The following is a 55,569-nucleotide window of genomic DNA, read 5'->3' as shown; positions in this document are numbered from 1 at the left end:
CCCGCGACATCAACTTCGATCCGCTGGTCTTGCCGGACGGTATCGAACCGTCCGCCGATCCCCTGCTGTCCGCCCGCAGCGATGTCTATGCGGCGTCCTACCGCCAGCGCACCGGCGAACCGACGTCGCCGTCGGCGGTTCAGGTGAACGAGGTCGGCGCATGACGGCGGTCGAGCGGTACCCGGTCCGCACCCGAATCCTGCACTGGCTCACCGCCGCCCTGGTGTTCGCCGCACTGCTCATCGGGTTCGTGATGGTCAATTCGCTGGGCGGCTACGGCGCTCTGGTGGGTGTGCACGTGACGCTCGGGGCGCTCATCCTGATCGTCGTGGCGTTCCGGGCGGCCAACCGTTTCACCCACCGCACCCCGCCGCTGCCGGCCACCGTGGGGTCCGTCGAGCAGCTGCTGGTCGTCGGCTCCGAAATCGGGCTGTACATCCTGCTTCTGGCTCAGCCGCTGGTGGGGTGGGCGATGGTGTCGGCAAGCGGACGACCGGTGGTGCTGTTCGGTTTCGTGCCGCTGCCGCGGATCGCGCCGTTCGACGCCGACTTGTTCTTCCTGCTGCGCCAGACCCACTCCGTCCTCGCCTACCTGCTGGTGGTCGCGATTGCCGCGCACGTCTCGGCGGTGCTGTTGCACACGCTCACGCTGCGCGACCGGATGCTGAGCCGGATGACCTTCGGAAGTCGGCGCGAGGCGACGGAACCGGATTGAACCGCCTCGGCGACAACGGATTTCGTACGTCGACTATCGTAGGTCAGCCGGCATCGAGTAGACGCGTGTCGTCGGACGACAACGGCACCACAGCGCCGAGTCGGCCGAACAAATCGATCGCTGACTGAACCGTCTGATCGGCGAAGGGGCCGAATTCGCCATCTGTCGCGCGATATCGTCGCTCGGCGACCACACCGACCAATCGGGGGTCGGAGGACGGGAACACCGTGGCGGTGGCGTGAGTGCCGGCTCCGTTCCATTGCTGCACCAACGCCGCGACCCCGGCCCGGTGATCGGCCGGGTAATAGCGTTCGGCGGTGATGGTGATCTGAACCGCGGAGCCGCTCGGCTGCAAGTGCACATGAAGGCGGCCATGGTAGGCGTTCACGAAAAAGAAAACCTCATCGTCGTGGTGGCCGCAGAAATGCCGCAATTGGCGGCTGTTCACGTAGCCCTCGATGACCTCGGCGCCGATCACGGTGTTCATGACTGTCCAACGGACCGCGCAGACGACACGGTTCCCGAATCAGCCAAGGTTGCGCCAAGAATCTGGTGAGAATTGGTTAAATGGGGGGCGTACGGCCCACAACTTGAATTCATTGTTTGAATAGCCGAGTTTTCGGCTTTTATTGCCATGCCGGAAATTCTTGTCCTTTTCCTGCATATGTGCTGGCAACGTAGTAACTTCTGCCGCAGCAGTAACTCCGATGCACACAAGGGACATGACAATGATCAAAGGTTTGTTGACGGCGGCTGCTGCCGCCGGGGCTATCGCGCTGGCCGGCGCGCCGTCTGCCTGGGCGATCACCAACGCCGAGGCCGACTACATCAAGGATCTGACCAGCGCCGGTATCGCCGGCGACCAGGCGGCGCTGATCGCCGATGGTCACACCATCTGCTCGGCGCTCGCGCAGGGTGCAGACCCGAACGAGCTGTCGCAGACCTACTTCAAGAACTCAGGTCAAATCAGCCACGCCCAGGCGGATGCGGCGATCAACTTCGCCAAGACCGATCTGTGCCCTGCGGGCTGACAACGTACGAACCGAGAGCGCGGCTGGCCTGTTCTAGGCCAGCCGCGTAATCACTTCTGCGACAAGCGAGTCGACCGGGATATCAACCTGCGTGCCGGTGGCGAGATCTTTGACGCCCACGGTGCCGGCCTCGATGTCCCGGTCGCCTGCCACCACGGCGATGCGCGCGCCTGAGCGATCAGCCGCACGCATCGCCCCCTTGAGGCCGCGGTCGCCGTACGCCAAGTCGACGCGCACACCCTCGGCGCGCAGAGCCGCCGCCAGCGTCGCCACCACCAACTTCGCCTGCTCGCCCAGCGGCACCCCGAAAACGTCGCAGCGGCTTGGGTTTCCGACCGTCTTGCCTTCGGCCCGCAACGCCAGAACGGTCCGGTCGACGCCGAGGCCGAACCCGATACCCGACAGGTCCTGGCCACCGAGCTGACGCATCAAACCGTCATACCGGCCGCCGCCGCCGATACCCGATTGCGCTCCGAGGCCGTCGTGCACGAACTCGAATGTGGTCTTGGTGTAGTAGTCCAGGCCCCGCACCATCCGCGGATTGACCACGTACCGCACGCCGAGTGCATCGAGATGCGCCAGCACGGTGTCGAAGTGCTGCTTGGCCCCATCGGAAAGGTGGTCGAGCATCACCGGCGCGTCGGCGGTCGCCTCCCGCATCGCGGGCCGCTTGTCGTCGAGCACCCGCAGCGGGTTGATCTCCGCCCGGCGCCGGGTGTCTTCGTCCAGGTCGAGCGTGAACAGAAACTCCTGCAACAACTCCCGGTATTGCGGCCGGCAGGTGTCGTCACCCAGCGAGGTGATCTCGAGGCGGAAACCGTCCAGTCCCAATGACCGGAAACCGGCGTCGGCGACAGCGATCACCTCGGCGTCCAGCGCCGGGTCGTCGACGCCGATGGCCTCGACCCCGACCTGCTGCAGCTGCCGGTATCGACCGGCCTGCGGGCGCTCGTAGCGGAAGAACGGGCCCGCGTAGCAGAGCTTGACCGGAAGGGCGCCCCGGTCCAGACCATGCTCGATGACCGCGCGCATCACTCCCGCGGTGCCCTCGGGGCGCAGCGTCACCGACCTCTCGCCGCGGTCGGCGAAGGTGTACATCTCCTTGGACACCACATCGGTGGATTCGCCCACCCCGCGGGCGAACAGCGCCGTGTCTTCGAAGATCGGCAGCTCGACGTCGCCGTAGCCGGCCAGCCGGGCGATCCGCAGCAGACCATCACGGACCGCGACGAACTCGGCGGACTCGGGCGGCAGGTAGTCAGGGACACCCTTGGGCGCCTGGAATTCGCTCACGTCAAACCTTCGAGAAAGGGGTTGGTACGGCGTTCGAGGCCGATGGTGGTGGATTCACCGTGGCCCGGTAATACCAGGGTGTCGTCGTCGAGCACCAACAGTTTGTCGACGATCGAGCTCAGGAGATCCCTCCCGCTGCCACCCGGCAGGTCGGTGCGGCCGACAGTTTCTTTGAACAAGGTGTCACCGGTGAACGCGATCGGGTCCTGGGCCCCCGCCCGATCGACCCTGAACACCACCGACCCCTTGGTGTGGCCGGGCGTGTGATCGACGGTCACCGTGATGCCACCGAGGTCGATCTTGTCCCCGTCGCGGTCCAGCTCGACGACCTGTCTGGGCTCGCGGAACAACGCGCCCAGCGCGATCTGGCCGATGCGCGGCCCGAATCCGCGGATCGGATCGGAGAGCATGAATCGATCCTCCGGGTGGATGTACACCGGGCAGCCGAAGGTGTCACCCACCTTCTGCGCCGACCAGATGTGGTCGATGTGCCCGTGGGTGAGCAAGACCGCGGCCGGGGTCAGCCGGTTCTCGTCGAGAATGCGGCGCAGGGTCGCAAAAGCTCGCTGCCCCGGGTCGACGACGATCGCGTCCGCCCCGGCGCGTGGGGCCAGCACGTAGCAATTGCATGCCAACATGCCCGCCGGGAACCCGGTGAGTAACACGTTGTCCAGTTTCCCACCCCTGTTGACGAGGGTCGTGGCCGGTGTCTTCAGCATCAACTGGCACACTCGGTGCCGACTCACCCGATCTCAACGGAGGATCAACACGGTGCCCACCAACGAACAACGACGTGCGACGGCCAAGCGCAAGCTCGAGCGGCAGCTGGAGCGCCGCGCTCAACAGGAGAAGCGCCAGCGGTTGTTTGTCGTGATCGGCGGCGTGGTCGCGATCGCCGTGGCCGCGGCCCTGATCGCCACGTTCGTGCTGACCAACAAGGACGGCAAGGACACCAAGACCGCGTCGGGTGCCACCAGCACCGCCCCCGTCGAGACCGACGCGCCGTCCACATCTCCCCCGGCCACCGGCGGTCTGCCGCCGTTCAAGGCCGCCGCGAACCTGGGCGCCAACTGCCAGTACCCGGCCACGTCCGAGCCGGCCGCCAAGAAGGTCGACGCACCCCACAGCGGCAAGGTTCCCACCAGCCCGGCGACGGTGACCGCCAGCATGAGCACCAACCAGGGCAACCTGGGCCTGGTGCTGGACAACGCGAAGGCGCCGTGCACGGTCAACAGCTTCGCCAGCCTGGCGCAGAAGGGATACTTCAACGACACCCCCTGCCACCGGCTGACCACCTCGCCGTCGCTGTCGGTGCTGCAGTGCGGCGACCCGACCGGCCAGGGCACGGGCGGGCCCGGCTACGAGTTCGCGAACGAATACCCCACCGACCAGTACCCCGCGAATGACCCTGCCCTGCAGCAGCCGGTGACCTATCCGCGCGGCACGCTGGCCATGGCCAACGCCGGCCCGGGCACCAACGGAAGCCAGTTCTTCCTGGTCTACAAGGATTCGCAGTTGCCGCCCAACTACACCGCGTTCGGCACCATCGACGCGACCGGCCTGGCGACGCTGGACAAGATCGCGGCGGCCGGTGTCGCCGGCGGTGGTCAGGACGGCAAGCCGGCAACCGACGTGCGGGTCAAGTCGATCCTGCTGGACTAGCCGACGATGAGCGACGCTTGCCAGGGCACCGCATGAGCCAGCCTCCGCCCTACTACCCGCCGCCGTACGGTTCGCCGTACGGGCCCGGTCCGTATCCCTATCCGGCGCCGAAGCCGACCAACGGGATGGCGATCGCGTCGCTTATCTGCGCGTTCCTGTTCGCACCGCTGGGCATCATCTTCGGCCACGTCTCGTTGTCGCAGATCAAGAAGACCGGCGAGGACGGGCGGGGTCTGGCGATCGCCGGGCTGGTGATCAGCTACCTGATGACCGTCGTGAGCATCGTCGTGATCGTCGCCGGGGTGGCGTTCTTCTCGTGGATGGGCCGGGAGCTGGAGAAGAGCGGCGGGGCGGGCATCCCGCGTTCCCTCCCGGGTGGCAGCGGAGCGCTCCCGCCGTTCAATCCGCCGGCCACGCTGGGCGCGAACTGCCAGTACCCGGCCACCGCGACCCCGGCCGACAAGCCGGTCAAGCCGCCGGTCGCCGGAAAGGTGTCGACCACGCCGGCGACCGTGGACGCGACCGTGGTCACCAACGCCGGCCCGATCGTCATCCATCTCGACAACGCCAAGGCGCCGTGCACGGTGAACAGCTTCGAAAGTCTGGTCCGGCAGAACTACTTCGACAACACGCCGTGCCACCGGCTGACCCACTTGCCGTCGCTGTCGGTGCTGCAGTGCGGCGACCCGACCGGCCAGGGTACGGGCGGTCCCGGGTACCGGTTCGCCAACGAGTACCCGACGAACCAGTTCCGCCCGTTCGATCCGGCACTGCGACAGGCCGTGAAGTATCCGCGCGGGACCCTGGCCATGGCCAACGCCGGGCCGGACACCAACGGCAGCCAGTTCTTCATCGTCTACCGCGACTCGATGCTGCCACCGACGTACACGGCGTTCGGCCAGGTCGACAAGACCGGTTGGGGCGTCATCGACGACATCGCCGCCACCGGCATCTCCGGCGGTTCCGACGACGGCAAGCCAGCCAGGCCGGTGACGATCAAGTCGATCCGGCTGAACTGACGCCGGCCGTCAGCCGGGCAGGCCCTGCTCTTCGGTCGGCAGCGGCGCCGGCCCCTTGATCGCGGGGGTCGCAGCGGGAAGCTGGCCCTTGGGTTGATTCGGCGACTGGGTGACCGTGACAGCGGTCGACATCTCCGAGCTGACGAGCGAACCGGGTGTCTGGGGATTGGCCGCTACCGCGGCGAAAGCTCCGAGGGAGACGAGGGCACCGGCTCCGATAGTGGCGGACAACACGTGAAAACGCTTCATAGTCAATCTCTTTCCAAGTAGGTCTTGGCACCTGCGACCACGCATGAGTACAAGAACGTTGCGGCAGCCGAATATTCCGCCATCCGCGACGAAATAGTCTGCGGCGCAGACACGTTGGGCACCACGTCATGTCTATTGGTTTGCACAGAACTGTTGGTGTCGTCCTGGGCGCGGCCGCCCTCCTATTCGCACCCACCGCGCTGCTCGACACCCCGTCGAGCCAGGCCACGCCCGTCGCGCAGGGCTGCTACGACGGCGTGATCCCGTGGAATCCGTACCTGAAGAGCTGCAGCCTGCCGTCGACTCAGCCGCACGTGCGCGGCGCCGCACCGGATACCACCGCGATCATCGCCTGCCACGACCATCCCGGGTGCCTGTCCTGGTACGTCAACGGCGGGCCGTAACCGGTCGCTATACCGATCAGGCCGCGCTCGTCACCCGGTACACGTCGTAGACACCCTCGATATTGCGGACCGCGTTGAGCACGTGACCGAGATGCTTGGGATCACCCATCTCGAACGTGAAGCGGCTCACCGCGACTCGATCGTTGGATGTGGTGACCGACGCCGACAGGATGTTGACGCGTTCGTCGGCCAGCACCCTCGTGACATCGGAGAGCAGCCGGTGCCGATCAAGAGCCTCGACCTGAATCGCCACCAGGAACACCGAAGTCGGTGACGGCGCCCAGTTCACCTCGATGATGCGTTCCGACTGCTGTTGCAGCGACGCGGCATTCGTGCAGTCGGTGCGGTGCACGCTGACCCCGCCACCCCGGGTGACGAAGCCCATGATGTTGTCGCCGGGAACCGGAGTGCAGCACTTGGCCAGCTTGGTCAGCACCCCGGTCGCACCAGGCACGGCGACCCCGGTGTCGTCGCTGCTGCGCTGGCGCACTGGCATGGTCGCCGGCGTGGAGCGCTCGGCCAGTTCGTCTTCGGCACTCTCAGCGCCGCCGAGCTGTGCCACCAGCCGCTGCACGACATGCCGCGGCGATACATGACCCTCACCGACCGCGGTGTACAGCGCCGAGACGTCGGCGTAGCGGAGTTCCTGGGCGAGCGCCGACATCGCCTCACCGTTGACCAGTTTCTGCAACGGGAGGCCGCCACGTCGCACCTCGCGTGCGATCGAGTCCTTGCCGGCCTCCAGCGCCTCGTCGCGGCGCTCCTTGGCGAACCACTGCCGGATCTTGGCCTTGGCCCGCGGGGACACCACGAAGCCCTGCCAGTCGCGGGACGGCCCGGCATTGGGCGCCTTGGAGGTGAAAACCTCCACCCGCTCACCGTTTTCGAGCTTGCGTTCCAGCGCCACAAGCCGGCCGTCGACCCGGGCGCCGATGCAGCGGTGGCCGACCTCGGTGTGCACCGCGTACGCGAAGTCCACCGGCGTCGAACCGGCCGGCAGGGTGACCACGTCGCCCTTCGGGGTGAACACGAAGATCTCCTGCACCGCAAGGTCGTACCGCAGCGACTCCAGGAACTCGCCGGGGTCCGCGGCTTCCCGCTGCCAGTCCAGAAGCTGTCGCATCCAGGCCGTCTCGTCGATCTCGGCGGCGCTGTGCGGGTGCGGAACACCGTTGCGGCCCTTGGATTCCTTGTAGCGCCAGTGCGCCGCGATGCCGAACTCCGCGGTGTCGTGCATGTCGCGGGTGCGGATCTGCACCTCCAGCGGCTTGCCTTCCGGTCCGACGACCGTGGTGTGCAGCGACTGGTACACCCCGAAACGGGGTTGGGCGATGTAGTCCTTGAACCGGCCGGGCATCGGCTGCCACAGCGAATGCACAACGCCGACAGCGGCATAACAGTCGCGGATCTCTTCACAGAGGATCCGCACACCGACCAGGTCGTGGATGTCGTCGAAGTCGCGGCCCTTGACGATCATCTTCTGGTAGATCGACCAGTAGTGCTTCGGCCTGCCCTCCACGCTGGCGTTGATCTTCATCCCCGACAGCGCGCTGTTGATCTCGACGCGGACCTTGGCCAGGTAGGTGTCCCGCGACGGTGCGCGGTCGGCGACCAGCCGGACGATCTCCTCGTAACGCTTGGGGTGCAGGATCGCGAACGACAAATCCTCGAGTTCCCACTTGACCGTCGCCATCCCCAGCCGATGGGCAAGGGGGGCAATCACTTCCAGCGTCTCGCGAGCTTTGCGGGCCTGCTTCTCCGGCGGCAGGAACCGCATGGTGCGCATGTTGTGCAGCCGGTCGGCGACCTTGATGACCAACACCCGCGGATCGCGCGCCATCGCGATGATCATCTTGCGGATGGTCTCGCCCTCGGCGGCGGTGCCCAGCGCGACCTTGTCCAGCTTGGTCACCCCGTCCACCAGGTGGGCGACCTCCTCGCCGAAGTCGGCGGTCAGCGCCTCCATGGCGTAACCGGTGTCCTCCACGGTGTCGTGCAGCAGCGCGGCCACCAGCGTGATGGTGTCCATGCCGAGTTCGGCGAGGATGTTCGCGACGGCCAGCGGGTGGGTGATGTAGGGATCGCCGGAGCGGCGCAGCTGATCGGCGTGCTTGGCCTCGGCCACCTCATAGGCGCGCTGCAGGATCGCCAGGTCGGCCTTGGGGTAGAACTCCCGGTGGACGGCCACCAGCGGTTCGAGGACCGGGTTGACGGTGCTGCGCTGCGACGTCATCCGCCGTGCGAGCCGGGCTCGCACCCGCCGCGATGCGCTGCTGGTGGTTTTGGGGGTTTCGGTCCGCGGCTCGGCGGGCGGGACGTCGGAGACCGGCGCCGGCGCGGCGGTCAGCGACGCGTTGTCGTCTGCCATGCCGCACCTCCTCGCCACCAGGACCGACTTCGAGGATATCTCCCCGTCCGCGGTCGAGTGGCCGGCCCGGCCCCTCGCGGCTAATCCAGCGCGGAGGTGATCGGCTTGTCCCGGATGACGTAGCTGCCCGGCTCGTTCGGATTCGGCGTCGAGAACGTCGCGCCGTCGAGCTGGTAAGTCGAGTTGCCGAGCTTGATGGTGAAGTCGCCGGTCACGTTCCACACCGGCACCGAACCTTCGATCCACGCCGTCTTGCCCGGGGCGACCGGCACGTTCATCGTCTGCGTGAAGGTGTGGGTCTGTACCCACGTATGGGAGTAGTTGGCGGTGATCTCGATGTTGATGATCGACGCGAGCTTGGCCAGACCGCCGCCGGACAGCTTCACGCTCAACCCCACGGTGTCGGACTGTGACACCTGGTCGGCGATGGCGATGCTGTAGGTCGTTGGTGTCGACGTGGTGTTCGACACCGGGGTGCCGACGGTCCGCACCGGGCTGAAGCCCTTCACTTCGCTCTTCGCGGTGAAGGTGCAGTTTGCTATCGAGCCGTCGTAGCAGACGTTGGGAAGCACCGCCGCGATCTTGGCCGCGTCCGCCGCGCCGAGGGTGATCGTCGGGGCTCCCTGGTCCTGCCCGATCGCCATCTTGTCGTTCGGGACATTGCATTCCCCGTTGCCGCCGGAGCCGCAGCTGGTGGCCCGTGGCTTGGTCTGGAATTTCACCTGGAAGGTCGTGCCCTGGTAGCCGTCGGGCACGTAGCCGAAGTTGGAGGGGGTGTACCCGAAGCCGACGGTGCCGAAATTGGTGACGATGTCACCGACACGGAACAGGTACCAATTGACATCCCAGCTGGCCTCACCGCCCGGCATGATGACCGTGCCGACCGCAGGGCCACCGTCCAGATCACCGGTGCCGCCGGCGTAGCCGTTGAACTTCAGCGGCGCCAGCGTGTAGTTGCGGAACCAGAACCTTTCCGTCACCCCGAGCGTCGGTCTGACCGTGACGTTCACCGGGACCACCGTCAAACCGTTCTGCCCGTCATCGGCGACGACAGTGAAGGTGTCGACCCCACCGCTTTCGGCAAAATCGTTGGTGGGCTTGTAGTAGTAGGTGCCGTTCGGGTTGATCGTCAGCGTGCCGTTGGCCGGCCCCTGGGCGACCCGGTACGTCAGCTTGTCGCCGTTGGGGTCAGAGGGCACCAGATCACCGATCACCTCGCCGGTGACGAACTCGTACACCGCACGCGGGTGCAGGGCCGGAACGGCATTGACCGCGCTGCGATCGGTGGCCCGACGCACCGCGTCGATCGCGTCGAAAAGCATGGTGCGCAACGGCAGCACCGCGCCGACACCACCGGTGTTGGCCGGGTTCGGGGCATAGCCCAGCAGGCTGGCGACATTGGCGGCAAGGATGTCGACATCAATCCGCAGTTGCGACGGCGCACGCAGCTTCCTGGTGGGGGTCGAGGACGCCACCGCCGAGGGCGGCGTCAGGCGTGCGGCCCGTGCAGTGGCTGCCGTGGCGGTCTTGGCCGCCGACGGGGTGGTCGCCGCGGCGCGAGCGCGCGGCTTGGCCGGTCCGTGCCCGACACTCGTGCGGGCGGCCGACGACGACGAATCCGGCGTATCGGCGGATGCCGTCGCGCAGGCGCTGCCGATCGCCAGCCCCACCCCGACGGCGAAAGCTGCTGCGGCGAGCCGCGGAACCAGAATGGTGGATTGCACAGATGCCTCCTCGGCGGGCCCCCGACAGGCCGCTCTGCGCAAGCATCGCCGAGTCATCCGGTGACGGACAACACGAATGTCAAACTGCCACTTGGCGTTTGCCGGGCCGCCATACGGCGGTCCGGACAGTTAACCGGCTCAGATGGTTTGCAGGCTGGTCACCTGCAGCGGCGCGACCTTCTCGCGCCCGCCGAGGCCGGGCAGTTCCAGCACCACCGCGGCAGCGGACACCTCCGCCCCACTTGCCGCCAGCAGGGAACGCGCCGCAGCCAGGGTTCCCCCGGTGGCGAGCACGTCGTCGATGATGACCACGCGCCGCCCGGCCAGCTCGATCCCGTCGGCCGGGATCTCCAATGTGGCCGTGCCGTATTCGAGCGTGTAGGTCTCGCTGTGCACCGGCGGAGGCAGCTTCCCGCCTTTGCGGACGGCCAGCACGCCGATACCGAGCCGATGGGCGACCGCGCCGCCGAGCAGGAATCCACGGGCATCGATGCCGGCCACCAGATCGGCGCCCTCGGCGATCTCGGCCATCGCCGCGGTGATGACGGCCAGACCGTGCCGGTCGGCCAGCACCGGGGTGAGGTCCTTGAATTGGATGCCCGGCTCCGGGAAGTCCGGCACCTCCCGGATGAGCGCCGTGAGGACGTCGGCCACCGCCGAGGCGCTCTGTCGCCGGCCTTCCGGCTCCGAAGAAGACGTCACTTCTCGAACACCCACCTGTCCATGTTCCAGCCCGCGCCCCACTTGGTGGGATTGCCCTCGACGGCGTACATCTTCTTCGATACCAGCATGGTGCGCTGCTGACGGTACAGCGGCAGGGTCGGCATGTCGCCCCACAGAATCGGGGAACTGTCAGCCAGCGACCTGGCCTGTTCCTTCGAATCGGAGGTGATGGCCAGCGCCGAGATGATGCCGTCGATCTGCGGATTGGAGTACCGCGGCAAGTTGTTGCCGTTGCCGGCGAACAGCGTGTAGGCATCCAGCGCCGACGACCCGGTCGAGCCACTGCCGGTCGCGCCGCCGGTGCTGGCCAGCAGGACGTCGAGCTGGCCGTCACGCAGCGCCTGCGGGCCCGCCGACTCCGACGTCGCATCGACGACGGTGATACCGGCCGCCGCGCACGACTTGGTGATCGCGCCGACGGTGGCCGCCAGCCGCGGATTGGGCGCCTGGTAGCCGATCCGCACGGTCAGCGGCTGGCCGCCGAGCGCATCGCGGGCGGCGTCGGGGTTGGCCGCACCGAACTGAGGGCCGATCGCCACCCCTTCGATGCCGCTGAAGGCGTCGTCGGTCGCGGGATTGAGGCGGGCATTCGAGATCGGCGTCTCGGCGTTCAACGCGATCAGGTCGCGCGGGGTGCACAGCGCCACCGCGCGGCGGGCCGGCGTCGCGGCCAAGGGTCCGGCCGGGGCGAAGATCAGCTGCTCGATCCCGCCGGACGGCAGCTCGCGGCGGTCGTAGCCGTCGGGGGTGGTCAGCGTGCCCGACGATCCGGTGGCCACGTCGACCACCTGGAACGTGCCGCTGTTGATGCGGTCTTGTACATCGACGCCGCGCGGCCACACCGTGATCCGCTTGGTGATCGGCTTGGCGCCCCACCAGCGGTCATTGGCGGTGAGGACCACCGCGCCCTCGGGCAGCACCGCGTCGATCTTGTACGGCCCCGACGACGGAAAGCGCTTGAGGTCGTCGGCACTCAGGCCGGGCTTGAGATCCCACACCGAGTTCCACGCCTGGGCGATGCGGTCGATGGCGGCAGGGTCGCCGCCCTGGATCGTCCGGGTGACATCGACGCCGAGGACGTCGCCGAGCACGTGCGACGGCATCATCGAGGTGGCGGTGAACAACTGCAGGTAGTCGGTGACGGCGCGGCCCGGAAAGTACGTGACCCGGGCCTTCTTCTGGCCCGGCTGACAGTCCACGGTGTCGATGTCCAGGTAGCCGGCGCGGCTGGCGGCATCGAACGCCGGGAACCGCCCCGACTGCGCCGCCCACGCCAGCACCATGTCGTCACAGGTCACCGGCTTGCCGTCGGAATACACGGCGTTGTCGGCGATCTGATAGTCCAGCACCAGCGGATCGCGGCCCACCACCGACACCGACCCGAAGTCGTGATCGGCCAGCACCTGGCCGTCGGGCCCGTGGAAATTGAAGCCGGTGAGCACCCGCGCGAAGGCCTGCGGACCCGCCGAGGCCGCCCCGCGCACCGTATTGGTGTTGTAGGTGAGCAGCATGCCGTCGACGGCGTAGTTGATCTGGTCCGCCGGGCTACCCGAACACGACGTCAGGACGCTCGGCGCGAGCACCCCCAGGACGGCGGCCACTGCGACAGCGGCGGCGCGCCTGCGCCTGACTGCCATGGCGCGCTATCGCCCGCGGGGGCTGCGTTTGCCCGTCGGCCGGCCCGGGCGGGCCGGACGGGCACCCGGCGAGGGCTTGTTGCCGACCGCGGGAGTCCCCCCGATGGCCGCCTCGGCCGGGACCGCGCCGGCGGCCTCGTCCAGATCCGCGGCTCCCCCGGTGACGACATCGCCGGCCGTCGCGGACGGCTTGCGGCGGTTGAGCACCCGGCGGGTGTGCGTGCGCACCAGGTCGGTGCGCTCGCGCAGCGTCACCAGCAGCGGGGTCGCGAAGAAGATCGACGAGTAGGTGCCGACGATGACACCGACCAGCTGCACCAGCGCCAGGTCCATCAGCGTGCCGACACCGAGCAGCCACACCGCGACCACGATCAGCGCCACGATCGGTAGCACCGAGATGAGGCTGGTGTTGATCGATCGCATGAAGGTCTGGTTCACCGCGAGGTTGGCCTGTTCGGCGAACGTTCTTCGGGTGGTGTGCTCGAACCCGTGGGTGTTCTCCTCCACCTTGTCGAACACGATGACCGTGTCGTACAGCGAGAAGCCGAGGATTGTGAGCAGACCGATCACCGTCGCCGGCGTGACCTCGAAGCCGACGATCGAGTACACCCCGGCCGTGACGACGAGGTCGAACACCAGCGTCAGCAACGCCGACATCGCCATGTACCGCTCGTAACGGAAGGTGATGTAAATCGCCGCGAGCACCAGGAACACCGCGAGCGCGATCAGCGCCTTCTTGGTGATCTGGTCGCCCCAGGTCTCCGAGACCGCGGAGTCGCTGATCGTCGCCTTGTCGGGCTGACCGTTGCCGGCCTTCGGCTTGAACGCCTCGAACAGCGCGTCGCGAAGCCGCTCGGTCTCCTGGTTGGTCAGCGCCTCCGAGCGGATCTGCACCGTGGCGGAGCTGCCGTTGCCGACCAGCACGACCGATCCCGGCGCCCGGCCCAGCGTCTTGGAGAAGACGTCTTCCACCTGCTGGGTTGTCGCGGTGCCGTTCTGACCGGCGACCGGCATGCCGACCTTGGTGCCGCCCTCGAAATCGATACCGAAGGTGAAGCCCTTCAGCGCGATGCTCGCGATGCAGGCCAGGACGATCAGCCCGCTGACCGCATACCAGAGCTTGCGTTTACCGATGACCTCGAAGGCACCGGTGCCGGTGTAGAGGCGGACGAAGAAGCCGTGCTTGGGCGCGCCGGCGCCGGCCGCTTCCAGGTCGGGTGCTTCGACGGCGGTGGATGCCGTGTCTTCTGCAGTGTCCGCTGCGGTGTCTTTGGCCATGGGAGTTACCTCCGTCCCGTCGCAGTGGCGGCGGCTCGCCGTTCTCGGGCGATCTGCTGCACCGCGCCGAGACCGTTGAACGCCGGTTTGGCCATAGTCGTCGACTTCGACGCCAGGAACACCAGCGGCCAGGTCACCAGGAACACCACGACGACGTCGAGAATCGTCGTCAAGCCGAGGGTGAAGGCGAAGCCCTTCACCTGACCGACGGCCAGGAAGTACAGCACCGCGGCGGCCAGGAAGGTGACCGCGTTGCCGGACAGAATCGTCTTACGGGCGCGCGCCCAACCGCGCGGCACCGCCGAGCGGAACGAACGCCCTTCTCGGATCTCGTCCTTGATGCGTTCGAAGAACACCACGAACGAGTCGGCGGTCGTGCCGATACCGATGATCAGACCGGCGATACCGGCCAGGTCGAGGGTGTAGTTGATGTATCTCCCGAGCAGCACCAGGATGCCGAACACCATGGCGCCGGAGGCGACGAGCGACAGCGCCGTCAACAGTCCCAGCACCCGGTAGTAGAGCAGCGAGTACAGCAGCACCAGCCCCAGTCCGATCGCGCCCGCGATCAGGCCGGCCCGAAGCGACGCCAATCCCAGTGTCGCCGAGACGGTTTCGGCCTCCGAGGACTCGAAGGACAACGGCAGCGATCCGTATTTCAGAACGTTGGCCAGTTGTTTGGCGGTGTCGGCGGTGAACGGCGGGTTGCCACCGCTGATCTGGGTCCGCCCGCCGGGGATCGCCTCGCGGATCTGCGGGGCGCTGACCACCTGGGAGTCCAGGGTGAACGCCGTCTGGGTGCCGATGTTGGCGGCGGTGAAGTCCGCCCACGTCGTGGACGCCTTGTCCTTGAACTCGACGTTGACGACATAGGCGCCGCTCTGCTGGTCGAAGCCCGAGGACGCGTCCTTGATCTCGTCGCCGCTGATGATCGACTTGTCCAGCACATAGATGTACTTGTGGTCCTGCGAGCACGCGACCAGCGGCAGGTTCGGGTCGTCGTTACCGGCCAGGATGTCCGGCTCGTCGCACTTGCCCGCCATGTACTGCACCGCGATCAGCAGCAGGTTCTGGTTGGTGCTCTGCCGCAGTTGCTTCTCGAAGCTGATGCGCGCCGCGAGGTCCTTGCGGGGGTCCGGCGGGGCCGGTGCCGCGGGCGGGGCCGGTTGCCCGGGAGCGGGTGGAGCCGGGACCGCCGTCGGCGGCTGGCTGGGCGCAGGCGCGGGTGGTGCGGGGGTGGGTGACGGTGCCGGCTCTTGCGGGTAGGGGCGCGGTTGCGGTGCTGGCGCGGGTGCCGCCGGCGGTGGGGCGGCCGGCTCACCGGCCGCGGGTGCCGGTGCGCCGGGGGCAGGCGCACCTGCCGGCGGCGCGCCGGGGGCCGGGGCGCCGGGTGCCGGTGCGGGCACCGGACCGCCGGGCCCGCCGGCGCCGGGCACGCCCGCCGCCTGCATCTGCTGCTTGACGGCCTCGACCGGGATCGGCTGACCGATCACCGGGCGGATGAACAGCCGGGCGGTCTGACCCAGATTGCGGGCCTCGTTGCCGTCGTTACCGGGAACGGTGATGACGAGGTTGTCGCCGTCGATCACGACTTCTGAGCCCGACACGCCAAGACCGTTGACGCGGGCGCCGATGATCTGCTGAGCCTGATTCAACGCGTCGCGCGTCGGACGGGAGCCGTCCGGGGTGCGTGCGGTCAGGGTGACGCGGGTCCCGCCCTGCAGGTCGATGCCCAGCTTGGGGCTCGAGTGTTTGTCTCCGGTGAGGAAGACCAGCAGGTACACCCCGATGAGCAAGACCAGGAACAGCGCCAGCCATCGGTAGGGATGCACCGGCGCCGAAGACGATGCCACGTTGTTGTCTCTCCTAGGTTGTGCCGCGACCCGCTGGGTCCCGCTACAGATCTCAGTGCCCGTCCCGCGGACGCGGTCCTCTTCAACTCCCGCTAGAGGGTACGTGGCGAGCCTGGCGATCAGTCTTTGGTCAGGCGGTCCGCGTCGGACTCGGTGAGCTCGGTGGCCCCACTCGTCTCGTCGTCGGTGTCGTCGGCCTCGTCCTCGATGCGGTCGCGGATGGCCAGTTTCATCCAGGTGGTCACGACGCCGGGGGCGATCTCGAGGTCGACGGTGTCGTCGGTGATCCCGGTGATCGTGGCCTGAAGGCCGGAGGTGGTGTGCACCCGGTCGCCGACAGTCAAGGACTCATGCAGGTCGATGGTGGCCTGCATGGCCTTGCGCTGGCGCCGGGAGGCGAAATACATGAATGCGCCCATGATGATGATCAGGGGCAGGAAGACGAGCAGGTCCATGGCGGAACAATTCTTTCGTTTCGGATGCCGGGTTCAGCGCGCCGCGACCGTCAGGTCGCGGGCTTCATAGCTGACCAGTCTGCCATTGCGCCGGTCCGGCTTGGACCGGCACCGCCGGTGGAAGATGGTCGGATGGACCTGATCGATGCCCTGCGCAGCACCGGGTCGGTGCGCGAGTTCACCGACGAGCCGGTCGACGACACGGTGCTGGCACGCATCCTCGACACCGCGCGCTTCGCGCCCAGCGGCGCCAACGCGCAGGCCTGGCGCCTGGTCGTGGTGAAGGATCCCGAGGTCCGCGGACGTCTGCGTGAGCTGTATCGGCAGCCGTGGGTCGAGTACCTGGCACTCACCGCGGCCGGGCTGCGGCCGTGGGCCCCGGTCAACGACCCCGCCGCCGAGACGTCCGCCCTTGCCGCCGGCACCGGGCAGGCCGAGCAGGCCGCGGCAAGCGGCTTGGCCGCCCACCTCGACGAGGTGCCCGTTCTGCTGGCGTTGTTCGCGGACCTGTCGCAGCTGGCGGCCGTCGACCGAGATCTCGACCGCTATTCACTGGCCGGCGGCGCCTCGGTCTACCCCTTCGCCTGGAGCATCCTGCTGGCCGCCCGCGCAGAAGGGATCGGCGGCGTGCTGACCACGATGCTCATCAGGGAAGAAGACGAGGTCAAGCGCCTGCTCGGCGCCGAGGGACCGTTGGCGCTGGCGGCGGTGATCGCGCTGGGTCACCCGGTTCGCCAGGTCAGACGGCTGACCCGCCAGCCGGTGGAATCGTTCGCCACGGTGGACCGGGTCGACGGCACGCCCTTTCCCGCGGCTGGTCCGACTGATTGCGTTGATTGAGTGGCCTCAAGCGACGCAATCCATTGTCCAATAGCCCGTGGGGCTAAGTTTTCAGTTGCATCGCGCTGTCACGCGACTAGGCTCGAAATGCCCTCGTCGCGCCAGCCACTCGCCTAGGAGACCGAAAGTGACCACCCTCGAGCAGAGCCGCAAACTCGTCACCGAGATTCCCGGCCCCGGGTCCATCGAACTGAGCAAGCGCAGGGTCGCCGCGGTGTCGCACGGCGTCGGCGTCACGATGCCGGTCTTCACCGCGCGTGCCGGCGGCGGGATCATCGAAGACGTCGACGGCAACCGTTTGATCGACCTCGGCTCGGGCATCGCGGTCACGACGATCGGCAACGCGTCGCCGCGGGTGGTCGAAGCCGTACAGGCGCAGGTCGCCGACTTCACCCACACCTGCTTCATGGTGACGCCGTACGAGGAGTACGTCGCCGTCGCCGAGCACCTCAACCGGCTCACCCCGGGCTCCTACGAGAAGCGCTCCGCGTTGTTCAACTCCGGATCCGAAGCCGTGGAGAACGCGGTCAAGATCGCCCGCTCCTACACCCGCAAGACCGCGGTGGTGGCCTTCGACCACGCCTATCACGGGCGCACCAACCTGACGATGGCGCTGACCGCGAAGTCGATGCCCTACAAGAGCGGGTTCGGCCCGTTCGCCCCCGAGATCTACCGCGCCCCACTCTCCTACCCCTTCCGCGACGGGCTGATCGACAAGGAATGGGCCACCGACGGTGAACTGGCCGCCGAGCGGGCGCTGAACATCATCGACAAGCAGATCGGCGCGGCCAATCTGGCCGCGGTGATCATCGAGCCGATCCAGGGCGAGGGCGGCTTCATCGTTCCCGCACCCGGGTTCCTGCCGACACTGCGGGCATGGTGTTCGGAGAACAACGTGGTGTTCATCGCTGACGAGGTCCAGACCGGGTTCGCCCGCACCGGCACGATGTTCGCCTGCGAGGACGAGGGCATCGAGCCGGATCTGATCGTGACGGCCAAGGGTATCGCCGACGGTCTGCCGCTGTCGGCGGTGACCGGGCGCGCGGAGATTATGGACGCCCCGCACGTCAGCGGTCTCGGTGGCACCTACGGCGGTAATCCCCTGGCCTGTGCGGCCGCGCTGGCCACCATCGAGACCATCGAACTCGACGGCCTGGTGGATCGGGCCAAGCAGATCGAAGCGGTGATGAAGGACAAGCTCGGCCGGATGCAGGCCGACGACGACCGCATCGGCGATGTGCGCGGCCGCGGCGCGATGATCGCCGTCGAGTTGGTGAAATCCGGTACCGCCGAACCGGATCCGGAGCTCGCCAAGACGCTGGCGGCCACCGCGCACGCCCAGGGCGTGGTGGTGCTGACGTGTGGGACATACGGCAATGTGCTGCGGTTCCTGCCGCCGTTGGCGATCAGCGACGAGCTGCTGACCGAGGGACTCGACGTGCTGGCCGAGATTCTCGCCGGCCTTCGATGACCCAGAACTTCATCGACGGCGAGCTCGTCGACTCGGTGAGCGGGGCGACGATGCCGATCGTCGACCCGTCCACCGGCGAAAAGTACGGCACCGCACCGATTTCCACGGAACAGGACATCGACAACGCGTACGCCGCGGCGAGCCGGGCGTTCACCGACTGGAAGCGCACCACACCCTCGCAGCGGCAGAAGGCGTTGCTGGATTTCGCCGACGACGTCGAAAAGCAGGCGGACAGCCTGGTTACCGCCGAGGGGCGCAACACCGGCAAGCCCAATCACGTCACGCTGGCCGAAGAGATCCCCCCGATGCTCGACCAGATCCGGTTCTTCGCCGGTGCGGCAAGGATTCTGGAGGGCAAATCGGCGGGCGAATACCTGGCCGACCACACCTCGTGGATCCGTCGTGAGCCGGTTGGGGTGATCGGGCAGGTCGCGCCCTGGAACTATCCGATGATGATGGCGATCTGGAAGCTCTGCCCCGCGATCGCCGCGGGCAACACCGTCGTGCTCAAACCCAGTGACACCACCCCCGTCACCACGGTGATGCTGGCCGAGATCGCCGCCAGGCACTTCGGGCCCGGTGTGCTCAACGTCGTGTGCGGTGACCGGGTGACGGGCGCAGGCGTCGTCGCGCACCCGACCCCCCAGATGGTGTCGATCACCGGATCGGTCGCCGCAGGGCGTGCGGTCGCGGTCAGCGCCGGCGGCCACCTCAAACGCACCCACCTCGAACTCGGCGGCAAAGCGCCGGTGATCGTGTTCGACGACGCCGACATCGCCGCCGCCGCAGAGGGAATCGCGACGGCCGGATACTTCAACGCCGGCCAGGACTGCACCGCGGCCACCCGGGTGCTGGCCCGCGCGGGGGTGGCCGCGGACCTCACCGCCGCGCTGGCCGAACAGGCCGCGGCCGCGGCCACGACGTTCGGGCGCGCCGCCGACGATGAGGATGCCTGGGTGCCGCCGGTCAACAACGCCGATCAGCTCGACCGGGTGCTGGGGTTCCTGTCCGACGTCCCGGCTCACGCGACGGTCGCAGCCGGCGGAAAACGCCAGGGCGACAAGGGTTTCTACATTGAACCAACGGTGATCGGCGGCCTGCGCCAGGACGACCGGCACGTCCAGGAGGAGATCTTCGGGCCGGTGATCACCGTGCAGTCGTTCGCCGACGAGGACGAGGCGCTCCGCTGGGCGAATGGCGTGGAGTACGGCCTGGCCTCGTCGGTGTGGACCTCGAACGTGTCGCGCGCCCTTCGGGTGTCCAATGCGCTGGATTTCGGATGCGTGTGGATCAACACGCACATTCCACTGGTCGCCGAAATGCCGCATGGCGGTTTCAAGTCGTCAGGCCACGGCAAAGATCTGTCGATGTACTCACTTGAGGACTACACGCGCATCAAGCACGTGATGGCCTACACCGGCTGAGTCGCGCCTCGGGCTTGGCCACCACGTCGGCAATCCGGCGGCGGATCTCGTCGTCGGTCAGGTCCGCCATGACGAGCCGGCCCAGTTCGTCATCCGCTGGTCGCCGGCACCGCTCGGCAATGAGAACGTCGACGTAGCAATTCAATTCGTCCACCGCCCGGCCGCTGGGCAGTTCGTCGGCCCACCGCCAGAACAGCACCCGATCGTCGTCCGGCACACCCAAAGCGGTACAGATATCGGATATCCGGATGAAGTCTTCGTCGGGAACGAACGGTGCGGCCATGGCTACCACTGTGTCCCCAACGCGACCGGATCCCATCACCGATGTGGTGCACATCGCACAGTGATGTCGGTTACGGGACATCGGTTACGCGCCGCCCGCCGACTCTGATGGGCCGCGGGCGGCGCTCAACCGGATTCCTAGTGCGCGACCGGGGTCCGGCGCGAACCGCCGAACATGTCACGCAAGCCGCGACGGCGGCGTGGCTCTTCGTCGGCCACGTCGGTGGTCCGGCGATGGTGCGCCTCGACCATGGGCTCGCTCGTGGTAGCCGCGTCAACCGGCTCACCGGCAACGGGTTCGGCGACCACCGGCCGCGTCGCGTAGCGCACGTCACGCACGCTGTGCACCGACACCCGGCCCAACGCCACCGCGCCGAAGAAGATGATCAGTGCGCCGAGGCCGCTCCAGAACGCCAGCTCGATCGCAACCTGGCCGGCCGTGCTGCTGGCCACCGGTGCGCCGACGTCGCCGAGGCCCCAGGGGCCCGCGAAGAGCCGGCCCACCACGAACCAGGCGCCGGCGACAACAGCCAGCCAGCCGCCGAGCAGAGCGGTCGCCCGGTTGCGCGACATCAGCAACAGCACTCCGCCAAGGACCGCGACCGCGCCGGGCAGGACCTCGAGCCAGCCGCGGGCCGCGGTCCAGGCCCATGGCGAGTCCGGGGCATAGGCGAAGTCGAAGTACGGCCCGACGAACGGAATCAGCGCTCCCCAGAGCCCCAGCACTACAAGCAGAAATCCACTGGCCGCGCCGCGGCTGCGCGCGATCTCCATCCGGCCCGCACGAGGATCCAGGCGGGTATCTACGTCTTTCATGACGCCTCCTTGACTCAAGGGTGTGTCCCGAGATGAGGATCGGGTACCCGGGCGTCGCGCAGCTCTAACGGCGCTGGTGCGGCCGGACAGAGAGCAAGTTCACAGGACTGGTTCCTAGCATCGACCGTGACCGAGGAATAACGTTAGTTTTGCTAACGTAGTTTAATTTGGGCGCAACGAGGCGCCCGCCAATCTTTCTTTCTCTAGTTCGTTGATGGAGTCTCGTCATGCCGACTGATACTCGCGAAGCCCGGTTTGAGCAGCGCGTTGCCGATCTGTACACCTCCGACCCCCAGTTCGCCGCGGCCGCACCCGACCCACAGGTGACCGCGGCCGCCGCCACCCCCGGCCTGCCTCTTTCCGCCGTCATAACGACCGTTTTCGACGGCTACGCCGACCGCCCCGCCGTGGGCCAGCGGGCGGTGAGGTTCGTGGCGGATCCGCAGACCCGACGCACCACCGCCGAGCTGATGCAGGCGTTCGACACCATCACCTATCGGCAACTGTGGGATCGGGTGCGGGCGGTCGCCGGAGCGTGGTCCGCCGACCCCGTCGCCGTGGGCGACCGCGTCGCGATCCTCGGATTCACCAGTGTCGACTACACGACCATCGACCTCGCGCTGACGCAGCTCGGCGCGGTGTCAGTGCCGCTGCAGACCAGTGCCGGTGCGGCCGCGCTGACACCGATCATCGCCGAGACCGAACCCGTACTTGTCGCCTCGAGCATCGACAACCTCGATGACGCCGTCGAGCTCGTCCTCACCGGGCCGGCACCGAAAAGCCTCGTGGTCTTCGACTTTCGGCCAGAGGTCGACGACCAGCGCGACGCGTTGGCCGCCGCCCGTGACCGCCTGACCGGCACCAGCATTACCGTGACCACCCTGGCCGACGAGATCACCCGTGGCGCAGACAGTTCCGTTGCCAATGCGGACAATGCCGGGGATGACCCGCTGGCTCTGCTGATCTACACCTCCGGAAGCACCGGCGCCCCGAAGGGTGCGATGTACCCGGCGTCCAAGGTCGCCGACATGTGGCTTGCCGCCGCCGCGCATTGGGACGACAAGCAGGGCGCTTACCCGTCGATCGTGCTGAGCTTCATGCCGATGAGCCACGTGATGGGCCGCGGCGCCCTGTATGGAGCGTTGAGCACCGGTGGCACAGTCTATTTCGCCGCACGGCCCGACCTGTCGACGTTCCTCGAGGACTTGGCTTTGACCCGCCCGACGCAGCTGAACCTGGTTCCCCGGGTATGGGACATGATCCATCAAGAAGTGCAAAGCGATGTCGACCGCCGCGCACGCGAGGCCACCGAGGCCGAGGTGCTGGCAGAGAAGCGCGCCAGCCTGCTGGGTGACCGATTCGTCTCCGCGCTCACCGGCTCGGCGCCGATCGCACCGGAACTCAAAGAGTGGGTCGAGAAGTTCCTCGACATGCACCTGGTCGAGGGCTACGGCTCCACCGAGGCCGGCGCCGTGTTCGTCGACGGGATGGTGCGCCGCCCGCCGGTGACCGACTACAAGCTGGTCGATGTCCCGGAGCTGGGGTACTTCGGTACCGATCTGCCGCATCCGCGCGGCGAGCTGTTGGTGAAGTCGACGCAACTGTTCCCGGGCTATTACAAGCGGCCCGAGGTCACCGCAGCGATGTTCGACGAGGACGGCTTCTACCGCACCGGCGACATCGTCGCCGAGACCGCGCCCGACCATCTGCAGTATGTGGACCGGCGCAACAATGTTCTCAAGTTGTCGCAGGGCGAGTTCGTCACCGTCTCCAAACTGGAGGCCGCGTTCGGGCGCAGCCCGCTGGTGCACCAGATCTACTTGTACGGCAACAGCGCCCGGCCCTACCTGCTGGCCGTCGTGGTGCCGACCGCCGAAGCGGTGGCCGATCACGACGCGGCTGAGCTCAAGGCCCTGATCGCCGACTCGCTGCAGGACGCCGCGCGGAACGCACGGTTGCAGTCCTACGAGATCCCGCGTGACTTCCTGGTCGAGACAACGCCTTTCACCGTAGAGAACGGACTGCTGACCGGTATCCGCAAGCTGGCCTGGCCGCGCCTGAAGGAACGCTACGGCTCCGCCCTCGAGCAGCTCTATGTCGATCTCGCCGAAGGTCAGGCCGACGAGCTGCGGGAGCTGCGGCAGAGCGGTGCCGACGCCCCCGCGCTGGCGACCATCACCCGCGCCGCCGGCGCGCTGCTGGGAGCCGCGGCGGCCGACCTGCAGCCCGATGCCCACTTCACCGATCTCGGCGGAGACTCGCTGTCGGCGTTGACATTCGCCAATCTGCTCAACGAGATCTTCGATATCGAGGTGCCGGTGGGTGTGATCGTCAGCCCGGCCAACGACCTGCAGGCCATCGCCGCCTACATCGACAGTGAGCGCAACTCCGGCAGTAAGCGCCCGACGTTCGCCTCGGTTCACGGCGCCGGCGCCACTGAAGCACATGCCCGTGATCTGACGCTGGACCGCTTCATCGATGCCGCCACCTTGGCCGCCGCACCGCAGCTGCCCGGCCCGGCCAGCGAGATCCGCACCGTATTGCTCACCGGCGCAACCGGATTCCTGGGTCGCTACCTGGCACTGGATTGGCTCGAGCGGATGGACCTGGTGGACGGCAAGGTGATCTGCCTGGTCCGCGCCAAGGATGACGAGGCCGCGCGCGCCCGGCTGGATGCCACGTTCGACAGCGGCGACCCCAAACTTCTGGCGCACTATCGGAAGCTGGCCGCCGAACACCTCGAGGTCATCGCCGGCGACAAAGGTGAGGAGAACCTCGGCCTCGACGGGGCCACGTGGCAGCGATTGGCCGACACCGTCGACCTGATCGTCGACCCGGCCGCGCTGGTCAACCATGTGCTGCCCTACCGGGAGTTGTTCGGGCCCAACGCCGTTGGTACCGCTGAGCTCATCCGGATCGCGCTGACCACCCGGCTCAAGCCGTTCGTCTACGTCTCGACGATCGGTGTGGGTGCGGGGATCACGCCGGGGCGCTTCATCGAGGACGGCGACATCCGCGAGATCAGCGCGACCCGCGCGGTCGACGACTCGTACGCCAACGGTTACGGCAACAGCAAGTGGGCCGGCGAGGTGCTGCTGCGTGAGGCCAACGACCTGTGCGGCCTTCCGGTGTCGGTGTTCCGCTGCGACATGATCCTTGCCGACACCACCTACGGTGGTCAGCTCAACCTGCCCGACATGTTCACCCGGATGATGCTGAGCCTGGTGGCCACCGGCATCGCGCCGGCGTCGTTCTACGAACTCGACGCCGACGGCAACCGTCAGCGTGCGCACTACGACGGCCTGCCGGTGGAGTTCATCGCCGAGGCGATCTCCACCTTGGGCGCGCACGTGACCCAGGGGTTCGAGACCTATCACGTGATGAATCCCTACGACGACGGCCTCGGGCTCGACGAGTTCGTCGACTGGCTGATCGACGCCGGCTACCCGATACAGCGGATCGCGGAGTACGACAGCTGGCTGCAGCGGTTCGAAACCGCGATGCGGGCACTGCCGGACCGGCAGCGTCAGTACTCGCTGCTGCCGCTGCTGCACAACTACCAGCACCCGGAACGGCCGGTCCGCGGATCGATCGCGCCGACCGAGCGGTTCCGCGCCGCGGTGCAGGACGCGAAGATCGGTCCGGACAAGGACATTCCGCACGTGTCGGCGGAGGTCATCGTCAAGTACATCACCGATTTGCAGTTGCTGGGCCTGCTGTAAACCGAGCCGCATCGTCACCCGGGTCGCGATCGACGACGATCGACGACCCGGGTGTCGTTTCGCCGTGTGACGCTAACGTGCCCGCCGGACCTGATCGACAACACCGATAATGTTGTCAGCCACGAACATTGGCTGATACAGCATCATGTTGTGGCCGCTTCCCGTCGCGATGACGTTGAACGTGCCCAGTGCTGCACTCAGCTTGTCGTTGGCTTCGTGGATCTGGGCCAGCGTGTAACTGTCCGACGTCAACGCTTCGGGCGGCGCGAACTTGTCTGCACTGAGCACAATCGCTGGGACGTGCGGAGGATCGGGTGCATGCTGGACGGCGGCAATCGCTTCGAGCACGAGCACGGCTTCCCCGCCGGGTTCCGGCGGCTGCGCGCTGTCGCGCTCCCAGGCGCTGTTCTGTTGCGGCGTGCCCACGCCGGGCAAAAACTCAGACACCCCGTCAACCATGACGATGCCTGCCACCAGATCCGGGTGCGTCCGCGCCAGCAAGTCGAGAACGAGGCCGCCGTAGGAGTGTGCGGCGAACACGAACGGTCCCGACAGATGTGCTGCGTTGATCAGGGCGACGACGTCATCGACATCCTGCTCGACAGGATGAGGTTGCGGCCCGGGCGTGGATCGGTCGCTACCGTCCAAGCGGGTATTCGGGCGGTCGTACGCGCACACGCGCGTTGTCTTCGCGACGACCGGCTGCACCGCATCCGGACTGGGCGTCAAATGTGCTTCGAGGATGATGTCGTAGGGCGACGACCGGATCGGATCATCCCACGGCACGACATAGTTCCATGCTTCGGCGTAGCTGCCCTTACCCGGGATGATGAAAACCGTGGGCGATCCGGTGCCCTGACATTGCATGAAGAGTTGCCTGCCGCCGCCGACGTCGAACAGCCCGGCCGGCCCGCTTCCCGGGCTCGCCGCACTGCGCATGCAGCCTGCCGCCACGACGACCAGCGGGATCAGCAAAGCCAGCGATCGCCTCACCCCGCGACGGTATACCGCGACCTTCTCCAGCAGGCTGCCGTTCTGGACAGTAAGCTGCCCGCACAGGCTCGCAGCGTCCGGGGGCACGCTGTGGTCGGTTCGGGAGCGTATGTACAAAGACGTGGGCATGGCCGCGTGGGTGCGGCGGTGGTGGGCCCAACCCGACCAATACGACTGGTTGTCCGATTATCTTGAGTCGCGCCACCTGCAGCGCTTCAGCAGGATCCTGATCGCCTCCGTCGTCATCATCCTTGGGGTGGTGCCCCTCGTGATGTTGTTCAGCCCGTCGGGCCCGCAGGGTGAGGTCCACCGGACCGCCGCGGTCATCATGTCGATCCTGTCGTTCGGTGGGGCGTGCGCCTGGCTCGTCGGCTGGCCGAGCCGCCGTCAATCTGCGCTGTTCGCGGTCGGCGCCAACGCAGGTGTGACGCTGGCGTGCCTGATCGCCGGCACGCCGGCGACCGGCTTGTTGGCGTGCGCCACCTTTGCTCCCATCGCCGGCTATGTCGGCCTGTACCACTCCGGTCGACTGTTGGCGGCGACGTTGGTGAACGCGATCCTCACCACCGTGCTCGCCGGGGTGCGGATCGCCGCGGCGGGCGACACCGCGATGGCTATCGGGCATGTGCTGGGCGTGCTGATCGCCGTGCTCGCCGTGCCGTTCGGAAGTCAGTTGCTCCTGCATCTGCTGAGCCTCGACGCGAGGATGTCGAACACCGATCCGCTCACCGGGCTGCGCAACCGTCGAGGCTACGACGAGTCGGCGCTGAAACTGATCGCCGCGGCGGACCTGCCGCAGTCACAGTGGCTGGCCGTGATCCTGATCGATCTGGACGGGTTCAAGCAGATCAACGACGCCCACGGCCACGGCTACGGCGACACGGTCCTGGTCGCGGTGGCCGACAACCTGCGCCGGGCCAGCGCCATGAATTCGGTGGTGGCCCGTCTGGGCGGCGAGGAGTTCCTCATCGCCGAACTGATCGAGCCCGAGGACGCCGCGGACACCGCCGAGCGACTCCGCAGGGCCGTCGCGACCGCGCCCGGCGACGTGACCGCCAGCGTCGGAGTCGCAACGATGGCGCTGACCGATATCGACAGCGCCGCGACCGCGGCGCTCACCGAACTGGTGCACGCAGCCGATGCCGCGATGTACGACGCCAAGCGGGCGGGCGGAAACCAAACCCGTCACCGGGTCGCGACGAGTCCTACCTCGTAGCCCGATCGAGCCGGGCTGGGCAACGGTCTTGGACCCGAGTTGAACTCGAATCAGCCTGCTTTTGGTGACCACCGCAGGGAAGTGCGGCAACCACTAGTGGGGCGACGACGAAGCCCACCGATGCCGACGAGCGCGTCAGCATGAATGACGAGATCGGCCGGCCTCACCGCCGAGCATTTGCCGTGGGTGCGACGCCAAGAAGCCTCATCTTCTTGACACCGCCAGCCATCGTCACAGCGGCGTCAGAGCTCATCCTCCGGATCAGCGGCTGCAGCATCTAGCCGCAGTTCATGGGCATGGTCTTCCGCATGCATCCGAAACGGCTCTTGGAGACCGTTAGACGAGCGCGATCACCAACAGCACGACCGCGATCAACGGGAACGCCCCCTGAGTGACCGCGGCCCGCGCCTTGTCCGGCGCGGACGCCAGCAGCACTGCCGCCGCGGCGAGCATCGAACCGACACCAGCGAACACCAGAGCAGCGCCGATCCCGGTGTGCCCCAACGCGATTGCGACGATACCCACGATACTGACGATCGCCAGGAACAGGTTGTAGAAACCCTGGTTGAGCGCCATCAATTTGGTGGTCTCGGCTTCTTCGGCGGTGGTGCCGAACGTCTTACGGGTGCGCGGCGACGTCCAGGTCAGCGACTCCATCGTGAAGATGTAGACGTGCAGCAGCGCGGCAAGACCGGCGAAAACCAAGGCGGCGATGATCATCGGCGCTCCCATCACTCGAACAGGCCGGACTGACCGAGCCCGCTGGCTCGCGGTGGTGCAACCATACCGAGGTGGGTCCACGCCAGTGGCGTCGCCACCCGCCCGCGGGGAGTCCGCGCGATCATCCCGGCGCGGACCAGGAAGGGCTCGCACACCTCTTCGACCGTGGTGGCTTCCTCCCCCACCGCGACGGCCAGGGTGGACACCCCGACCGGGCCGCCGCCGAAGCTCCGGGTGAGCGCCGAGAGCACCGCGCGATCCAGCCGGTCCAAGCCGAGTTCGTCGACGTCATAAACGGCCAGCGCGGCTTTGGCGATATCGCGGGTGATCACCCCGTCGGCGCGCACCTCGGCGTAGTCGCGCACCCGGCGCAGCAGGCGGTTGGCGATGCGGGGCGTGCCCCGCGAGCGGCGGGCGATCTCGGAGCCGGCCTCGGAGCCCAGTTCGATGCCGAGGATGCCGGCCGAGCGGGCCAACACCCGTTCCAGTTCCGGCGGTTCGTAGAAGTCCATGTGCGCGGTGAACCCGAAGCGATCGCGCAGCGGGCCGGTCAGCGCACCTGAGCGGGTGGTCGCGCCGACCAGGGTGAACGGCGCCACCTCCAACGGAATCGACGTCGCCCCAGGGCCTTTCCCGACGACGACGTCGACCCGGAAATCCTCCATCGCCAGGTACAGCATCTCCTCGGCGGGCCGGGCGATGCGATGGATCTCGTCGATGAACAGCACGTCGCCCTCGACCAGGTTGGACAGCATCGCGGCGAGGTCACCGGCGCGTTCCAGAGCCGGACCGGACGTCACCCGCAACGCGGAGCCCAGCTCTGCGGCGATGATCATCGCCAGCGACGTCTTGCCCAGCCCCGGTGGCCCGGACAACAGAATGTGATCCGGTGTGCCTCCCCGGTTCTTGGCGCCCTCGAGCACCAGCTGCAGCTGCTCGCGTACCCGCGGCTGGCCGATGAACTCCCCCAGCGACCGGGGCCGCAGGCTGGCGTCGACATCTCCTTCGCCGACGGTCAGCGCCGGCGACACGTCGCGGTCGACTGCATCGCCGTCCTCGTCTTCGTCGAACCTGCTCACTTGGTCTTCCCCAGTAGCGACAACGCCGCACGCAATGCCGTGGAGGTGTTGGCTTCACTGTCGGCCGCCAGCACCTTGTCGGTGGCCTCCTCGGCCTGCTTGAGCGCAAAGCCAAGTCCGACAAGGGCTTCCACGACCGGAGTGCGCACCGCGTGCCCGGTGGCCGCGGCGATGCCCGCACCGCCGGCGACCGCGCCGATCTTGTCCCGCAATTCCAGCACCATCCGTTCGGCGCCACGCTTGCCGATACCGGGCACCCGGGTCAAGGCCGTCACGTCGCCGTCGGCCAGCGCCTGTCGAAGCGCGGTCGCGTCATAGACCGCCAGTGTCGCCAACGCGATCTTGGGGCCGACGCCGGACACCCCGAGCAGGGTCGAGAACAGGTCGCGGGCATCGGAGTCGGCGAAGCCGTACAGGGTCTGGGAGTCCTCACGGACGATCATCGCGGTGATCAGCCTGGCCTCGCTGCCGCGGCGCAGCGTCGCGAGCGTCGACGGGGTGGCCATCACCTTGTAGCCGACACCGCCGGCCTCGATCACGACGTGATCGAGCGCGATGTCGAGGACTTCGCCGCGCACCGAGGCGATCATGTGGCTGCCTTGAGCGCGCGTGCCGACTTCAGCCGGGCCTGGTAGGCCCGCTTCTGTTCGGCGGCCATCGCCTCGGCCTGCGCCATGCGGGCGATCATCGGGGCGCGCCAGCAGTGGCAGATCGCCAGGGCCAGTGCGTCGGCGGCGTCCGCCGGGGTCGGTTTCTGCTGCAACTGCAGGATGCGGGTGACCATCGTGGTGACCTGGGCCTTGTCGGCGCGGCCATTCCCGGTGACGGCCGCCTTGACCTCACTGGGGGTGTGGAAATGCACGTCGATGCCGCGGCGGGCGGCGGCCAGCGCGATCACACCGCCGGCCTGCGCGGTGCCCATCGCGGTGTTGGCGTTCTGGTTGGCGAACACCCGCTCGATCGCCACCACGTCGGGCTGATGGGTGTCCATCCAATGGTCGACGGTGTCGCTGATGGTCAGCAGCCGACGCTGCAACGGCTCGTCGGACGGCGTACGCACCACGTCGACGTCCAGCGCGATGACCTGGCGGCCACCCCGACTCTCGATCACCGAGAGTCCGCAGCGCGTCAACCCAGGGTCGACTCCCATCACCCGCACGGATCGCCTTCCGACTACGAACAGCTGTTCGATCACAGTAGCGGGCCGGGCGGACAGCACCGGTCAGGACACGCGGTGTCCCGCGCGTGGTTATGGTCGGTCCATGGACGGCCCCGACGCATTCCATCCCGACCTGTCCGGAACCGAGCCGGTGCGCAACCGGGTGCGCCACGTCCGGGCCGGCGACCTCGACGGCGGCACCGGTCAGACCGACGGCATGCAGCGCTTCGCCGCGATCAGCGGAGCGTCGGTCGGGTCGGAGAAGCTGTGGATGGGCGAGACCCACGTCGGGCCCGGCGTCGCGTCGGCCAACCATCACCACGGCGAGTCGGAAACCGCGATCTTCGTGCGCAGCGGGCACCCGCAGTTCGTCTTCCACGACGGTGTCGACGAGGTGCGGATCAGTACCGAGCCGGGCGACTACAACTTCGTGCCGCCACATCTGCCGCACCGCGAGGAGAACCCGGACCCGGATGAGCCGGCCGTCGTCGTGATCTCGCGCAGCACGCAGGAGGCGATCGTGGTCAATCTGGAGCGGCCGTATCCGCTGCAGTGACGAACTCGGTCAGCGTCCCCTCCCGCGCCGACCGGGCGATCTCCGCCACCCGTGCGCGGGAACGCTTCCAGCCCTTCACCCGCTCACGGCCGACCTCGGTCCCGTCGCGCGTGACGATGATCGTCCACGGCACGCCGACGAACTTGGCCAGCAGCCAGAACGGCCACATCACCATGAACGGCAGCACGACCAGGAAGATCAGCGCGTCGAGGGTGGCGAAGCCGGTCTCCCACGGGATCGTCTTCCACCACCAGCGACGTACCGACCAGGTGGATCCGTCAGGGTCGGTCTCCGTCAGCTGAGACATCGTCACCTCCGATTCATTGCCCGCAGCGTACGGTTCTGAACATGGCGACGGGCGGCTCCCGCACAGTACGAAGTTTCTGCCGGGTGTGCCCGTCGGTGTGCGGCATCCTCGTCGAGATCGAGGACGATCAGGTGGTGGCCGTCCACGGCGACCGGGACAATCCCTTCTCCGGCGGCTACACCTGCCCGAAGGGCCGCGCGCTGCCGCTGATCCACCACCATCCGGACCGGCTCGAGCGGCCGATGATGCGCGACGGCGGACAGCTGGCCCAAACCAGCTGGGAGGCTTGCCTCGACGACCTCGGCGCCCGGTTGCGAGACATCATCGCCGAGCACGGTCCGGCAGCGGTCGCCGTCAACTTCGGCACCGGCATCGGGATGGACACCGCCGGCTATCGCACCGCCGAGGCGCTGCACCGCGCTATCGGCACTCCCGCGAAATTCAGTCCACTGACGATCGACGGCACCGCCAAGGTCCTGGTCGCGGAGCTGATGGGCGGCTCCGCCGGCCTCACCGGGCGTCCCGACTACGAGAATGCCGAACTCGTCATCCTGATCGGCAGCAATCCTGTTGTCTCCCATGGCCATACCGTCGGCATGCCCAATCCTCGCGGGGTGTTCCGCGACCTGGCCGCGCGGGCTCAGCTCTGGGTCGTCGATCCCCGCCGTACCGAGACCGCCCGGTTGGCGACCCGCCACCTGGCCCCGCGTCCGGGCACCGATTACGCGGTGCTGGCCTTCCTGGTGCGCGAAATCCTGCGCGACGGCGCCGATCCGGACGTCGCCGTCCAGGATCTCGACCTGCTGGCCTCCGCCGTCAAACCGTTCACCCGCGAGCATGCCGCCGAACTCGCCGACGTCGACCCCACCGATCTCGACGATCTGCTGGCCGCTGTCCGCAGGGCCGGGCACATCGCGATCGACACCGGCACCGGTGTCACCATGTCGGCCAGCGCCAATGTAACGCAATGGTTTTCGTGGGCGCTGCTGATCCTGACCGGATCGATGAACACCCCGGGCGGTGAGTGGTTCCATCCCGGCTTCGGCTATCAGCTGGAGATGTTCGAGTTGCCGATCGCGCCGCCGGAGGGTAAATCGCGTCCGGGACCGCCCAGCCGCCCGGACACGAAAGCGTTCATGCGGGAATGGCCCTGCGCCACACTGCCCGACGAGATCGAGGCCGGCAACATTCGCGCGCTGCTCAACCTCGGCGGCAGCCTGCTCACCGGTTTCCCCGCCACCGATACCCTGCGCCCGGCGCTGGCCAAGCTCGAGGTGTTGGCGACCACCGAGATCCTGCCCACCGAGACGACCGAGCTGTCCACCCACGTGCTACCGACCACGGGCCAACTCGAGCGGCCGGACGTCACGCTGTGGGATTTCATGAGTCCGCGGATCTCCGCTCAGCACACCCCGGCGATGATCGCCCCGATCGGCGACCGCCGCTCGATGTGGTGGGTGCTCGCCGAGATCGGTGCCCGGCTCGGGCACGACATCGCCGACACCACGATGACCGACGAACAGATGTTGGCCACGCTCAACGGCGGCGGCCGCAGCAGCTACGACGACCTGGTCGCCACCGGTTGGGCGCAGGCCGAGCGCGAGCTGCCCGCGGCGTGGATGCAACGCCACGTCGAGCGTCTCGGCGGCTGGCGCCTGGCCCCGCAACTCCTGATCGACCAACTACAGGGGCTGCGTCACACGACGGGACCGGTGTTGGTGCCACGTCGCCAATTACGAAGAGTCAACGCGCAATTGGAGTATCTCGGGGAGCAGCCCGAGATTCTGCTGAGCCCGCAGGACGCCGCGGCGGCCGGCATCGCCGACAACCAGAAAATGGTGGCGCGCACCGAATACGGTGAAGTTACCGGGATCGCGAAACTGGACCCGTCGGTGCGCAGCGGCGTGGTGTCGGTGCCGCACGCGCACGTCGGCGCCAACGTCAACCTGCTGACGAGTAAAGACGACCTGGACCCGGCGACCGGGATGACCCGCTATTCGGGGGTGCCGGTCAGCCTGCACCCGGCCTGAGTCAGTCGTCCTCGAGCTGAGCCAGAACCTCGTCGGAAATGTCGGCGTTGGTGTAGACGTCCTGCACGTCGTCGCTGTCCTCCAGCGCATCGACGAGCTTCATGATCTTGCGGGCGCCGTCGGCGTCCAGCGGTACGGTCACCGACGCCTGGAATCCGGCGTCGGCGGAGTCGTAGTCGATACCGGCGTCCACCAGCGCGGTGCGCACCGCGACCAGATCGGTCGGCTCGGAGATCACCTCGAAGCTGTCGCCGAGGTCGTTGACCTCTTCGGCGCCGGCATCGAGGACGGCGAGCAGCACGTCGTCTTCGGACAGGCCGTTCTTCTCCAGCGTGACCACGCCCTTGCGGGAAAACAGGTAGGCCACCGAGCCGGGGTCGGCCATGTTGCCGCCGTTGCGGGTCATCGCGACCCGGACCTCGCCGGCCGCGCGGTTGCGGTTGTCGGTCAGGCACTCGATCAGCACGGCGACGCCATTGGGCCCGTAGCCCTCGTAGGTGATGTTCTGCCAGTCGGCGCCGCCGGCTTCCTCACCACCGCCACGCTTGCGGGCGCGCTCGATGTTGTCGTTGGGAACCGACGACTTCTTGGCCTTCTGGATCGCGTCGTACAGGGTGGGATTGCCAGCCGGGTCGCCGCCGCCGACGCGCGCCGCGACCTCGATGTTCTTGATGAGCTTGGCGAACATCTTGCCGCGCTTGGCGTCGATGACGGCCTTCTTGTGCTTGGTGGTTGCCCACTTGGAATGGCCGCTCATCGGGTTCTTCTCCGTACTGTCCGTTCTGCCGTAACCCGACGAGTCTACTGGCCGGTGGTTGTCACCCGATTCATCGAGTGGCGTGCCGGTAATCGAGCGTGCGGGTTGTCGGTGATGCCGCCGACGGATACCGACGAGATCGCGCACGCTCGGCGCGCTACGCCCCCAGGTCTGCGTCGACGTAGCGCTGCAGATTCGGTGCGACGGCGGCGACGATCTCGTCGTCGCTCATCGAGGCCAGCGGTTCGATCTGCCACACGTAGCGCATCATCGCCAGGCCCATGATCTGCGACGAGATCAAACCGCTGCGTTTGCGCCGGTCCGCCTCGTCGGCACCGAGTTGAGACACCCCCATCAGCTGGCCTTCGACCACCCTGCGCAGCTTCTCGCGGGTGCTCGGCTCGTGCGCGGCGGTCTGCAGCACCGCCCGCAACACCGGGCCGATCTCGTCGTCGGCCCACGCGCCCAGCATCAGCCGCAGCAGCGCGGTCCCGAGCTCTGGCACCGGCGTTGTCCAGGTCCGCGCCACGCTCTCCAGCCAGCGCTGCGGCGGATTCGTCGCGGCATCGAGCAGGCCTTCCTTGGAACCGAAATAGTGGTACACCAGCGCCGGGTCGACGTCGGCCGCCCGGGCGACCGCACGGATCGTCGTGCCCGCCGATCCGTGCTGAGCGAACTCGGCGCGCGCGGCGTCGACAATCCGGCCGGCCAGCACCCCCTTCTCGTCGCGGGGTCCCGGTGCCGTGGCTTTCTTCGCCATCCGCATCACCTCGAATGTTTCATATTGCGTTGAGACTAGTTTCATCGTAGCGTGAAACTAGTCTCAACAGGACGTGAAAAGGATTCGGATGACTTCCACCAGTGTTTCCGGCATCGAACCGGGCCAGCGCACGCTCAACGGGCCGCAGACCACCGGCCGGGACTACCGCAACCTGAGCAGGCCGGACCACCACATCACCACCGACACCAACATCGCGGTCCCGATGCGCGACGGTGTCACCCTGCTCGCCGACGTGCACCGCCCCGACGGCCCATCCGCTCAGGGGGCGCGCTTCCCCGCGCTGATCGCCGTGTCGCCCTATCCGCGCCAGATCCAGGACCTCGGTGCCCCAGCCGGTTTCATCGAAGCCGGCGCCACCGACTTTTGGGTGCCGCGCGGCTACACCCACGTCATCGCCAACCTGCGCGGCACCGGCGGATCCGGCGGAACCTTCGGATTCTTCGACGGCCAGGAGCGCCGCGACCTGTACGACCTCGTGGAATGGGTGGCGGCACAACCCTGGTGCGACGGGAACGTCGGGATGATCGGTATCAGCTATTTCGCGATGACCCAGCTGGAGGCCGCGGTCGAGCGCCCGCCGCACCTCAAGGCGATCTTCCCGGTGGCCGTCACCGCGGACCTCTACGAAGGCGCGGTGCATCACGGGCTGCTGAGCGCATCGTTCATCACGCCGTTCCTGTCGATGCTCGGACTCACCGCGGCCCGCAGCGACACGTTCTGGCGCAGCCGACCGATGGGAGCAGCACGCTGGGTGCTCAACACCCCGCGGCTGCACCACAAGTTCGCGACGATGAACGGCGAGGCGGCCGTGACGATGATGCGCGGGCTGCTCAAACTGCCGCACGACCCGCACCCGTGGGACGAGCTGTGGCTCGACGCTGCGGTCAAGCATCCCACCCGCGACGCCTGGTGGGACGAACGCAACCTGTTGCCACTGCTCGAAAAGGTAGATATCCCAGTTTATTTGGGCTGCGACTGGCAGAACGTCCCGCTACACCTGCCGTCGACGTTCACCAGTTACGCCGGGCTGACCAACAGCCCGTGCGTGCGCATCGGGATGCTCGGCGAGTACGGACTGACCTGGCCGTGGGAAAGCCTGCACATCGAAGCGCTGGCCTGGTACGACCATTGGCTCAAGGGCCGCGACACCGGCATCCTCGACGGTCCGGCCGTTCGCTATGTCCTGCCGGGCGCCGACGAGTGGCGCACGTGCGAATCCTGGCCGCCGGCAAGCACCGTCCGCGAACTGGCGCTGCGCGCCGACGGCATCCTCGACGATGACGAAGGCAGCCCCGGCGCGTGTGAGTTCATGGCGCTCGGCGGGGGGCTCGGCCGGGCCAAGCCCAGTCCGATCGATCCCCCGTCGGCGCTGACCTGGATCAGCCGGCCACTGACCGCGCCCGTCGAGGTCGTCGGCGACATCGAGTTGCGGTTGACCGCCAGCGCCACCGCCGCCGACACCGCGTGGATCGTCACGCTCTCCGACGTCTCCCCCGACGGCGAGACGGAACCGGTGACCGCAGGCTGGCTGCGGGCGAGCCTGCGCGAGGTGGACGAGACCGGCAGCCGGCCGGGTGCACCGATGCTGCCGTGCCGCCGTCCGCAGGCAGTACCCGTCGGTGACGACGTCGAGTACCGGATCCCCCTGGTGCCCAACGCCCGCCGCTTCGGCGCGGGTCACCGCATCCAGATCACGATCACCAGTGACGACCAGGATCCGGACACCCCGGCGATCATGAACTTCCGGCATGCCAGCGTCGGCACCAGCAGCCTCAACATCGTGCGGTCGTCATCGCGGTTGGTGCTGCCCATCCTCACCTGACCCGGTGCGATCATGGACGCCATGGACCAGGCAACATACGACAAGGGACGACAGATCCGCGCCGCGGTGCTCGGCGAGGAGTACGTCGCCAACGCCGAGCGGCAGGCCGACGACTTCAGCAAACCGCTGCAGGATCTGCTCACCGAGTACTGCTGGGGTGCGGTGTGGGGCCGCGAGGAACTCCCGCTCAAGACCCGCAGCATGCTCAACCTGGCGATGATCTCGGTGCTGAACCGCCCCCACGAGCTGAAAACCCATGTGCGCGGGGCACTCACCAACGGGGTCACCCGCGAGGAGATTCGCGAGATCCTGCTTCAGGTGGCGATCTACGCAGGCGCGCCCGCAGCCGTCGACGGCTTCCGGGTCGCCCGAGAGGCCTTCGCCGAACTCGACGCTCAGTGAGCCATCTCATGGACCTCGGCTTCATCGGCTTGGGCAACATGGGCCTGCCGATCGCGACCCGCCTGATCGAGGCCGGCCACCCGCTGGTGGTCTTCGACACCCGCCCGGACATCGTCGCCCAGGCGGTCGATCTGGGCGCCCAGGCCGCCTCCTCCCCCCGTGACGTCGCCGACCGCGCCGAGACCGTACTGGCGAGCCTGCCGTCGGTGCTTGCCTCCCGTGAGGTCGCGGTCGGCACGGACGGCGTGATCGAAGGACGCCGCGTCGAACGGTTCATCGACCTGTCGACCGTGGGCAGCACTGCCGCTCAACAGATCCAAACGCAGCTGGCCCAACGCGGTATCGCGATGCTCGACAGTCCGGTCAGTGGCGGTGTCGGCGGCGCCGCCAAAGGGACACTGACGCTGATGGTTTCGGGCCCGCGCGACCAGTTCGAGATCGTCGAGCCGATACTGGCCCGGCTCGGCACACCGTTCTTCGTCGACACCAAACCCGGTGCGGGCCAGACGATGAAGCTGGTGAACAACCTACTGGCCGCCACCGCGCTGGCCGCCACCTCGGAGGTGGTGGTGATGGGCGTCAAGGCCGGGCTGGACCCGTCGGTGATGATCGAGGTGATCAACGCCGGATCGGGAGCCACCAACGCCAGCCGTGACAAGTTCCCGAAGTCGATTCTGCCGCGCAGCTTCGACTACGGGTTCGCCACCGGCCTGATGGTGAAGGACGTCCGGCTCTATCTGGAGGAGGCCGAGGCGTTGGGCCTACCCACCGAGGTGGCCGCGGCCGTCGGCCGATTGTGGGAACTGGTCATGCGCGAAGAAGGGCCTGAGTCCGACTTCACCGCAGCGATCAAGCCCATCGAGGCGGCTGCGGGCGTGATTGTGGACGGACGACCCGGCGGCTAGCTACAGCGCACGCCACCAGCTGATCGGCCGTTCCGCAGCCGGGTTACTCTGCCACGCCGGGCGCCACAGACCCGCCGTCGATTTCGGGCCATGCTGTTCGAGTACTTGATGAATCCGCCGAATCACCCAATTGCGTGACATCATCACCACCTCCTACCGCCGCGCGCCGAGACACTGAGTATGGGCATCTCGCCCGGCACAGCGGGACTTCCCAGGTTGACGTCGTCTAAACGTCGCGCGACAAATTGGCTGTAGACAGAGTGGGCATGCCGTCAGGCGCGGTGGGCGACCATGTCCACAAACAGCTTGTGCACCCGCCTGTCACCGGTCATTTCAGGGTGGAAAGCAGTGGCGAGCACCCGGCCCTGCCGGACCGCCACTATGTGGTCGCCGGCGCGCGCCAGGACCTGGACGTCGGGCCCCACCCGTTCCACCCACGGCGCCCGGATGAATACCGCATGGGCGGGCCCGTCGAGACCGTCAAAGTCGATGTCACCCTCGAAAGAATCGACCTGGCGACCGAAAGCGTTGCGCCGCACCGTCATATCGATGCCGCCCAGAGGAACGGCCGCACGCCCCTCGGCGCCGGCGTCGAGGATCTCGGTGGCCAGCAGGATCATCCCCGCACACGAACCGTAGGCCGGCATCCCGTCGGCCAGCCGCGTGCGCAGCGGCTCCAGCAGTTCGAATTCGCGCAGCAGGTGACTCATCGTGGTCGACTCACCGCCCGGGATGACCAGGGCGTCGACGGCGTCGAGCTCGCTCGCGCGGCGCACGGTGGAGGCTTCGGCACCGGCCTCGCGCAGGGCAGCCAGGTGTTCGCGGGTGTCGCCTTGCAAGGCCAGCACGCCGACGCGGAGACTCATGGCCCGGCGTACCCGCGCTTGTAGCGGGTCAGCCCCTCCTGCATGACCGCCGCGACCATCTCGCCGTACTGGTTGAAGATCTTGCCCTGGGTCAGCGACCGGCCACCGCACGACGACGGCGACGACTGGTCGTAGAGCAGCCACTCGTCGGCACGGAACGGCCGCATGAACCACATCGCGTGGTCCAGCGACGCGACCATCAGGTGTTTGCGTTCCTCGACGTGGTTGACCTGCGCCGAGCCGAGCAGCGTGAGATCGCTCATGTAGGCCAGCGCGCAGATGTGCAACACCGAATCGTCGGGCAGCGGATCCTTGTGCTTGAACCACACCTGCTGCTGAGATGCCTTGCCGGGCAGCCGGGTCACCTGATCGCGCGGGACCATGCGGACGTCCCACTCCTCGAACTGGGCGAATCCCGCCTCGTCGAACACACCGCCCTTGGAGATGAAGCCGGGCAGGTCGTCAGGCGGCGGCGCGGCGGGCATCTCGTCCTGATGCTCGATGCCGCTCTGGTCGGTCTGGAACGACGCCGACATCGAGAAGATGGTCTCGCCGTGCTGGACGGCGTTGACCCGGCGGGTGACGAACGAGCCGCCGTCGCGCAGCGCCTCGACCAGATACACCGCGGGTGCGGTGGCGTCGCCCGGCCGCAGGAAGTACCCGTGCAGCGAGTGCACCTGGAACTTGGGGTCGACGGTGCGCACCGCCGACACCAGCGACTGACCGGCCACGTGACCGCCGAATGTGCGCTGGAGGAAACCGGATTCGGGACTGAACACCCGGCCGCGATAGATGTTGACCTCGAGCTGCTCCAGATCGAGGATCTCTTCGATTGCCACGTGGTTTACCAGCCGCGTTCGGCGAGCCGGTGCGGCTGTGCGATGTCCTCCACGTTGATGCCGACCATCGCCTCACCCAGCCCGCGCGACACCTTGGCCAACACGTCGGGATCGTCGTAGAAGGTGGTGGCCTTGACGATGGCCGCCGCCCGCGCGGCGGGGTCGCCGGACTTGAAGATGCCCGAGCCCACGAACACGCCCTCGGCGCCGAGCTGCATCATCATCGCCGCGTCCGCGGGAGTGGCGATGCCGCCTGCGGTGAACAGCGTGACCGGCAACTTGCCCGCTCGCGCCACCTCGGCCACCAGCTCGTAGGGCGCCTGCAATTCCTTTGCCGCGACGAACAATTCGTCCTCTGACAGCGAAGTCAGTCGACGGATCTCGCCGCCGATCTTGCGCATGTGCGTCGTGGCGTTGGAGACGTCACCGGTGCCGGCCTCACCCTTGGAGCGAATCATCGCCGCACCCTCGGTGAGCCGGCGCAGCGCCTCGCCCAGATTGGTGGCACCGCACACGAACGGCACGGTGAACTTCCACTTGTCAATGTGGTTGGCGTAGTCGGCCGGGGTCAGTACCTCGGACTCGTCGACGTAGTCCACGCCGAGGCTCTGCAGGATCTGCGCCTCCACGAAGTGCCCGATGCGCGCCTTGGCCATCACCGGAATCGTGACCGCGGAGATGATGCCCTCGATCATGTCGGGGTCGCTCATCCGCGACACCCCGCCCTGAGCGCGGATGTCGGCGGGCACGCGCTCCAGTGCCATGACCGCCACGGCGCCTGCGCCCTCGGCGATGCGGGCCTGCTCGGGTGTGACGACGTCCATGATGACGCCGCCCTTGAGCATCTCCGCCATGCCGCGCTTGACCCGAGCGGTACCCGTCTGCGCGCTGGCCGAGCCGTTGGATCCAGCCGCGTTGGCTCCGGTTTCCACTGTCAGTCCCTTCGTTTGATACGGATCCAGTCTAAAGGGCGATTCCAAACTGAATTTTTCGCACCTCAGTGGATCGGGTGCAACTCTCTGTGCGGACCACCACGGCCGTCTGCCAGCGAGTTTGCCTCCTCCAGCAGTTCCCCGAGCTGCAGCGGATACACCCGCTGCCCACTCGCGGCCAGCTGATCGATCGTGCTGGAGTCACACCATCTGTGGCCGTGAATGTACCGCAGCTCCAGCGGGGTCCGCCCCGCCGCGGTCGGTTCGAAGCGGACGGTGCGGTGCACGAAGTAGAACTCCTGGCTGGCGATGACGGTGCCGTTGAAATCGATGAGCGACTCCCGCCGCCACACCGGCCCCACCATCGCGTCCGGGTCGACGCGCAGCCCGGTCTCCTCGAGGATCTCCCGGACCGCGGCATCAACCAGCCGTTCGCCGGGCAGTGCCTGCCCGCCGACGGTGAACCACCACCGAGGCGCCTCCCCGCCGGTGAAGGCCGGGTCGGATCCGCAGAACAACAGCACCGCACCCTGATCGTCGAGCAGGACCACGCGTGCCGAGGTGCGGCGATCCACCTGACCGGCACCATCCGGGGTGGCTTCGGGAACTCGCTCGGCGATCTCGAAGTACGTCGGCAGCGGTGCGGTACCGGCCAGCCGCAACCACCGGACCGGACGCCGTTCGCGCAACGCCAGGGTGTCGCGCACGGCGTCGTTGTGGAATCGGCGGGCCAGCAGAACCCGGGCTTCCGCGTCGGCGAGTTCGGCGACCAGCGACGCCGGCATCGACGTCGGATCGACCATCGCCAACGCGGCCGACAGCTCGTTCTCGGCGGCTTCGCGACCGCTTCGAGGGGCCCGCTCGGCGGCATCGGCCAGCGCCGCGAGCCGCTTGCCTTCGGGTCGTCCGCGATAGGTGTCGGCGGCCACCGCGCGGGCCACCACCGCGCGCCGGGCCAGCGCCCCGTCGAGCGCCTGCCAGGACAGGTCGTAGCGGATGTGGAGGCGGTCCAGCCGGCTGGCGGTCTGCAGGGCCAGCATGGCGCTGACCACCAGCACGATGATCAGGATCCCGGTCAGCGACCAGTACAGCGGGGCAGGCACTTAGCTCAACCCCCGGGTCGCTTCGCTCCGGCCCGCCGAACCCGCCACCGTGACTTTGATCCCGGCCCCCGCGACCGTCTCGTAGACCCGCATGATCTGGTCGGCCACCACCGGCCAGTCGTAGCGGCGCACCGCAACGTCGGCGGCTTTCACGTACCGCGCGCACAGACCTTCGTCGTCGAGCAGCTCGATCAGCGCGTCGGCCATGGCAGCGGCGTCGTCGACGGGAACCAGCCGGCCGGCCTTGCCGTCGAGCAGCACCCGACGGAACGCGTCGAGGTCGCTGGCCACCACCGGAGTGCCTGCGGCCATCGCCTCGACCAGCACGATGCCGAAGCTCTCACCGCCGGTGTGCGGCGCACAGTAGACGTCGGCGCTGCGCAGTGCGGCCGCTTTCTCGGCGTCGTCGACCTGACCGAGGAACCGCAGGTGGCCGGCCAGCTCCCCGCACTCCTCCCGCAGCTTGTCCTCGTCACCTCGCCCGACGATCAAGATCTCGACATCGGCGAACCGCTCGACCAACCGGGGCAGCGCCCCGACCAGGACCGCCATCCCCTTACGCGGTTCGTCGAACCGCCCCAGGAACAGCACCGTCTTGCCGGGACGCGGGTAGCCGTCCAGACGCGGTGCCGACGCCAGGGCGGCCACGTCGACGCCGTTCGGAATCTCGACGGCGTCGGAACCCAGCGCTTCCATCTGCCAGCGCCGCGCCAGGTCGGACACCGCGATCCGGCCGACGATCTTCTCGTGATACGGCCGCAGGATTCCCTGAAACACGCTGAGTGTCAACGACTTTGTGGTTGAGGTGTGAAAGGTGGCGACGATCGGGCCTTCGGCCGCCTGCAGTGCCAGCATCGACAAGCTGGGTGCGTTGGGCTCGTGCAGGTGCAGTACGTCGAAGTCACCGCCGATGAGCCACTTCTTGACCTTGCGATGGGTGGCCGGCCCGAACCTCAGCCGGGCCACCGACCCGTTGTAGGGAATCGGGACCGCCTTGCCGCCGGAGACGACGTATTCGGGCAGCTCGACATGCGGGGACGACGGGGCGAGCACGCTGACCTCGTGTCCGCGCCCGCGCATCACCTCGGCCAGCTGCAGAATGTGCGACTGCACCCCACCGGGCACGTCGAACGAGTACGGGCAGACCATCCCGATCCGCATCAGCTCGGGCCTTCTCCAGCCCGCCGATCCTCCCTCAGCCGGGCCTGCCGCTCATCGGACAGGTCGGCCAGCCACTGCGGCTGCATCATGTGCCAGTCCTCGGGGTGCGCGGCGATATTGGTGCCGAACCGGTCGGCCAGCGCTTGAGTGATCACGCCGACGTCGCCGCTGGAGCAGTCCAGTTCGGGGTAGAAGTCGACGGCCCAGCCGTCGTCGGTGAACCAGGAGTGCACCGGCAGCAGGGCCGCGCCGGTTTCCACCGCAAGTTTGGCCGAGCCGGCCGGCATCCGGGTGGCCTCCCCCAACAGATCGACCGGCACGCCCGAGCGGCTCAGGTCACGTTCGGCCATCAGGCACACCACGCGGTTGTCATTGAGCCGTTCGACGAGGACCTCGTAAGCGGGTCGTTCGCCGCCGGTCAGCGGCAACACCTCGAAACCGAGACTCTCCCGGTAGTCGAGGAAGCGCTTGTAGAGCGACTCGGGCTTGAGACGCTCGGCGACCGTGGTGAAGGTGCCGTTGGCCTGGACCAGCCAGACCCCGGCCATATCCCAGTTGCCGCTGTGCGGCAGCGCGAGCACGGCGCCCCGCCCGGCGGCCAGGGCCGCCTCCAGGTGCTGCTTGCCCGTCACCGCCTTGTCGATCTGGGCGCCCAGCGCTTTGTGATCCATCGTCGGCAACCGGAATGCCTCCCGCCAGTATCGGGCGTAGGACGCCAGCGAAGCACGAACCAGCGAGTCCGGCACCTCGGCGGGGGTGGCGCCGATGACCCGGGCCAGATTCTTGCGCAGCTGCTCGGGGCCGCCGCCTTGGGCCGCATACCAAGCCCCGGCGTCGAAAGCGTTGCGCGCCAGGAATTCCGGCATCGCACGCACCACCCGCCACCCCGCGGCGTAGCCGAGGTCGCTGAGCAGGTCGGTGCGCGGCAGACGATTGCGTCCGGCCGTCCAGAGTTGCCCCGGAGTGCTGATCACGGCTCGGTGCCCTCGGCGTCGTCGCCGATCGGCTGCGGGGCGGCCGGCGCGATCTTGTCCATGGCGCCCGGGCTGGAACGCACCGAGTGCACCCGCTGGCCGACCGTCACCAGGCTGGTCACCGCCAGCAGCCACATCGCGATGGGCAACACCACCGGCATCGGGAAGAACGGCAGGTCGGAGAAACCGGCACCGACCAGCACGATGATCAGCCGTTCCGGACGCTCGATCAGACCGCCGCCACCCTCGAGACCGCTGGCCTCCGCGCGGGCCTTGACGTAGGAGATCACCTGGGAGGTCACCAGGCAGATCATCGTGGCCACCGCCAGCGACGAGCTGTGCATGCTGAAGGCCACCCACCACAGCAGCCCGCAGAAGATCGCGCCGTCGCTGATCCGGTCACAGGTGGCATCGAGGACCGCGCCGAAGCGGGTACCGCCGCCGCGCTGGCGCGCCATCGCGCCGTCGAGCATGTCGGCCAGAACGAAGACGAACACGGCCACCGAGCCCCACCAGAGCTGCCCGATCGGGAACATGATGAGCGCGGCCAGAACCGAACCAGCGGTGCCGATGATCGTCACCATGTCGGGGGTCAGCCCGATCTTGAGCGCGGCCTTCGCCACCGGCGTGCTGAGCTTGGCGTACGCCGCCCGCGTCATCAGGTAGAAGTCGCTCACGGCTGCGCCGACCACTCGTCGGCCAGCAGCTTGCGGGTGTCGCGCAGCAGCTGCGGGATCACCTTTGTCTCACCGACGACGGTGATGAAATTGGCGTCGCCGGCCCAGCGGGGCACCACATGCATGTGCAAGTGCTCGGCCAGCGAACCCCCGGCGGACCTGCCGAGGTTGAGCCCGACGTTGAAGCCGTCCGGGCTCGACACCGACTTGATGACGCGAATCGCCTTCTGGGTGAACGCCATCAGCTCAGCGCTCTCACCAATGGACAAATCCTCCAGTTCCGACACCCGCCGGTACGGCACCACCATCAGATGGCCCGGGTTGTACGGGTAGAGATTGAGCACGACGTAGACCTGTTCGCCGCGGGCCACCACCAGACCGTCCTCGTCGGGCAGGGTGGGTATCAAGCTGAACGGCTCGGAGGATCCAGCAGATCCCGCCGATCCGGCGGATCCCTTTTCGGCCTTGTTCGCGGGCACGTCGAGGATGTAGTTCATCCGGTGCGGTGTCCACAGCCGCTGCAGGCGGTCGGGCTCACCCGCGCCTCGGTCGATGAACGCCTCTGCGTTGTCAGCCACCGTCGACCTTCACCAGTTCGGCTGTGGGGGCGGCATTCTCGCGATCGGCGATCCACTTCACAATCGTCTCGACCGCCTGCCCGCGCGGCACTCCGTTGATCTGGGTGCGGTCTCCGAACCGGAAGCTCACCGCGCCTGCCTCGACGTCGCGGTCGCCCGCAAGCAGCATGAACGGCACCTTCTGGTTGGTGTGGTTGACGATCTTCTTGGCCATCCGATCGTCGCTGGAATCGACGGCGACCCGCACCCCACGCGATTTGAGCTCAGCGGCAACATCTTCCAGATACGGCAGGTGCGCGTCGGCCACCGGTATGCCGACCACCTGCACCGGCGCCAGCCACACCGGGAAGGCACCGGCGTAGTGCTCGGTGAGCACCCCGAAGAACCGCTCGATCGAACCGAACAGTGCGCGGTGGATCAGCACCGGCCGCTGCCGGGAGCCGTCGGCTGCGGTGTACTCCAGCTCGAAACGGTCCGGCATGTTGAAGTCGAGCTGGATGGTCGACATCTGCCAGCTGCGGCCCAGCGCATCCTTGACCTGGACGGAGATCTTCGGCCCGTAGAACGCGGCGCCACCGGGGTCGGGCACCAGCTGCAGACCGGATTCCTCGGCGACCTGACGCAGGGTCTCGGTGGCCTCGTCCCACATCTCGTCGGAGCCGACGGACTTGTCCGGGTTCCGGGTGGACAGCTCCAGATAGAAGTCGTCGAGGCCGTAGTCGGCGAGCAGGTCGAGCACGAACCGCAGCAGCGATGCCAGCTCGTCGCGCATCTGCTCGCGGGTGGTGTAGATGTGGGCGTCGTCCTGGGTCATGCCGCGCACCCGGGTCAACCCGTGCACCACGCCGGACTTCTCGTAGCGGTACACCGAGCCGAATTCGAAGAGCCGCAACGGAAGTTCCCGATACGACCGCCCCCGCGACCGGTAGATCAGGTGGTGCATCGGGCAGTTCATCGGCTTGAGGTAGTAATCCTGCCCCGGCTTGCGCAGCGTGCCGTCCTCGGCGAACTCGGCGTCGATGTGCATCGGGGGGAACATGCCGTCGGCGTACCACTCCAGGTGGCCGGACGTGATGTAGAGCTGTTCTTTGGTGATATGCGGGGTGTTGACGAACTCGTAGCCGGCCTGCTCGTGCTTGCGACGCGAATAGTCTTCGAGCTCACGTCGGATGATGCCGCCCTTGGGGTGGAAAACCGGTAGGCCGGAGCCCAATTCGTCGGGGAAGCTGAACAGGTCCAGCTCGACGCCGAGCTTGCGGTGGTCGCGGCGCTGCGCCTCCTCGATCAGCTCGAGGTGGCGGTCCAGCGCCTCCTGCGATTCCCACGCCGTGCCGTAGATGCGCTGCAGGCTGGCGTTGTTCTGGTCGCCGCGCCAGTAGGCCGCCGAGCTTCGGGTGAGCTTGAACGCGGGAATGTACCTGGTGGTCGGAATGTGCGGACCGCGGCACAGATCACCCCAAACCCGTTCACGCGTGCGGGGATTGAGGTTGTCGTAGGCAGTCAGCTCGTCGCCGCCGACCTCCATGATGTCGGCGTCACCCGACTTATCGTCAACCAGTTCGAGCTTGTAAGGCTCGTTTGCGAGTTCGGCGCGGGCTTGGTCCTTGGACTCGTACACCCGCCGCGAGAACAACTGACCGTCCTTGACGATCTTGGCCATCCGCTTCTCGAGCTTCGCCAAGTCCTCGGGAGTGAACGCCTCGGGCACGTCGAAGTCGTAGTAGAAACCGTCCGTGATCGGCGGGCCGATGCCGAGTTTGGCCTGCGGGAAGAGTTCCTGCACGGCCTGGGCCAGGACGTGGGCGGCCGAGTGCCGGATCACGCTGCGGCCGTCCTCAGTGTCGGCGGCCACCGGGATGACGTCGGCGTCGGCGTCCGGCGTCCAGCTCAGGTCACGCAGCTTGTCCTCGGCGTCACGCACCACGACGATCGCGCCGGGTTCGCCGCGGCTCGGCAGTCCCGCCTCGCGCACCGCAGCGCCCGCGGTGGTCCCGGCAGGCACCCGGATCGGTGCTGCTGGGGCGGGGTGTGCGGGGGCGGTCATTGCGGGCCTCTTTCGGCGTAGTGGGGCTCGATCCGATTCTCGCCGGGGGCGGCAGGAATCGCCGACCATGCTATCGGGGTGCTGGTCAGGCACCGAGGCCGATGGGGCTGTCCAAGGCCGGATGGTCGATGCCGAGCAGTCCCGCCGACCAGCCCACCGCGCCCAACAGCCACAGCGTGGCCACCACGACCGCGGCGGTGAACACCGCGCCCAGCGCCTGCACCCACCTGCCCTGCCTGCGGAACCATGCCATGACACTGTCGTAGCGGTCCCGGGTGAACGACAGGGTGCGATGCGCCCAATAGAACTCGCTGGCCAAGATCGCGAGCCCGACGAACACGATCGCCCAGCCGGGGCCCGGGTAGGGAATGGCGACGATCCCGACGGCAAGAACGGCGAGCCCGACGACGCCGACGACCGCCCGATAGACGAAGTCGGCGACCCGGCGGTGCCGCAGCCGCTCCCGCCGCTGCTTCCAGTGGTGCAGAAATCGCTTCACGGTTGACCCGGTTTCAGCAGTACGAACAGCCCTTCGCCGTCGGCCAGCAGGTCGTCACCGTCGGACAGCCGGATGTCGACGAAGATCTTGCGGCCCTCGGTGCGCACCACACCGGCCTCGACCTGGAGTTCCGTTTCGATGGGCACGATCTTGCGGTAGTTGACGTGCAGGTAGGCGGTGCGCTGATACGGACCGCCGGTCAGCACGAACGACGTCTTGCCGAGCACCGAGTCGAAGAGGTGGGCGATCAGGCCGCCGTGCACGGCCCCGTTGCGGCCCAGGTGGTAGCGCCGGAACCGGGCCCAGCCGCGCAGCCGCCCGTCCTCACCGATCTCCGTCTCGTTGGGAATCGACAGGATGTTGCCCCGCATCGGCAGGTCGGTACGCCGGCCCGATGGCGTGGTCCATTCGTCGGCGTCGTACGGCTCCAGCAGGGCCGACGCCCGCTCGAGGAGGTCGGCGACTTCGGTGATCACATCGTCGGGCGCGTCGACGGCGCGGGCATGGTCCTGCAGATCACGCACCGCATCGATGAACCGGCCGTAATCGGGACCGCCCCTGCCCGTCGGCACCGGCGGGTTGAATCCGCCACCGGGATGGAGCGCCGCCGTCATGTCCTCTACCACCTGGTTACCGTATGCCGCCGGATGCGGGCTGCTCACGTCGAGAGTACGTAAGCGGTGGCAGGCTGTAGCGGTGAAGCTCAGCGACCTGGCCGACCGTCCGTTGACCTACGCCGAGGTGGGCGCGACGGCGGCGGGTTTGCCGGCGGGGTACCACCATGTGCGGTTGTCGTCGCGCATCGGCAGTGGGCGGGCGCGCTTCGAGCGCGCGGCGGACTCGGTGATGCGCTACGGGATGCTGCGCGGTGCCGGTCTGCGAGTCACCGCCACCACGGAGGTGGCCGAGGTGGGCACCGATGTGCTCGGCCGGCTCGGACCGTTCGTCGCACCGTGTCGGGTGGTGTACGTGCTCGACGAGCCCAATCGCCGTGGCTTCGCCTACGGCAGTCTGCCCGGTCACGCGGTCTCGGGCGAGGAGATGTTCGGCGTGCGCTTCGAGCCCAGCGATGAATCGGTCCACGCCGAGGTGGTGGCCTTCTCCACGCCGGCAACCTGGTGGAGTCAGATCGGGGCGCCGGTCGCGTCCCTGGTTCAGCGGGTGATCACTCGGCGCTACCTGTCGGTGGTGTAGGCGCGGCCCGCTGCGCCGCGACGTCGACTTGGTAGGACAGGATCGCCAAGCCGAACAGGCCGATGGACAGGGTGATCAGAGCGGCGAATCCTTCGGTCGCGAAGTGCACCAGCGCGCTGAGGAGAGTGAACACCAGAGCGCCGGTACGGAGCAGCCGCAGCGGCCACAACTTCGTCGTGCGCGGTAGCGCGATCATCGCGGGCAGCGCCATCGCCAGGGTCAGCGCGGCGCCGATCATCAGGATGATGGTGGCCGGGGTCTTGCCGGCCAGATGAATCGAGACATGACTGTCTTGATAGAAGTAGCCGCCCAACACGATGCCCAGCGCGTGGAAGAGCAGGCCGAGCACCGCACCGGCCACCAACAGCCAGCCCACCCAGGGCACCCACTTCGGGCTTCGAAATACGTTGGGAATCAATCGTTCCGCCCACCGCCGCGCCCGATAGCCGCGGTCGGTGGCGTGCGCAGCCGAGACCAACAGCGCGCGGACGTGCTCGATCTCGTCGGTCGACGCTCCCCTGGCTCGGGCGTATTCGACGAGTCGCAAACCGATCTCGCGGCGGTGGTCCGGCAGGCCACGGGCCACCCCGTCGGCGGCGATCGCCGCCGAGGACGCCAGGCATTCACGCGCACTGAGTGGCCGAATGGCCCGCACCAGGCGGGCGCCGGCCAGGATCAGGCAGACCAGGATGTACATGATCTCGGCGGCCGGCCCGTAGAAGTAGTCGTTGTTCTTGGTGACGAATTTGCCTACCTCATCGAGGAACAAGCCGAAGCCGATCCCGCCCAGCACCACGGTCAGCGACCGCGGGCCCGAGCCCAGGACCATCCACCCGATCAGCAGGGCGAGCATCATCAGTGCACCGCCCCACAGCGCGTGCGCGATGTGCAGGTCGCCGCCGCCGACCTGCGGGTAGCCGGTGAGCTGAAGATAGAGCCGGGTCAGCAGGATCGTCGCGATCGCGATGATGACAAAAGCCTCGGCCGACGTCAGACCGGTGGCGTTACGCGTGATCGGTCCGCGCCGAACGCGGGTCTGCTCGGTCATCGCATCTCCTTTGCGCCGATGTTGCACCAACCATCGTGGCGGGTATGGCATCTGTCATGTCGGTCGACCGAGGATTCCCCGTTGCGGACGCCGCTGCCCGTATTGCCGACATCACCCGGCGCCTGTACGAACGGCGAAGCCTCGATGGCGGTGTCGCCGCCGAACTCGTGGAGCATGCCGCCGCGGAATTGCCCGGTGCGGAGTACGCGAACATCACTGTGACGGCGGATCAATTCGAGATCGACACCCCCGCGGCGACGACTCAGGCCGCGGTCCGCATCGACGACATTCAACGCCGCACCGGAGAGGGGCCGTGCCTGTCAACCGCGTGGGAGCACCGAGTGGTCCACGTCGAGGATCTTTCTCGGGAGACGCGCTGGCCGGCCTTTTGCGCCGAGGCGCTAGAGACCACAGCGGTGCGCAGCATCATGGGTTTTCAGCTGTTCATGACGGGCACGTCGATAGGCGCGCTGAACGTCTTCGCCGATCGCCCGCATGCGTTCGACGACCACACCCGCCACCTCGGGTCGCTGTTCGCGGCGCACTCGGCGCTGGTGTGGGACGCGGGCCATCGCGAGTCACAGTTTCAGAAGGCGTTGGCCAGCCGCGACATCATCGGGCAGGCCAAGGGAATGATCATGGAGCGCTACAGCACGGACGCCAACCAGGCGTTCGAGATGCTGCGGCAGCTGTCGCACGACACGAACGTGCCGTTGGCCGAAGTCGCGGCCAAGATCGTCGATGCGGCACAAGCACATCCGCGCTGACCGGTATCAGTCGTGCAGCGTTCGCGGCAGCCCGAATCGCGGCATCACATCGTTGTCGAATCGGGTCAGCCCGCAGATCCGCTCGCCGGCCAGATCGAGGACCAACAGACCGGCGGCGTGACGAGTGGGGTCGACGCCCGTTCTGAGGTAGGCCCCGAAGGCCGGCTGACCGTTGGCGCGGGTAGCCACCAGCGTGTAGGTCCGCTCGCGGAGGACTTTGGCGTAGAAGCCCGCGACGGCGTCGAGGCCGTGATACTCCAACGGGATCGGCGGCATGGACACCCGTACGTCGGCGGTCAACAGACGCACCAATGCCTCAACGTCACCGGTTTGGTAGGCGTGCACGAAGTCCGCGACCAGCGCCTGCTCCGCCGACGAATTCGGTTCGGGCGGTTCGGCATCCCGGCCGCTCCTGCCGACCGTCTCGCGCGCCCGCTTCAGTGCGCTGTTCACCGATGCGACTGTGGCGCCGAGCATCTCGGACACCTCGGCGGTACGGAAACCCAGCACATCGCGCAGGATGAGCACGGCGCGCTGACGCGCCGGGAGCATCTGCAACGCGGTCACGAACGCCAGCGAAATGGCTTCCTGCTGCTCGTATGCGGCCTCCGGTCCGAGGGCAGACACATCCGCGACGTCCAGTAGATGATCGGGGATGGGCTCCAGCCAGACGATGTCGCCGTAGTGCGTCGGCTCGGGCAGGCCATTCTCAGCGATGCCGATCTCCACAGCCTCCCGCTTTCGCCGTCCCGAACGCAACACGCCCAGACACTGATTGGTGGCGATGCGGTACAGCCACGTGCGTACCGATGCCCGCTCCTCGAATCCGTCCAGCGCCCGCCAGGCCGCCAGCATCGTGTTCTGGACCATGTCTTCGGCGTCGTGCAGCGAGCCGAGCATCCGATAACAGTGCACCTCGAGTTCGCGACGGTGCGGTTCGGTCAGCGCGCGGAACGCGTCGCTGTCGCCTGCCCGCGCCTTGTCGATCAGATTGGCTGTCATGCCATGTCACCGCTTCACCTCGCACGTATCGGCCGCGCTGCGCGACGCCCACCTGTACTGACGTTCGGCGGGCGCAAAAGTGATCGCGAACTCACCGCTCACTTAGGACGGGGCCGCGCATCTATCTCTTCGACAGGTTGTTTGTTGCCAAGGAGGAACTATGCCCATCGCGGATAAAACGGTGCTCGTGACCGGTGCCAATCGGGGAATCGGTCGGGCACTGGTGCACGAAGCGCTGCGCAGAGACGCCAGGTGCGTCTACGCCGCCACACGTCGACCGTTCGCCGACTCGGACGACCGGATCCGGTCGGTGACGATGGATGTCACCGACCGGGAGCAGATTCGACGCGCCACCGAGCAGGTGGGCTCGTTGGACATCCTGATCAACAATGCCGGCGTCGCCGACTACGACGATTTGTCCGATCGAGTCGTGATCGAACGTCACCTCGCCGTCAACTTCTTCGGCACCTACGACGTCGTTGCGGCGTTCCTGCCGAAGCTCCTCGAATCACGCGGCACCATCGTGAACAACTCGTCGCTGAACGCGCTTGCGCCGCTACCGCTGATCCCGGCGTACTCCATCTCCAAAGCCGCCACATTCAATCTCACCCAGTCGCTGCGGGCGCTACTCGCTCCCCGAGGAGTTCGCGTCCACGCGATTCTCACCGGTCCGGTCGACACCGATATGAGTCGCGGGGTCGATATCCCCAAGGCCACACCGGAATTCGTTGCGGCGGCGGTCTTTGACGCAATCGAGAGTGGCCACGACGACATCTTTCCCGACCCCATGGCGCAGTCACTCGAGCAGCGGTGGCGAGATGGAGCCGCCAAAGCACTCGAGAACCAATACGCCGCGCTCCTCGGCACACCGGCCACGTAGCAGGCGAACCACCAAACGAAAGGGAGTGACATGACCGAACTGCATGAACTGAAGGTGCTCGTGGTGGGTGCCAGTCGCGGGTTGGGGCATGGCATCGCCGCCGCCTTCGCCGAATCCGGTGCCGACGTGGTCGCGCTCGCCCGCGACGGCGCAGCGTTGGCCGCACTGACCGACACTCATCCCACCGTCCGCACGCGGGTCGCCGATGCCAGTGATGCGGCCGCAGCGCGGTGCGTACTCGATGAGCAGGAGCCGAACACCGTGATCATCGTCGCGGGAGCCACCCCCGTGATGCGCGAGCTGGTGCAGCACTCCTGGGAGACGTTCTCGGTCAACTGGGACGCCGATGTGAAGATCGCCTTCGCCTGGGCGCAGGCAGCTCTTCTGAAGCCACTGCCGCCAGGCAGCAGGGTGGTCATCGTCAGCAGCGGCGCGGCACTGAACGGATCGCCGCTCAGCGGCGGCTATGCCGGGGCCAAAGCCACTCAACGATTCATCGCTCAGTACGCGCACATGGAATCCGAGCGCGCCGGCCTGGGCGTCACCTTCACCACCGTGATGCCGAGGATGACTCCGGCCGGCGACGTCGGACGGGCCGGCATCCGGGCTTACGCCCACCAGGCCGGACTGACCGAGGACGCCTTCATCCAGCAGCTCGGACCGGTGATCACGCCGGAGCTCGCGGGGCAAGCGCTGATCGACCTGGTGACGGTCGATCGGGCCGACTCCGCCGCCGGCTACGTGCTGACCGGTGCCGGCCTCGCCCCGCTGAGCTGACCCGCGCAAGCCGACGAAGTGTGAAAACACCTCAGACCGGCTATCCGCTGCCGTGACTGCTGCTGATTTCGACCGCGCGGTGATCGTTGTCCCCGCCCACAACGAAGCGTCGGCATTGCCGGAATGCCTGACGGCGATTGCGGCTGCGGCCGCGCGGGCCGATGTCGCGGTCACCGTGGTGATCGTGCTGGACAGCTGTGACGACGGCAGCAGCGCACTGGCGGAGCGTTTCGGCACCGATGTGCACTTCCTCGAGATCGACGCACACAACGTGGGCGAGGCGCGGGCCGCCGGCTTCTCGTTCGCCCGCGACCAGGGTCTGAGTGGCCCGACCACCTGGTATGCAACCACCGACGCGGACAGCCGGGTGGACGCGAACTGGCTGGTCCGCCAACTCGGCGCAGGTGCCGACATGGTGCTCGGCGTCGTGCGAATCGCCAGCTGGCGCCAGATCCCGGTCAATGCCGTTCGCCGATACCTTCGCGCGTATCACGCCAAGATCCAGCCAGGCCGAGTCGCGCACGACCACGTCCACGGCGCGAACATGGGTTTCGCAGCTGACGCATACTGGCATGTCGGTGGATTCGGCCCACTGGCGAGCGGCGAGGACGTCGATCTGGTCCATCGATTCGAGGTGGCCGGATTCCGGATCCGGCGCGACACCCGACTCTCGGTGACCACGTCCGCACGCCAGATCGGTCGCGCCCCAGCCGGATTCGCCGCCCATTTGCGGGGGATGATGGCCGATCCGCAACGCGACTCGGCATGACCATCACGACGGTGCAGCGCTGGCTCGACGCTGGCGAGCTGAACCTGCCGCTACCCGGCTCGGGTGGCACCCTCACCCGCTGGCAGACACTGGCCGCGCTGTGCGAACGCGATGTGGTGGCCGGCCGGCTGGCGGAGGCGCACACCGACGCGATTGCGATCCTCGCCGAGCTGCACGGGCCGCGGGCACAGCCGGGCCGGTTGTGGGGCGTGTGGCCAGCCGAGGCGCCCGGCGCGACCGTCACCGCGCATCACGACGACGACGGTGTGACGGTGAGCGGCATCAAGGCATGGTGCTCGGGCGCCGGGCTGTGCGCCGACGCGCTGGTGACAGCCCACACCCAGACAGGTGCCCGCGGCCTCTACGCCGTCGACCTGCACGGCCCGGGCGTTCAGCCGCTGGCGAGCACGTGGCGTAACGCGGGCATGGCCGACTCGGACACCCGCTCCGTGCGCTTCAGCGCCGCGCCGGCCACCCCGGTCGGCGGTCCCGACGAGTACCTGACCCGGCCGGGCTTCTGGCACGGCGCAGCCGGCGTGGCGGCCTGCTGGCTGGGTGCGGCCCGCGCGGTGGCAGCACCGCTGTATCGCGCGGTCGCCGAGCATCAGAGCGACAAACCCTACGCCGCAGCGCATCTCGGCGCCGTCGATGCCGCTCTGGCCGCGGCGGACGCCCTGATGGTGAGTACCGCTGAACAGGTGGACGCGGCGCCGCGCAGCACAGGACAGGTCGCGGCCCGGCGACTACGGGCCGCCGTCGAAACCGCGGTCGACGAGGCCATCGGCCGAACCGCACGGGCACTGGGCCCCACACCGCTGGCCATGGATGAGGCCCATGCCCGCCGCGTCGCCGATCTGACCATGTACGTCAGGCAGAGTCACGCCGAGAAGGATCTCGCGGCGCTGGGCCTGCTGGTGGCCCGATGAGCGCGCCGCCCGGCAACGCGGCACGGTTCGCGGCCGTGCCGATCTCCGGCGGTGGAACACCCGCCGAGGAATGGCTTCGGCACCTGGACCCGCTTGCGCCGTTATCACTGGACCAGTGCCCGAGCCTGGTCGTGGTGGCACCCCATCCGGACGATGAGATACTCGGCTTCGGGGCAGCGGCCTGCGAGGTCGCGGCCCGCGGCGTCGAGGTGTGTACCGTCATCGCCAGCGACGGCGGTGCGGCCTGGCCGGGACTGTCGGTCGCCGAGCAGGCTCGACTCGAAGAGTCCAGGCGCAGTGAATCACGCACCGCGGCAGCGGCTCTCGGTCTTCCGATGCCGGATTTCCTCGGCCTTCCCGACGGCAAGCTCGACGAGAACGAATCCCGGCTCGCCGATATCCTGACCGCCATTCTGACGGCTCGCCCTGCGGGCACCTGGTGCGCGGCGACGTGGCGCGGCGACGGTCATCCCGATCACGAAGCGGTTGGCCGGGCCGCTGCTGTCGCCACGTCCCGCACCGGGGCTGTGCTGCTGGAGTATCCGATCTGGATGTGGCATTGGGCCCGTCCCGGAGATGACGCCGTGCCGTGGCGGCACGCCGTACGGATCGTCACGGATCCGGTTGCGGTGCAGCGTAAACGGCAGGCGGTTGCGTCGTTTCGAAGTCAGCTCGAGAGCGACGCCGCCGGCCGCGAGCCGATTCTTCCGCCGTATGTGTTGGAGCGGTTGGATCGTGTCGGAGAGGTGGTGTTCCGGTGACGTCCGGTCTGCCTCACAGCTACTTCGACGCCCTCTACGCCGAGTCCGCCGATCCGTGGGAGCTCGCCTCACGGTGGTA

The 55,569-nt window shown here is 67.7% G+C and carries 58 protein-coding genes (2 of these 58 cut by a window edge); 24 read left to right on the top strand and 34 right to left on the bottom strand.

What is annotated here, in order from left to right:
- On the top strand, positions 1-164 hold the final stretch of the coding sequence (locus CRM90_RS09565) for a catalase family peroxidase (RefSeq protein WP_102806733.1). Its footprint begins 916 nt before the window's first position; 164 of the gene's 1,080 nt are visible here — the last part of the coding sequence; the start codon falls outside the window, past its left edge; its stop codon occupies positions 162-164.
- Positions 161-715, top strand: a complete 555-nt coding sequence (locus CRM90_RS09560) for a cytochrome b (protein WP_102806732.1) — start codon at positions 161-163, stop codon at positions 713-715. The genes CRM90_RS09565 and CRM90_RS09560 overlap by 4 nt, the downstream gene beginning before the upstream one ends.
- Before the next feature lie 43 nt (positions 716-758).
- Here the strand turns inward: CRM90_RS09560 and CRM90_RS09555 are convergent, their stop codons facing one another.
- Positions 759-1,202, bottom strand: coding sequence for a hypothetical protein (locus CRM90_RS09555; RefSeq protein ID WP_102806731.1), 444 nt, complete (start codon positions 1,200-1,202; stop codon positions 759-761).
- Positions 1,203-1,443: 241 nt separating this feature from the next.
- Here CRM90_RS09555 and CRM90_RS09550 point away from each other — a divergent pair, with 241 nt between their 5' ends.
- On the top strand, positions 1,444-1,746 hold the full coding sequence (locus CRM90_RS09550; protein WP_163789227.1) for a DUF732 domain-containing protein: 303 nt from the start codon (positions 1,444-1,446) through the stop codon (positions 1,744-1,746).
- 33 nt (positions 1,747-1,779) lie between these two features.
- Here CRM90_RS09550 and hisS read toward each other — a convergent pair whose 3' ends face one another.
- Positions 1,780-3,039, bottom strand: a complete 1,260-nt coding sequence (gene hisS / locus CRM90_RS09545; RefSeq protein WP_102806730.1) for a histidine--tRNA ligase — start codon at positions 3,037-3,039, stop codon at positions 1,780-1,782.
- Positions 3,036-3,704 (bottom strand): MBL fold metallo-hydrolase, encoded by a 669-nt coding sequence (locus CRM90_RS09540; protein WP_102806780.1) that lies wholly within the window; start codon positions 3,702-3,704, stop codon positions 3,036-3,038. The genes hisS and CRM90_RS09540 overlap by 4 nt, the downstream gene beginning before the upstream one ends.
- 106 nt (positions 3,705-3,810) lie before the next feature.
- Here CRM90_RS09540 and CRM90_RS09535 point away from each other — a divergent pair, with 106 nt between their 5' ends.
- Complete coding sequence (locus CRM90_RS09535) at positions 3,811-4,701, top strand: peptidylprolyl isomerase (protein ID WP_102806729.1); 891 nt, start codon at positions 3,811-3,813, stop codon at positions 4,699-4,701.
- Positions 4,702-4,733: 32 nt separating this feature from the next.
- Positions 4,734-5,720: a peptidylprolyl isomerase gene (locus tag CRM90_RS09530; protein ID WP_102806728.1), complete on the top strand. Its 987-nt coding sequence runs from the start codon at positions 4,734-4,736 to the stop codon at positions 5,718-5,720.
- A 9-nt stretch (positions 5,721-5,729) separates the two neighbouring features.
- Here the strand turns inward: CRM90_RS09530 and CRM90_RS09525 are convergent, their stop codons facing one another.
- The gene (locus CRM90_RS09525) at positions 5,730-5,969 is read right to left on the bottom strand and encodes a hypothetical protein (protein ID WP_102806727.1); all 240 of its coding nucleotides are present in this window, start codon (positions 5,967-5,969) and stop codon (positions 5,730-5,732) included.
- Between the two features lie 128 nt (positions 5,970-6,097).
- Here CRM90_RS09525 and CRM90_RS09520 point away from each other — a divergent pair, with 128 nt between their 5' ends.
- Positions 6,098-6,373 (top strand): hypothetical protein, encoded by a 276-nt coding sequence (locus CRM90_RS09520; protein ID WP_199189831.1) that lies wholly within the window; start codon positions 6,098-6,100, stop codon positions 6,371-6,373.
- 16 nt (positions 6,374-6,389) lie between these two features.
- On the opposite strand, the gene CRM90_RS09515 is transcribed toward CRM90_RS09520, so the two are convergent.
- From CRM90_RS09515 to yajC, 7 genes are all read right to left on the bottom strand, one after another.
- On the bottom strand, positions 6,390-8,741 hold the full coding sequence (locus tag CRM90_RS09515) for a RelA/SpoT family protein (RefSeq protein ID WP_102806726.1): 2,352 nt from the start codon (positions 8,739-8,741) through the stop codon (positions 6,390-6,392).
- Between the two features lie 80 nt (positions 8,742-8,821).
- On the bottom strand, positions 8,822-10,465 hold the full coding sequence (locus CRM90_RS09510) for a cadherin-like domain-containing protein (protein ID WP_102806725.1): 1,644 nt from the start codon (positions 10,463-10,465) through the stop codon (positions 8,822-8,824).
- A gap of 138 nt (positions 10,466-10,603) precedes the next feature.
- Positions 10,604-11,119: an adenine phosphoribosyltransferase gene (locus CRM90_RS09505; RefSeq protein WP_370506936.1), complete on the bottom strand. Its 516-nt coding sequence runs from the start codon at positions 11,117-11,119 to the stop codon at positions 10,604-10,606.
- A gap of 44 nt (positions 11,120-11,163) precedes the next feature.
- Positions 11,164-12,825 carry an ABC transporter substrate-binding protein gene (locus tag CRM90_RS09500; protein WP_102806723.1) on the bottom strand — a complete coding sequence of 554 codons (1,662 nt, stop codon included), beginning with the start codon at positions 12,823-12,825 and terminating at the stop codon, positions 11,164-11,166.
- Between the two features lie 6 nt (positions 12,826-12,831).
- The gene (gene secF / locus CRM90_RS09495; RefSeq protein WP_102806722.1) at positions 12,832-14,103 is read right to left on the bottom strand and encodes a protein translocase subunit SecF; all 1,272 of its coding nucleotides are present in this window, start codon (positions 14,101-14,103) and stop codon (positions 12,832-12,834) included.
- Between the two features lie 5 nt (positions 14,104-14,108).
- Complete coding sequence (gene secD, locus CRM90_RS09490) at positions 14,109-15,956, bottom strand: protein translocase subunit SecD (RefSeq protein WP_102806721.1); 1,848 nt, start codon at positions 15,954-15,956, stop codon at positions 14,109-14,111.
- Positions 15,957-16,075: 119 nt separating this feature from the next.
- The gene (yajC, locus tag CRM90_RS09485; protein ID WP_102806720.1) at positions 16,076-16,411 is read right to left on the bottom strand and encodes a preprotein translocase subunit YajC; all 336 of its coding nucleotides are present in this window, start codon (positions 16,409-16,411) and stop codon (positions 16,076-16,078) included.
- A 132-nt stretch (positions 16,412-16,543) separates the two neighbouring features.
- Between yajC and CRM90_RS09480 the strand changes: the two genes are divergently transcribed.
- The 3 genes from CRM90_RS09480 (at position 16,544) to CRM90_RS09470 (ending at position 20,146) form a co-directional block, all read left to right on the top strand.
- On the top strand, positions 16,544-17,251 hold the full coding sequence (locus CRM90_RS09480) for a nitroreductase family protein (protein WP_102806719.1): 708 nt from the start codon (positions 16,544-16,546) through the stop codon (positions 17,249-17,251).
- Between the two features lie 127 nt (positions 17,252-17,378).
- A complete protein-coding gene (gene gabT / locus CRM90_RS09475; RefSeq protein ID WP_102806718.1) occupies positions 17,379-18,722 on the top strand; it encodes a 4-aminobutyrate--2-oxoglutarate transaminase in 1,344 nt (447 codons plus the stop codon).
- Positions 18,719-20,146 (top strand): gamma-aminobutyraldehyde dehydrogenase, encoded by a 1,428-nt coding sequence (locus CRM90_RS09470; RefSeq protein WP_102806717.1) that lies wholly within the window; start codon positions 18,719-18,721, stop codon positions 20,144-20,146. The genes gabT and CRM90_RS09470 overlap by 4 nt, the downstream gene beginning before the upstream one ends.
- Here CRM90_RS09470 and CRM90_RS09465 read toward each other — a convergent pair.
- Together CRM90_RS09465 and CRM90_RS09460 are read right to left on the bottom strand one after the other, a co-directional pair.
- A complete protein-coding gene (locus tag CRM90_RS09465) occupies positions 20,118-20,429 on the bottom strand; it encodes a hypothetical protein (protein WP_102806716.1) in 312 nt (103 codons plus the stop codon). The genes CRM90_RS09470 and CRM90_RS09465 overlap by 29 nt on opposite strands.
- Before the next feature lie 137 nt (positions 20,430-20,566).
- Positions 20,567-21,244 carry a hypothetical protein gene (locus CRM90_RS09460; protein WP_199189830.1) on the bottom strand — a complete coding sequence of 226 codons (678 nt, stop codon included), beginning with the start codon at positions 21,242-21,244 and terminating at the stop codon, positions 20,567-20,569.
- Positions 21,245-21,471: 227 nt separating this feature from the next.
- On the opposite strand from CRM90_RS09460, the gene car reads away from it, so the two are divergent.
- Positions 21,472-24,966: a carboxylic acid reductase gene (car, locus tag CRM90_RS09455; protein WP_102806714.1), complete on the top strand. Its 3,495-nt coding sequence runs from the start codon at positions 21,472-21,474 to the stop codon at positions 24,964-24,966.
- A 72-nt stretch (positions 24,967-25,038) separates the two neighbouring features.
- Here car and CRM90_RS09450 read toward each other — a convergent pair whose 3' ends face one another.
- Positions 25,039-25,959, bottom strand: a complete 921-nt coding sequence (locus CRM90_RS09450; protein WP_233209240.1) for an alpha/beta fold hydrolase — start codon at positions 25,957-25,959, stop codon at positions 25,039-25,041.
- 127 nt (positions 25,960-26,086) lie between these two features.
- Here CRM90_RS09450 and CRM90_RS09445 point away from each other — a divergent pair, with 127 nt between their 5' ends.
- Positions 26,087-27,175, top strand: a complete 1,089-nt coding sequence (locus CRM90_RS09445) for a GGDEF domain-containing protein (protein ID WP_158249002.1) — start codon at positions 26,087-26,089, stop codon at positions 27,173-27,175.
- A 336-nt stretch (positions 27,176-27,511) separates the two neighbouring features.
- On the opposite strand, the gene CRM90_RS09440 is transcribed toward CRM90_RS09445, so the two are convergent.
- From CRM90_RS09440 to ruvC, 4 genes are read right to left on the bottom strand one after another with little or no spacing between them, the layout of a single operon-like run.
- A complete protein-coding gene (locus tag CRM90_RS09440; RefSeq protein WP_102806778.1) occupies positions 27,512-27,895 on the bottom strand; it encodes a DUF1304 domain-containing protein in 384 nt (127 codons plus the stop codon).
- An 11-nt stretch (positions 27,896-27,906) separates the two neighbouring features.
- Entirely contained in the window at positions 27,907-28,974 is a 1,068-nt protein-coding gene (gene ruvB / locus CRM90_RS09435; protein ID WP_102806711.1) for a Holliday junction branch migration DNA helicase RuvB, read from the bottom strand.
- The gene (gene ruvA / locus CRM90_RS09430) at positions 28,971-29,564 is read right to left on the bottom strand and encodes a Holliday junction branch migration protein RuvA (RefSeq protein ID WP_102806710.1); all 594 of its coding nucleotides are present in this window, start codon (positions 29,562-29,564) and stop codon (positions 28,971-28,973) included. Before ruvA ends, ruvB begins: the two co-directional genes overlap by 4 nt.
- The gene (gene ruvC / locus CRM90_RS09425) at positions 29,561-30,133 is read right to left on the bottom strand and encodes a crossover junction endodeoxyribonuclease RuvC (protein WP_102806777.1); all 573 of its coding nucleotides are present in this window, start codon (positions 30,131-30,133) and stop codon (positions 29,561-29,563) included. The genes ruvA and ruvC overlap by 4 nt, the downstream gene beginning before the upstream one ends.
- A 103-nt stretch (positions 30,134-30,236) precedes the next feature.
- Here ruvC and CRM90_RS09420 point away from each other — a divergent pair, with 103 nt between their 5' ends.
- Positions 30,237-30,689 (top strand): cupin domain-containing protein, encoded by a 453-nt coding sequence (locus tag CRM90_RS09420; protein ID WP_102806709.1) that lies wholly within the window; start codon positions 30,237-30,239, stop codon positions 30,687-30,689.
- On the opposite strand, the gene CRM90_RS09415 is transcribed toward CRM90_RS09420, so the two are convergent.
- Positions 30,658-30,996: a hypothetical protein gene (locus CRM90_RS09415; protein WP_102806776.1), complete on the bottom strand. Its 339-nt coding sequence runs from the start codon at positions 30,994-30,996 to the stop codon at positions 30,658-30,660. The genes CRM90_RS09420 and CRM90_RS09415 overlap by 32 nt on opposite strands.
- A 41-nt stretch (positions 30,997-31,037) precedes the next feature.
- Between CRM90_RS09415 and CRM90_RS09410 the strand changes: the two genes are divergently transcribed.
- Positions 31,038-33,026, top strand: coding sequence for a molybdopterin-containing oxidoreductase family protein (locus CRM90_RS09410; protein ID WP_102806708.1), 1,989 nt, complete (start codon positions 31,038-31,040; stop codon positions 33,024-33,026).
- A gap of 1 nt (position 33,027) precedes the next feature.
- Here CRM90_RS09410 and CRM90_RS09405 read toward each other — a convergent pair whose 3' ends face one another.
- Both CRM90_RS09405 and CRM90_RS09400 read right to left on the bottom strand, forming a co-directional pair.
- Positions 33,028-33,783: a YebC/PmpR family DNA-binding transcriptional regulator gene (locus CRM90_RS09405; protein ID WP_102806707.1), complete on the bottom strand. Its 756-nt coding sequence runs from the start codon at positions 33,781-33,783 to the stop codon at positions 33,028-33,030.
- A gap of 157 nt (positions 33,784-33,940) precedes the next feature.
- Positions 33,941-34,543 carry a TetR/AcrR family transcriptional regulator gene (locus tag CRM90_RS09400; protein WP_199189829.1) on the bottom strand — a complete coding sequence of 201 codons (603 nt, stop codon included), beginning with the start codon at positions 34,541-34,543 and terminating at the stop codon, positions 33,941-33,943.
- 88 nt (positions 34,544-34,631) lie between these two features.
- On the opposite strand from CRM90_RS09400, the gene CRM90_RS09395 reads away from it, so the two are divergent.
- Genes CRM90_RS09395 through CRM90_RS09385 form a run of 3 tightly spaced genes read left to right on the top strand, consistent with a single transcriptional unit; the run spans position 34,632 to position 37,693 of the window.
- A complete protein-coding gene (locus CRM90_RS09395) occupies positions 34,632-36,386 on the top strand; it encodes a CocE/NonD family hydrolase (RefSeq protein WP_102806706.1) in 1,755 nt (584 codons plus the stop codon).
- A gap of 21 nt (positions 36,387-36,407) precedes the next feature.
- Positions 36,408-36,788, top strand: a complete 381-nt coding sequence (locus CRM90_RS09390; protein ID WP_036345540.1) for a carboxymuconolactone decarboxylase family protein — start codon at positions 36,408-36,410, stop codon at positions 36,786-36,788.
- An 8-nt stretch (positions 36,789-36,796) separates the two neighbouring features.
- Positions 36,797-37,693 (top strand): NAD(P)-dependent oxidoreductase, encoded by an 897-nt coding sequence (locus tag CRM90_RS09385; RefSeq protein ID WP_102806705.1) that lies wholly within the window; start codon positions 36,797-36,799, stop codon positions 37,691-37,693.
- A gap of 272 nt (positions 37,694-37,965) precedes the next feature.
- Here the strand turns inward: CRM90_RS09385 and pdxT are convergent, their stop codons facing one another.
- From pdxT to CRM90_RS09330, 11 genes are all read right to left on the bottom strand, one after another.
- Positions 37,966-38,559, bottom strand: a complete 594-nt coding sequence (pdxT, locus tag CRM90_RS09380) for a pyridoxal 5'-phosphate synthase glutaminase subunit PdxT (protein WP_102806704.1) — start codon at positions 38,557-38,559, stop codon at positions 37,966-37,968.
- On the bottom strand, positions 38,556-39,398 hold the full coding sequence (gene tesB, locus CRM90_RS09375) for an acyl-CoA thioesterase II (RefSeq protein WP_036338322.1): 843 nt from the start codon (positions 39,396-39,398) through the stop codon (positions 38,556-38,558). Before tesB ends, pdxT begins: the two co-directional genes overlap by 4 nt.
- A gap of 5 nt (positions 39,399-39,403) precedes the next feature.
- The gene (gene pdxS, locus CRM90_RS09370) at positions 39,404-40,330 is read right to left on the bottom strand and encodes a pyridoxal 5'-phosphate synthase lyase subunit PdxS (protein ID WP_102806703.1); all 927 of its coding nucleotides are present in this window, start codon (positions 40,328-40,330) and stop codon (positions 39,404-39,406) included.
- Positions 40,331-40,395: 65 nt separating this feature from the next.
- Entirely contained in the window at positions 40,396-41,370 is a 975-nt protein-coding gene (locus tag CRM90_RS09365; protein WP_199189838.1) for an NUDIX hydrolase, read from the bottom strand.
- Positions 41,371-41,433: 63 nt separating this feature from the next.
- A complete protein-coding gene (locus tag CRM90_RS09360; protein WP_102806701.1) occupies positions 41,434-42,594 on the bottom strand; it encodes a glycosyltransferase family 4 protein in 1,161 nt (386 codons plus the stop codon).
- Positions 42,594-43,523 (bottom strand): phosphatidylinositol mannoside acyltransferase, encoded by a 930-nt coding sequence (locus tag CRM90_RS09355; protein WP_102806773.1) that lies wholly within the window; start codon positions 43,521-43,523, stop codon positions 42,594-42,596. Before CRM90_RS09355 ends, CRM90_RS09360 begins: the two co-directional genes overlap by 1 nt.
- Before the next feature lie 41 nt (positions 43,524-43,564).
- Positions 43,565-44,245 (bottom strand): phosphatidylinositol phosphate synthase, encoded by a 681-nt coding sequence (gene pgsA / locus CRM90_RS09350; RefSeq protein WP_102806774.1) that lies wholly within the window; start codon positions 44,243-44,245, stop codon positions 43,565-43,567.
- A complete protein-coding gene (locus CRM90_RS09345) occupies positions 44,242-44,823 on the bottom strand; it encodes an ATP adenylyltransferase (protein ID WP_233209239.1) in 582 nt (193 codons plus the stop codon). The genes pgsA and CRM90_RS09345 overlap by 4 nt, the downstream gene beginning before the upstream one ends.
- Complete coding sequence (gene thrS, locus CRM90_RS09340; protein ID WP_102806700.1) at positions 44,816-46,867, bottom strand: threonine--tRNA ligase; 2,052 nt, start codon at positions 46,865-46,867, stop codon at positions 44,816-44,818. The genes CRM90_RS09345 and thrS overlap by 8 nt, the downstream gene beginning before the upstream one ends.
- A gap of 85 nt (positions 46,868-46,952) precedes the next feature.
- A complete protein-coding gene (locus CRM90_RS09335; protein ID WP_102806699.1) occupies positions 46,953-47,366 on the bottom strand; it encodes a TIGR02611 family protein in 414 nt (137 codons plus the stop codon).
- The gene (locus CRM90_RS09330) at positions 47,363-47,980 is read right to left on the bottom strand and encodes a PaaI family thioesterase (protein WP_102806771.1); all 618 of its coding nucleotides are present in this window, start codon (positions 47,978-47,980) and stop codon (positions 47,363-47,365) included. The genes CRM90_RS09335 and CRM90_RS09330 overlap by 4 nt, the downstream gene beginning before the upstream one ends.
- Positions 47,981-48,062: 82 nt before the next feature.
- Between CRM90_RS09330 and CRM90_RS09325 the strand changes: the two genes are divergently transcribed.
- Positions 48,063-48,560, top strand: coding sequence for a DUF1990 domain-containing protein (locus CRM90_RS09325; protein WP_102806698.1), 498 nt, complete (start codon positions 48,063-48,065; stop codon positions 48,558-48,560).
- Here CRM90_RS09325 and CRM90_RS09320 read toward each other — a convergent pair.
- Complete coding sequence (locus CRM90_RS09320; RefSeq protein WP_102806697.1) at positions 48,532-49,608, bottom strand: hypothetical protein; 1,077 nt, start codon at positions 49,606-49,608, stop codon at positions 48,532-48,534. The two genes, CRM90_RS09325 and CRM90_RS09320, sit on opposite strands and share 29 nt — an antisense overlap.
- A 44-nt stretch (positions 49,609-49,652) precedes the next feature.
- Between CRM90_RS09320 and CRM90_RS09315 the strand changes: the two genes are divergently transcribed.
- A complete protein-coding gene (locus CRM90_RS09315; RefSeq protein WP_233209238.1) occupies positions 49,653-50,375 on the top strand; it encodes a GAF and ANTAR domain-containing protein in 723 nt (240 codons plus the stop codon).
- 6 nt (positions 50,376-50,381) lie between these two features.
- Here the strand turns inward: CRM90_RS09315 and CRM90_RS09310 are convergent, their stop codons facing one another.
- Positions 50,382-51,377 (bottom strand): sigma-70 family RNA polymerase sigma factor, encoded by a 996-nt coding sequence (locus CRM90_RS09310; protein WP_102806696.1) that lies wholly within the window; start codon positions 51,375-51,377, stop codon positions 50,382-50,384.
- Between the two features lie 160 nt (positions 51,378-51,537).
- Here CRM90_RS09310 and CRM90_RS09305 point away from each other — a divergent pair, with 160 nt between their 5' ends.
- The 6 genes in view from CRM90_RS09305 to CRM90_RS09280 are tightly spaced (at most 52 nt apart) and all read left to right on the top strand, a layout consistent with a single transcriptional unit that may run on beyond the window.
- Positions 51,538-52,257: an SDR family NAD(P)-dependent oxidoreductase gene (locus CRM90_RS09305; protein ID WP_102806695.1), complete on the top strand. Its 720-nt coding sequence runs from the start codon at positions 51,538-51,540 to the stop codon at positions 52,255-52,257.
- A gap of 30 nt (positions 52,258-52,287) precedes the next feature.
- A complete protein-coding gene (locus tag CRM90_RS09300; RefSeq protein WP_102806694.1) occupies positions 52,288-53,034 on the top strand; it encodes an SDR family NAD(P)-dependent oxidoreductase in 747 nt (248 codons plus the stop codon).
- 52 nt (positions 53,035-53,086) lie between these two features.
- Positions 53,087-53,803 carry a glycosyltransferase family 2 protein gene (locus CRM90_RS09295; RefSeq protein WP_233209237.1) on the top strand — a complete coding sequence of 239 codons (717 nt, stop codon included), beginning with the start codon at positions 53,087-53,089 and terminating at the stop codon, positions 53,801-53,803.
- Positions 53,800-54,729 (top strand): acyl-CoA dehydrogenase family protein, encoded by a 930-nt coding sequence (locus tag CRM90_RS09290; protein WP_102806693.1) that lies wholly within the window; start codon positions 53,800-53,802, stop codon positions 54,727-54,729. The genes CRM90_RS09295 and CRM90_RS09290 overlap by 4 nt, the downstream gene beginning before the upstream one ends.
- Positions 54,726-55,490: a PIG-L deacetylase family protein gene (locus CRM90_RS09285; protein ID WP_102806692.1), complete on the top strand. Its 765-nt coding sequence runs from the start codon at positions 54,726-54,728 to the stop codon at positions 55,488-55,490. Before CRM90_RS09290 ends, CRM90_RS09285 begins: the two co-directional genes overlap by 4 nt.
- Positions 55,487-55,569 carry the start of an SAM-dependent methyltransferase gene (locus CRM90_RS09280; protein WP_102806691.1) on the top strand. The gene runs 550 nt beyond the window's last position, so the window shows 83 of its 633 coding nt (coding positions 1-83); the start codon lies at positions 55,487-55,489; the stop codon falls past the right edge of the window. Before CRM90_RS09285 ends, CRM90_RS09280 begins: the two co-directional genes overlap by 4 nt.

Origin of the sequence: Mycobacterium sp. ENV421 (genome assembly GCF_002887815.1) — a bacterium.
Taxonomy (GTDB): Bacteria; Actinomycetota; Actinomycetes; order Mycobacteriales; family Mycobacteriaceae; genus Mycobacterium.
The sequence above is the reverse complement of the archived record's forward strand: the minus strand, read 5'-3'. Positions and strand labels throughout refer to the sequence as shown.

What these genes read in the sequence shown, in the direction of transcription:
- CRM90_RS09560 (WP_102806732.1), top strand. Translation starts at nt 161, where the DNA reads ATGACGGCGGTCGAGCGGTACCCGGTCCGCACCCGAATCCTGCACTGG.
- CRM90_RS09555 (WP_102806731.1), bottom strand. Translation starts at nt 1,202, where the DNA reads ATGAACACCGTGATCGGCGCCGAGGTCATCGAGGGCTACGTGAACAGC.
- CRM90_RS09550 (WP_163789227.1), top strand. Translation starts at nt 1,444, where the DNA reads ATGATCAAAGGTTTGTTGACGGCGGCTGCTGCCGCCGGGGCTATCGCG.
- CRM90_RS09530 (WP_102806728.1), top strand. Translation starts at nt 4,734, where the DNA reads ATGAGCCAGCCTCCGCCCTACTACCCGCCGCCGTACGGTTCGCCGTAC.
- CRM90_RS09525 (WP_102806727.1), bottom strand. Translation starts at nt 5,969, where the DNA reads ATGAAGCGTTTTCACGTGTTGTCCGCCACTATCGGAGCCGGTGCCCTC.
- CRM90_RS09520 (WP_199189831.1), top strand. Translation starts at nt 6,098, where the DNA reads ATGTCTATTGGTTTGCACAGAACTGTTGGTGTCGTCCTGGGCGCGGCC.
- CRM90_RS09515 (WP_102806726.1), bottom strand. Translation starts at nt 8,741, where the DNA reads ATGGCAGACGACAACGCGTCGCTGACCGCCGCGCCGGCGCCGGTCTCC.
- CRM90_RS09500 (WP_102806723.1), bottom strand. Translation starts at nt 12,825, where the DNA reads ATGGCAGTCAGGCGCAGGCGCGCCGCCGCTGTCGCAGTGGCCGCCGTC.
- secF (WP_102806722.1), bottom strand. Translation starts at nt 14,103, where the DNA reads ATGGCCAAAGACACCGCAGCGGACACTGCAGAAGACACGGCATCCACC.
- yajC (WP_102806720.1), bottom strand. Translation starts at nt 16,411, where the DNA reads ATGGACCTGCTCGTCTTCCTGCCCCTGATCATCATCATGGGCGCATTC.
- CRM90_RS09480 (WP_102806719.1), top strand. Translation starts at nt 16,544, where the DNA reads ATGGACCTGATCGATGCCCTGCGCAGCACCGGGTCGGTGCGCGAGTTC.
- CRM90_RS09470 (WP_102806717.1), top strand. Translation starts at nt 18,719, where the DNA reads ATGACCCAGAACTTCATCGACGGCGAGCTCGTCGACTCGGTGAGCGGG.
- CRM90_RS09465 (WP_102806716.1), bottom strand. Translation starts at nt 20,429, where the DNA reads ATGGCCGCACCGTTCGTTCCCGACGAAGACTTCATCCGGATATCCGAT.
- CRM90_RS09460 (WP_199189830.1), bottom strand. Translation starts at nt 21,244, where the DNA reads ATGAAAGACGTAGATACCCGCCTGGATCCTCGTGCGGGCCGGATGGAG.
- car (WP_102806714.1), top strand. Translation starts at nt 21,472, where the DNA reads ATGCCGACTGATACTCGCGAAGCCCGGTTTGAGCAGCGCGTTGCCGAT.
- CRM90_RS09445 (WP_158249002.1), top strand. Translation starts at nt 26,087, where the DNA reads ATGGCCGCGTGGGTGCGGCGGTGGTGGGCCCAACCCGACCAATACGAC.
- CRM90_RS09440 (WP_102806778.1), bottom strand. Translation starts at nt 27,895, where the DNA reads ATGATCATCGCCGCCTTGGTTTTCGCCGGTCTTGCCGCGCTGCTGCAC.
- ruvA (WP_102806710.1), bottom strand. Translation starts at nt 29,564, where the DNA reads ATGATCGCCTCGGTGCGCGGCGAAGTCCTCGACATCGCGCTCGATCAC.
- CRM90_RS09420 (WP_102806709.1), top strand. Translation starts at nt 30,237, where the DNA reads ATGGACGGCCCCGACGCATTCCATCCCGACCTGTCCGGAACCGAGCCG.
- CRM90_RS09415 (WP_102806776.1), bottom strand. Translation starts at nt 30,996, where the DNA reads ATGTCTCAGCTGACGGAGACCGACCCTGACGGATCCACCTGGTCGGTA.
- CRM90_RS09410 (WP_102806708.1), top strand. Translation starts at nt 31,038, where the DNA reads ATGGCGACGGGCGGCTCCCGCACAGTACGAAGTTTCTGCCGGGTGTGC.
- CRM90_RS09405 (WP_102806707.1), bottom strand. Translation starts at nt 33,783, where the DNA reads ATGAGCGGCCATTCCAAGTGGGCAACCACCAAGCACAAGAAGGCCGTC.
- CRM90_RS09400 (WP_199189829.1), bottom strand. Translation starts at nt 34,543, where the DNA reads ATGGCGAAGAAAGCCACGGCACCGGGACCCCGCGACGAGAAGGGGGTG.
- CRM90_RS09395 (WP_102806706.1), top strand. Translation starts at nt 34,632, where the DNA reads ATGACTTCCACCAGTGTTTCCGGCATCGAACCGGGCCAGCGCACGCTC.
- CRM90_RS09390 (WP_036345540.1), top strand. Translation starts at nt 36,408, where the DNA reads ATGGACCAGGCAACATACGACAAGGGACGACAGATCCGCGCCGCGGTG.
- CRM90_RS09385 (WP_102806705.1), top strand. Translation starts at nt 36,797, where the DNA reads ATGGACCTCGGCTTCATCGGCTTGGGCAACATGGGCCTGCCGATCGCG.
- pdxT (WP_102806704.1), bottom strand. Translation starts at nt 38,559, where the DNA reads ATGAGTCTCCGCGTCGGCGTGCTGGCCTTGCAAGGCGACACCCGCGAA.
- CRM90_RS09365 (WP_199189838.1), bottom strand. Translation starts at nt 41,370, where the DNA reads ATGCTGGCCCTGCAGACCGCCAGCCGGCTGGACCGCCTCCACATCCGC.
- CRM90_RS09360 (WP_102806701.1), bottom strand. Translation starts at nt 42,594, where the DNA reads ATGCGGATCGGGATGGTCTGCCCGTACTCGTTCGACGTGCCCGGTGGG.
- thrS (WP_102806700.1), bottom strand. Translation starts at nt 46,867, where the DNA reads ATGACCGCCCCCGCACACCCCGCCCCAGCAGCACCGATCCGGGTGCCT.
- CRM90_RS09330 (WP_102806771.1), bottom strand. Translation starts at nt 47,980, where the DNA reads ATGACGGCGGCGCTCCATCCCGGTGGCGGATTCAACCCGCCGGTGCCG.
- CRM90_RS09320 (WP_102806697.1), bottom strand. Translation starts at nt 49,608, where the DNA reads ATGACCGAGCAGACCCGCGTTCGGCGCGGACCGATCACGCGTAACGCC.
- CRM90_RS09315 (WP_233209238.1), top strand. Translation starts at nt 49,653, where the DNA reads ATGGCATCTGTCATGTCGGTCGACCGAGGATTCCCCGTTGCGGACGCC.
- CRM90_RS09310 (WP_102806696.1), bottom strand. Translation starts at nt 51,377, where the DNA reads ATGACAGCCAATCTGATCGACAAGGCGCGGGCAGGCGACAGCGACGCG.
- CRM90_RS09305 (WP_102806695.1), top strand. Translation starts at nt 51,538, where the DNA reads ATGCCCATCGCGGATAAAACGGTGCTCGTGACCGGTGCCAATCGGGGA.
- CRM90_RS09300 (WP_102806694.1), top strand. Translation starts at nt 52,288, where the DNA reads ATGACCGAACTGCATGAACTGAAGGTGCTCGTGGTGGGTGCCAGTCGC.
- CRM90_RS09290 (WP_102806693.1), top strand. Translation starts at nt 53,800, where the DNA reads ATGACCATCACGACGGTGCAGCGCTGGCTCGACGCTGGCGAGCTGAAC.
- CRM90_RS09285 (WP_102806692.1), top strand. Translation starts at nt 54,726, where the DNA reads ATGAGCGCGCCGCCCGGCAACGCGGCACGGTTCGCGGCCGTGCCGATC.